Here is a 57671-nt window from a genome sequence, read left to right on the forward strand (position 1 = left end):
CTTGAAAAAGAATTAAACCATGAATCAGCGTTAATGATAAAAGAAACTGAAAACAAAGCGAAAGAGGAAGCGGATAAAAAAGCAAAATCAATACTTTCCTTAGCTTTACAGCGCTGTGCTGCAGACCATGTTGCTGAAACAACCGTATCCGTTGTAAATCTGCCAAATGATGAAATGAAGGGTCGTATAATCGGAAGAGAAGGCAGGAATATACGAACTCTCGAGACATTGACAGGTATTGATTTAATTATTGACGATACCCCAGAAGCAGTCATACTGTCGGGTTTTGATCCGATACGGAGAGAAATTGCCCGTATCGCTTTGGAAAAGCTTGTTCAAGATGGCAGAATCCATCCAGCACGCATCGAAGAAATGGTGGATAAAGCAAGACGTGAAGTCGATGAACATATTCGGGAATTCGGGGAAGAAACAACATTTGAAGTTGGGGTACATGGGCTTCATCCAGATTTGATAAAAATACTTGGACGGTTGAAATATCGTACAAGCTATGGTCAAAATGTTTTGAAGCACTCAACTGAAGTTGCCATACTATCAGGCCTGTTGGCTGCTGAACTTGGCGAAGATGAAACACTGGCCAGAAGAGCAGGACTGCTTCATGATATTGGCAAGGCGATCGATCATGAGGTCGAAGGAAGCCATGTAGAAATCGGTAAAGAACTAGCAATGAAATACAAAGAAAATGAAGTTGTGATCAATGCTATCGCTTCACACCATGGGGATGAAGAACCAACCTCGATCATCTCTGTTCTAGTGGCTGCCGCTGACGCTCTATCCGCAGCCCGCCCCGGAGCCAGAAGTGAGACATTGGAAAACTATATCAAGAGATTGGAAAAACTTGAGGAAATCTCTGAATCCTTCCTTGGGGTAGAGAAATCATACGCGATACAGGCAGGAAGAGAAATTCGAATTATTGTCAAACCGGATGAAATTGATGATTTGGAATCAGCCCGCATTGCGCGTGACATCCGCAAACGCATTGAAAGTGAGCTCGACTATCCAGGACATATCAAGGTTACTGTAATTCGAGAAACAAGATCAGTGGAATATGCTAAGTGATATAAAAATAAAGTGGACAAGTTCCACTTTATTTTTTTGGTCCAGAAGAGTCAACGGGCTGGATCAGGTATAAAAAAACTTTACATTGGGACACTGATGTGAAAAACTTTAATAAAAATATGGTTAGGGTGAAAAGAAATGAAAATACTTTTTATTGGCGATGTAGTCGGCTCGCCGGGCCGTGACATGGTGGAGCAATATTTGCCTGCCTTAAAAGAGAAGTACAAGCCGCATGTCACGATAATCAACGGAGAAAATGCTGCGGCTGGAAAAGGAATCACCGAAAAAATTTATAAGCAGTTCTTGCAGTGGGGTGCTCAGGTAATAACGATGGGAAATCATACTTGGGCCAAAAAAGAAATCTTTGAATTTATCGATGATGCAAAATATATGATCAGGCCAGCAAATTTCCCGGAAAATAATCCGGGCGAAGGTATGGTTTTTTTGAAACTGAACGGGATGGAGATAGCTGTCATTAATATACAGGGGCGCACCTTCTTGCCGGCTATTGATGATCCGTTTGCAAAGATCGATAAATTGATTGACCAGGCCCAAAAACGTACAAATATTATTTTTGTTGATTTTCATGCAGAAGTGACCAGCGAAAAGCAGGCAATGGGTTATTTTGTAGATGGGAGAGTCAGTGCCATAGTGGGTACCCATACACATGTGCAAACGTCAGATGAACGTATACTGCCTCAAGGAACTGCTTATATTACGGATGTCGGCATGACAGGTCCATACGACGCGATACTGGGCGTAGAAAAGGAAACAATCCTCAAAAAATTCGTAACCGGTCTTCCTGTTCGCCATGAGGTTGACAAAAAAGGAAGAACGCAATTGAGTGCCGTTTTAATGACAATAGATGACAAAACGGGAAAAGCGGCAGCAGTGGAAAGAATATTGATTAATCCAGATCATCCTTTTTTTCGGTAATATTTGATTTGTAAAGGTTGAGCATGATGAAGTATTGTTCGTATCTTGAATTATCTATTTGGGAATAAGGTACCGACTCTGAGAATATAGTAACAATAGAGTTATAACAGTTAAAAGAGGAGGTACCAGCAATGGATATATTAAAAGTGTCAGCTAAATCAAGTCCAAACTCAGTAGCAGGCGCACTTGCGAACGTATTAAGAGAACGCGGCTCGGCAGAAATCCAGGCAATCGGCGCAGGTGCATTAAACCAAGCCGTCAAGGCAGTCGCAATCGCGAGAGGATTTGTAGCCCCAAGCGGTGTGGATCTCATCTGTGTTCCCGCCTTTACCGACATCATGATTGACAATGAAGAAAGAACAGCGATAAAGCTGATTGTAGAACCACGATAATATTGGAATCATCCGTTACTTAACTGGAACCCCCCTGTTCATTCGGGAGGGTTCCAATTATTATGCCCAAATGATTCAAGCGCCTTGACCATTATTAAAATGATTGTTAATTTGATGGAAAGGCATTATACTGTAGTAATGAATAAGCATGTAAGTTTCGGTTTGGAAAACTTGGCATTCATCTAAGCCGAATGTATATTAGCTGTACTTATATATTGAAGGGAGTCTAGTCATGAACGAACAGCAACGTAACCAACAGGCTCAAATCAACCCGATAGATCCTATAGATAACCCGGAAAAGCCGTTGTCTCAAAAGACGACAGCTGATTTTGCGAAATACTTTGAGCATACTTATGAAGTGCCAAATATAAATAAAGCAAGAAAACGCGGCCGTGAAAAGGTGAAGGTTCACTATGATTATGAACTGGACGAAGATATGCAGCATATCGGTAACGGCAAGAAATTTTTGATTCGTACATATGGCTGTCAAATGAATGAGCATGACACAGAAGTTATGGCAGGTATACTGACTGAAATGGGGTATGAGGCTACGACAGAAACGGAAGAAGCAGATGTCATATTGCTCAATACCTGTGCAATCCGGGAAAATGCCGAGAATAAAGTATTCGGTGAACTAGGTCATTTAAAACCTTTGAAACTGGAAAAGCCGGATTTGATTCTTGGAGTCTGCGGATGCATGTCCCAGGAAGAATCTGTCGTCAACCGTATTTTGAAAAAACATCAATTTGTAGATTTGGTGTTCGGTACACATAATATACACCGCCTTCCACATCTGCTTAAAGAGGCTATGTTCGGCAAGGAACAAGTTGTTGAGGTATGGTCAAAAGAAGGCGATATTATTGAAAACTTGCCAAAGGTCCGTAAAGGAAAAATAAAAGCGTGGGTCAATATCATGTATGGCTGCGATAAATTTTGCACTTATTGTATCGTGCCAATGACGCGTGGCAAAGAACGCAGCCGCCGACCCGAAGATATCATCCAGGAGGTAAGACATTTAGCTGCCCAAGGGTACCAAGAAGTGACACTGCTCGGCCAAAACGTGAATGCTTATGGAAAAGATTTTGAAGATATGGATTACACATTTGGCGACCTGATGGATGATATGTATAAAATCGATATCCCACGGGTTCGTTTCACCACTTCGCACCCAAGAGACTTTGATGATCACCTAATTGAAGTACTGGCAAAAGGAGGCAACCTGCTTGACCATATTCATTTGCCAGTCCAATCAGGAAGCAGTTCTGTGTTGAAACGGATGAACCGAAAATATACACGGGAGCAGTATCTGGATTTGGTAGCAAAAATTAAAAAAGCAATACCGAACGCAACGTTGACCACTGATATCATCGTTGGCTTCCCGAACGAGACAGATGAAGAATTTGAAGAAACAATGACACTGATGGAGGAAGTCGGTTTTGAAGCGGCCTACACATTCATTTATTCACCACGTGAAGGCACACCTGCGGCAAGAAAAAAAGATGATATTTCAGAAGAGATCAAGAAAAAACGGCTATATCGTTTGAATGAACTAGTCAATAAGCAGTCTGCAGAGGCAATGCAAGAATATGATGGCAAAGTTGTTAAAGTGCTAGTCGAAGGCGAAAGTAAAAAAGATCCGGATGTTCTGGCCGGATACACTGAAAAAAATAAACTGGTTAATTTCAGAGGTCCCAAGTCTGCGATTGGAAAAATCGTCGAGGTGAAAATCGTCAAGGCGAAAACCTGGTCTTTGGATGGGGAAATGATTGAAAATACGGTAGAGGTGAAATGAAAATGGCGAAATATAGTCGTACAGATATATTAGATGAAGCAAAAAAGCTCGCTGATATGCTGGCAAACATTGATGAAATCGATCGTTTTAAACAGGTGGAAGCAAAACTTAATGAAAATAAGAAAGTACAGGATCTTATCAAGCGGATCAAAGCTTTGCAAAAGCAAGCGGTAAACTTTCAGGCTTACGGTAAAACCGAGGCGCTGGAAAAAGTGGAAAAAGAGCTGGATCGGCTCCAGGCGGAATTGGATGCCATCCCTGTAGTGGAAGAATTCAAGGATTCACAAATGCTTGTAAATGACGTCTTACAGTTGATTACAGGGACAATCGCTAGAGAAGTAACAAATGAAGTGATTCGTTCTACTGATGGGGATGTACTTGCTGGTGAGACTGGTTCTAAAGTGAAAAACCATTCCGGCTGTTAGGAATGAATAGTGCTCTAAAAAACTTCACATCTGATGATAGAAAGTGAAGTTGTCAGAGGACATCGCAAGGGTAAGATGTTGTATGTCTTTTCATTACAAAATACAGGACGGATTCCTTTATACGGGAACCGTCCTGTTTTAATTGCCTTAGCAGACGTTGGGCTGCCCAGCATAAAATCGAAATGAAGCCCAGTCTCTGCCTTTCATGGAATTGCTATGCACTTTAGGTATTTGTCTTGCATAAAATGACCATGAAAGAAGAGGAGGTTAATAATTGCTATGAGCTTTTTAGAAAAAGACTACAGGGAAATCATTACAAAGGCGGTTTGCGGCAAGGGAAAGAAGTTCACTCAAGAAACTCATTCCGTCACACCATCACATAGACCTTCCAGCATATTGGGGTGCTGGGTGATCAACCATCTATACAATGCTAAAAAGAAATCAGATGATGCTGTGGAGGTAAACGGCAGCTTTGACATCAATATCTGGTATTCCTACAATGACAATACAAAAACAGAAGTGGTGACAGAACGCGTCACATACTGTGATATCGTCCCATTATCCATTAAAGATGATCATTGCATTAGCGATGAATATGATGTCATCTGCAAAGTGATACAGCAGCCGAATTGCCTGGAGTGCACCATTGCCGGAAAAGGCCATAAAATCAATGTAGATATTGAAAGGGAATTTCTAATTCAAGTGATTGGTGAGACGAAAATTTACGTACGTGTCAATCCAAAAGGACATAATGAAGAAGACGATGATGACATGTGGGATTATGCAGTGACGGATGACGAATTGGAAACTGTTGACCCGCATTTCCATGAAGCCACATCAAAGGATTGACCACCTTGCGGGGAAAAGTGCACCCCGCAGGGTTTTTCTTATTTAGAAGTTAAGGATACAGGTAAACAATCTCATTCATACACATACTGTCTTTATGTTATAATTACAAGATAATCATAATGTATGTTGGAGGATAAGGCATGGCGAAGAATACACCAATGATGGAACAATATATGAAAATCAAAGCAGAATATAAAGATGCGTTTTTGTTTTTCCGCCTTGGGGACTTTTATGAAATGTTTTTTGATGATGCCATCAATGCAGCAAGAGAACTGGAGATAACATTGACAAAACGCAGTCAGGAAATTCCGATGTGTGGTGTGCCCTATCACTCTGCTGCCAATTACATAAAGACGTTAATCGACAAAGGGTATAAAGTAGCGATTTGCGAACAAATGGAGGATCCGCGAACAGCCAAAGGTGTAGTCAAACGTGAAGTCATTCAGCTGATCACACCTGGGACGATCATGGACAGCAATATGCTGCAGGATGGTAATAATAATTATATTGCCAGCTTGTCCTTTTTTGAAGATGGTTCCTATGTTGTCGTTTATCATGATCTTTCAACCGGCGAAAGCAGCTTGGCGTTGGTTCAGGAAGGATGGGATGCGGTAATCCATGAACTGTACAACCAGCCGATCAAAGAAATAGTCGTATCATCTGAATTGCCGCAAAAGCAACAGACCGAACTGCAGAGCAGACTGCAGATCGCGCTTTCTTATCAGGATGAAGCAAGTTTCAATGCTGAGTATCGAGATCTATGCGAGAATTTGCACGATCACCGGCTGCTTACTGCATTCAGCCGGTTGTTGAATTATGTTTTGCACACGCAGAAACGTTCACTGGATCATTTGCAGCAGCCTGATGTGATTCAATTGAATGATTACTTATCTCTTGATATGTATTCCAAGCGAAATTTAGAACTGACAGAATCACTTTTGCGAAAGAAAAAACATGGTACGCTTCTGTGGGTGCTTGATAAAACAGTGACCGCAATGGGCTCGAGGATGTTGAAAAAGTGGCTGGAAAGACCATTGCTAAAACAACAGCAAATTGAAAACAGACTTAACATCGTGTCTGGATTTCATGAGAATTTCATGCAAAGGGAAACCCTTCGTGAAACATTGAAAACAGTATATGATCTTGAACGGCTGGCTGGCCGCGTATCATTTGGCAATGTCAACGCCAGGGACTTGATCCAATTAAAGCATTCTCTTGAAAGAATGCCCATGATCAAAGAAACATTGCAGCAATTCGGACAGCCATTAATTAGTGAGCTTGCCGGCGAGCTGAAGACCCCTGATAATTTGCTGGAGCTTTTAAAATCTAGTATTATAGAAGATCCGCCCATTTCTATCAAGGATGGCGGCATCATCAAAGATGGCTATCATGAACTGCTTGATAAGTATCGGTATGCGAGTAATAATGGGAAAAAATGGATTGCCGAACTGGAACATAAAGAGAAACAGGAGACGGGTATCAAGTCCCTGAAAATCGGCTATAATAAGGTTTTTGGCTATTATATCGAAGTGACGAAGTCCAATTTGCAGTATTTGCCAGAAGGCCGATATGAAAGAAAACAGACACTGGCCAACGCTGAAAGGTACATTACTCCTGAATTGAAGGAAAAGGAACAACTGATTCTTGAAGCTGAGGAAAAAAGTGTTGACCTGGAATATGATCTCTTTGTTGCCATCCGTGATGAAATCAAAGCTTATATACCACAACTTCAAGAGCTGGCAGAAGTAATTAGTGAGGTGGATGTTTTACAGGGCTTTGCAACTGTAAGCGAAGAAAATAATTATAAACGCCCGCGATTCACGAATCATCAGCTTCGTATCAAAGGCGGCCGTCATCCTGTGGTAGAGAAGGTAATGAAAGACGGGAATTTTGTACCCAATGATGTACAACTAGACAACCAAACGAATATTTTGCTCATCACGGGTCCGAATATGTCAGGAAAAAGTACTTATATGCGACAACTTGCGCTCACGATCATCATGGGTCAGATTGGATGTTATGTCCCGGCTGAAGAAGCGGAACTGATCATATTCGATCAAATTTTTACGCGGATTGGGGCTGCGGATGATCTTGTATCAGGCCAGAGCACGTTCATGGTTGAAATGCTGGAAGCCAACCATGCCCTAAAATGTGCAACGGAGCGCAGTTTGATTCTGCTTGACGAAATAGGACGCGGCACAAGCACTTATGACGGAATGGCCCTGGCACAGGCCATTATTGAATATATCCACAATCATGTCCATGCAAAAACATTATTTTCGACCCATTACCATGAATTGACAACTTTGGAAAAGACATTGCCTCACCTTAAAAATATCCATGTCCGAGCCGAGGAATACGAAGGCAATGTTGTATTTTTGCATCAAATAAAAGAAGGAGCAGCTGATAAAAGCTATGGAATTCAAGTGGCCCAGCTGGCCGACCTTCCAGAAGTTCTGATTGAGCGGGCATCTGTATTACTGCAGGACTTTGAACAGTCAGGCAGCCAGCAAGCTGCATTTGCAATGGAGGAGCATACAGCTGTGAAAGAAGGAACAAATGAAGAAACATACTCATCGGCAGGGGAGGAAGAAACTGCTCAGCTCACTTTTTTCCCGGATGACAAACAAGCAGCTGCTGCATCGAAAAAAGATAAGCATTTCAGTCATGTGATAACCAAACTGAAAAATATGGATCTTTTCGATATGACTCCGATGGATGCAATGAATGCATTGTATCAGTTACAGAGATCTGTAAAAAAATGAGCCGGGAATATTACAGTCCGTTCATGCGTGATGACTGATCTTTTTAATGGAGTGATGAGGAATGCCAATCAAACTAATGCCGGATACGTTGGCAAATAAAATCGCAGCGGGGGAGGTAGTAGAAAGACCAGCCTCCGTTGTAAAAGAACTGATTGAAAATAGTATTGACGCCAACAGTACGTGGGTAAAAATTGACATAAAGGAAGCGGGCCTGCAACAAATTAAAGTGACTGATGACGGAGACGGCATGTCGGAGGAAGATTGTGAAATTGCTTTTTTACGCCACGCTACCAGTAAAATTATAAATGAATCAGATTTACTTCATGTTAAAACATTGGGTTTTCGCGGCGAAGCACTTGCGAGCATCGCTTCCGTGAGCAGGGTGAACATACAGACGTCACAAGGTGATCGGGCAGGTGTATCACTTGCTTTAGAAGGTGGCAAGGTAATTGCAAAAAGTAAAAGCGATGCGAGAAGGGGAACTGTTTTTACAGTAAATGACCTATTTTATAACACACCAGCAAGGCTGAAGTACATGAAGACGATCCATACGGAATTAGGGCATATTACCGATCTGCTCAACCGGGTCGCGTTGGCTCATCCCGAAATAAGGCTGGAAGTGACACACAATGACAGGGGACTGTTCCGAACAGCGGGGAATAATGATTTGTTGCAAGTCATTTCTCAAGTGTATGGAATGGGCGTCGCACGCAAATCCATTGCTATTGCAGAGGATACACTTGATTTTTCGATAAGGGGCTACATTGCTAAACCAGAGGTGACTCGGGCGTCACGCAACTATATTTCTATCATTATCAACGGACGTTATATTAAAAATATACCTTTATCCCAAGCTATCATCAGAGCTTTTCACACGCTACTGCCAATTGGAAGGTATCCGCTTGCGGTCATCGAAATAGATATGGACCCGATTCTGGTTGATTTTAATGTCCATCCGGCAAAGCTGGAAGTACGTTTTAGCAAAGAAAAAGAACTTGTAGGCTTACTGGAACAGACAATCAGACAAGCTCTTCGGCAACAATCATTGATACCGGAGATCACACAAAAGCCTCAGAAACCGAAGCAATCTGTCCAACATGTGTTTGACTTTACGCAAGAACACGAAACAAAAAATGAGCGTCCGCACAATGGTTTTGATTCTAACCCAGGTGGACAAACTACTACCTATGGCCGGGAAGGCTCAGAACAAAATACTGCACAATCGGTATACTCTCCCTCTTTTTCAAGTGAAGCCGATTCTGATCGGACGCCATATGAAATAAATGTGCTTCATGAAGAAAAGTCGGCAGCTGCGTACCCGGCAGATCTGCTGCAGGAACACAAAGTGGAAAAGGAAAACAATCCGTCTGAGCGAGTTCCCGTTATGTATCCCATTGGACAGCTTCATGGCACTTATATCCTGGCGCAAAACGAAACTGGCTTTTATATGATCGATCAGCACGCTGCGCAAGAAAGAGTCAAGTATGAATTTTTCAGGGACAAGCTCTCGCATCCAGTTAATATTGCACAAGAATTACTGTTACCGATGACTTTTGATTTTTCAAAACAAGAAGCGATTTTTATTGAGCATTATCAGGAAGAATTAAAAAAAGTCGGTTTATTCTTCGAGCCTTTCGGGAATCAAACTTATGTTATCCGCTCTTACCCTAACTGGTTCCCTGAAGGTTATGAAGAAGAAGTCATTCGGGAGATGATCGAACAAATCATGCAAGATGAAAGAATTAATGTTGAAGCTATCCGTGATGATGCAGCAAAGCTTATGTCTTGCAAAGGTTCTATTAAAGCGAATCACCATTTGAATCTGGAAGATATGAGGCAATTACTCGATGCATTGCGAAATTCGACCGATCCTTTCACTTGCCCGCATGGACGGCCTATCATTGTTCATTTTACAACTTACGAACTAGAAAAAATGTTTAAAAGAGTGATGTGATGTAGTATATTTCACTACCATTTGGCAAAGCTGTTATTAGTTTTAATCAGATGGAAGTGGAGTGCTTTAATTGAAAAACCAACCATTAATCAACTTTTTGAATCAGCAGCTCGCTAATCAGTTCGTGATGTATGTCAAACTTCATCGGTATCATTGGTTTGTTAAAGGCAGGCATTTTTTTACATTGCATGATTTATTTCAGAAAATGTATGAAGAAACTGCAGCCCATTTGGACAAACTGGCCGAAAGGATTTTGATGATCTATGGAAAGCCATTGGCAACAATGACAAAATATGTGAAAGAAGCAACCTTAACGGAGGCAAATGCAGATGATGAAGAATTTGAGATCATGAGACAGCTGCGAACAGATTTTGAACAGATAATGGAAGAAATCAAACAAAATGGATATAAACTGGTACAAGAATGCAACGATAAGCCTACAGAAGATTTAATGATGACGTTGGTTGCAACTTATGAGAAATATATTTGGATGCTCCAGGCTTGGGAAAGAGAAAATAGAAGCAGTTCATAATTATTAGGGGAATGCAGATGAAACAAAAAGTAATTGCTATTGTCGGGCCGACAGCAGTTGGGAAAACAAGTTTGAGCATAGCTGTGGCCACGCGATTCAATGGGGAAATAATCAGCGGCGACTCCATGCAAGTCTACCAGGGAATGGATATAGGAACCGCGAAGGTGACTAAGGAAGAACAGCAAGGAATACCGCACTATATGATCGACATCAAAAAGCCGGAAGAAACTTTCTCAGTCGCAGACTTCCAGTCTCATGTGAGAGAGAACATTGAAAGAATTGTACTAAAAGACAAATTGCCTGTAATTGCTGGCGGGAGCGGACTTTATATTCAGGCTGCATTGTTTGATTATCATTTCAGCAATATAAAAAGAAATGAAGAATGGTCTAAAAAAATTGAAAAACAAGTTAAAGAAAATGGCATTGAACCTTTATACCGAAAACTGCAGGAAATAGATCCGGACCAGGCAGAAAAAATCCATCCTAACAATCACCGCCGTGTTATTCGTGCATTAGAAGTCTATGAAACAACCGGGATGACAATGAGCGAATACCAGGAAGAGCAGAAAAGGGAAGCGCTATATGATATCATTTGGATAGGGCTGGAAATGGACCGCCAAACATTGTACGACAGAATCAATCAACGTGTTGATCATATGCTAGAGGATGGGCTATTGGAGGAAGTCAAGGGCCTGTATGATCAAGGACTAGCTGATTGCCAGTCTATGCAGGCTATTGGTTATAAAGAGTTTATACCTTATTTCCAAGGGGAAATAAATTTACAGACTGCGATAGAACTATTGAAGCGAAACTCCAGGAGATATGCAAAAAGACAATACACTTGGTTTAAAAATAAAATGGATATTCCCTGGTACACAGTCGATCCCACAGCGATAAACAAAAGTTTTGATTTAATTTTTGCTGATTTAGCAGGAATTTTGCAATAAAAATAGAAGTATTACATATAGACAGAAAAGAGGAGGATGGATGATGGCGCAAAATGTCAATATTCAGGATCAATATTTAAATCAATTAAGAAAAGAGCATATTTCGGTAACTGTCTTCTTAACCAACGGTTTCCAATTAAGGGGTATTGTAAAGGCTTTTGATAATTTTACTGTGCTGCTGGAAACAGATGGAAAGCAGCAGCTTATTTTCAAACATGCTATTTCTACATTCGCACCCGTAAAAAACGTTAAACTCGAAAATGAATGAATATATGATAAACGGCCGGACTATGCGGCCGTTTTTTATATGTTTTTAACCCAACCTCTTGTACCAGATAGGCATTTGTCACAACTGCAATAAAGAGACGTATACTATCGTGATAAGGGGTGATGAGGTGGAAACGCAAAGGTTTCATCAAAAAAACAGCCAAATTAATATCGTTCTGTCTAATCAGCAAAAATTTCCCGGATCGGCTGAAAAAAAGCAAAATCGTACTGCAACCAAAAACCCGTTTAAACATATAGATGATGCATTCCAATCATTTGTCGGCTTAGAACAATTGAAACAAAAGGTTAAAGAAGTCTATGCAACAATTGTCATTAATGAAAAAAGAAGCCAATCGGGGCTTTCCAGTAAGAAACAAGTACTGCATATGCTCTTCAAAGGCAACCCGGGAACGGGGAAAACAACTGTAGCCAGGGAACTTGCCAAGGTATACTACGATTTGAAGCTCTTATCAAAAGGCCATTTCATTGAAGCAGAAAGAGCTGATTTGGTCGGTGAATATATCGGGCAGACAGCGCAGAAAACGAGAAACATCATTCAAAAATCGTTGGGCGGAATTCTATTTATAGATGAAGCCTATTCACTTGCACGCGGTGGAGAGAAAGATTTCGGCAAAGAGGCGATAGATACACTTGTAAAGCATATGGAAGATGAACATAATGATTTTGTACTTATATTAGCTGGCTACCCATACGAAATGGAACGATTTTTAACCTTGAACCCTGGTCTAGAGTCGAGATTCCCATTCATTCTTGACTTTCCCAATTATTCAGTGAATCAGTTGATGCAGATTGCCCGGCAAATGACAAGTGAACGTGATTACCAGCTGACAAAAGAAGCACAATGGTCGCTGCGTTCTTATCTCCAGCATCAGGTAAGCAGAAGGACAGCAAACTTTGCAAACGCGAGATTCATCCGAAATGTGATGGAGCATGCTATTCGCAATCATGCAGTCAGATTGATGGAAAAGCAGGATTTCTCGACAAATGAACTGATGTATTTAGCAGCTGAAGACTTGAAACTGCATGAAGATTAGCAGCATTTTTTGAGGTTATCTTCATTATTTGCTATGATAAATTGTATGGTTTGCACATGAATGAGTCATTAGTCGAAACGAGGTAATCAATTTGCTTGAGCAAGTACTTATCATAGCAATAAAAAAACCTGATCAAGAACAAACGCGCTTTCAATCTTCTTTGGAAGAATTAAAATCACTTGTACAAACAGCTGGCGGAGATGTCAAAACAGTGGTTACACAAAACAGACAGCACATCCATCCAGCATTATACTTCGGTGAAGGTAAAGCGCGTGAAATCAAAAGAATGGTTGAGGAGCTCGAGATTGACGTAGTCATTTCTAATGATGAATTGTCAGCGGGTCAGTCCAGGAATTTAAGCAATCTTTTAGGCACCCGGCTGATCGACAGGAGTCAGCTTATTCTTGATATATTTGCCAAGCGTGCCAGAACCAAAGAAGGAAAACTTCAAGTAGAACTGGCACAATTGGCTTATTTACTGCCAAGATTGCATGGACAAGGATCCCAGTTGTCAAGACTAGGTGCGGGAATAGGGACAAGGGGTCCGGGTGAAACCAAGTTAGAGACAGATCAACGTCATATCAGAAAACGCATCACAGATATAAAGCACCGGTTGAAATCAGCTGTTAAACAACGGGAGCAGTATCGTACCCGCCGCAAGAACAGTGATATTTTTCAAGTAGCGATCGTCGGCTACACGAACGCTGGCAAATCCACCCTATTCAACAGGATGTCCAAAAGTCTTTCATTAGAAGAAAATAAACTATTTGCCACACTGGATCCAATGACAAGGAAGGTCGTACTTCCTTCCGGATTTACGACATTGGCAACAGATACCGTCGGTTTCATTCAAGATTTGCCAACTTCCTTAATAGCTGCATTCCGTTCTACTTTGGAAGAAGTGAATGAAGCTGATCTTATTCTCCATGTTGTCGATGGGTCACATCCTGATCAGCTGCATCATCAGCAAGTGGTAAATGATTTGCTGCGTCAGCTTGGTGCTGAAACGATTCCAACCCTGACGGTTTATAATAAAAAAGATTTATTCACTGATGATATGATTGCTGTACAGCATCCTTATATCAGCATGAGCGCTCTTTCCGAAAGGGATATTGACCAATTGAAACAAAAAATGGAGGAAGTGCTGAAATCTTTCTGGGGAAAATATGAGATTGCCTTGCCTGCTGCACAAAGTCAGAAACTCTTTCTTTTACAGAAAGAAAGTATCATTGTAGCTCGTTTTTTTGACGAAGAACAGGAAAAATACTTGATTACAGGGTACATAAAAGACGATAATATATTACAAAGTATCATAAAGGAGAAATAAACATCCGATGATTGAAGAAATTGTAAAACAATCACAGAAAGACACTCGACCAATGCATCAGGAAATTGATCGAATCAGTGAAATCAACCAAAAAAGAGTACTGGAGGCATTCAAACATCACCGTGTGAGCGATAGCCATTTTAATTCGACTACAGGATATGGCTATGATGATATGGGGCGGGACACACTTGAAAAGATTTACGCAGAAATATTCGGCGGTCAGGACGCTTTGGTCAGGCCGCAAATCGTCTCTGGAACGCATGCCATATCGACCGCTCTCTTTGGCTTGCTAAGACCGGGTGATGAACTAATCTATATAACAGGCAAGCCTTACGACACACTGGAAGGTGTTGTCGGTAAACATGATGGCGCGTTGTACAGTGGTTCTCTCAAAGATTTTGGCGTTCACTTTAAAGAAGTTGCATTGAAGCACAATGGTCTGATCGATTATGAAGCTGTACGAGCTGCTATAAGTGCGAACACGAAAGTGATTGGTATACAACGATCCAGAGGTTACGACAGCCGGCCGTCCTATACAATAGAACAGATTGCTGAGATGATCGATTTTGTTAAAGGTGTCAAACCTGAACTTATCGTCTTCGTTGATAATTGTTACGGCGAGTTTGTCGAGGAGAAGGAACCGCTGCATATTGGAGCTGATATCATCGCCGGTTCTTTAATCAAAAATCCGGGCGGGGGTCTGGTTCGTGCCGGCGGATATATTGCCGGAAAAGAAGATTTGATTTACCAGTGTGCTAACAGACTTACTGCTCCAGGATTAGGTAAGGAAATGGGCGCTACTTTCAATATGCTTCAAGAAATGTATCAAGGTTTGTTTCTTGCACCGCATATTGTATCACAGGCACTTAAGGGCGCTGTTTTCACATCCAGATTTTTGGAACTCCTTGGATTTGCACCGTCGCCTCAATACCGGGAAAAACGCACGGATTTGATACAATCGGTCAATTTTGATACTGCCGAGCAGATGATTCATTTTTGTCAGTCTATCCAAGCCAATTCCCCTGTCAATGCATATGTAGTACCTTATCCCTCTGCAATGCCGGGTTATGAGGATGATGTTATCATGGCGGCAGGGACATTCATTCAGGGATCCAGCATCGAGCTGTCTGCCGATGGCCCAGTCAGGGAACCGTACACTGTATTTGTACAAGGGGGGCTGACGTATGAACATGTCAAAATAGCTATGACGGAAGCAGCAAAAGAAATGATAGAAAAAGGGTTCATAAAACAAAATTAGGGAATGTAATGAAAGAATGACTTTTTAGGAGGAGTTTGCAAGTGGGATCACGATATACAAGAGAAGATATTATGAGAATGATAAAAGAAGACAATGTAAGGTTTATACGATTGCAGTTCACCGACATGCTCGGCACAATCAAAAATGTGGAAATTCCATTAAGCCAGCTCGATAAAGCATTGGATAATAAAATGATGTTTGACGGATCATCTATTGAAGGTTTTGTAAGGATTGAAGAATCGGATATGTACCTGCATCCTGATATCGATTCTTTCGTCGTGTTTCCCTGGACATCTGAAAAAGGCAAAGTAGCCAGGTTCATCTGTGATATATACAATCCTGACGGTACACCTTTTGAAGGTTGCCCGCGTTACAATCTCAAACGTAATCTCAAGCGGATGGAAAAGTTAGGGTTCACTGATTTCAATATTGGCACAGAGCCGGAGTTCTTTCTGTTCAAGCTGGATGAGTATGGTGAACCTTCCCTGGAGCTGAATGACCACGGCGGCTATTTCGACTTGGCCCCGACAGATTTGGGGGAAAATTGCCGAAGGGATATCGTTTTGGAACTGGAGGAAATGGGTTTTGAAATTGAAGCTTCCCATCACGAAGGGGCACCTGGACAACATGAGATAGATTTCAAGTATTCAGACGCGGTTCGCCATTGCGATGATATTCAAACGTTCAAATTAGTCGTTAAAACAATTGCAAGAAAACATAATTTGCATGCCACATTCATGCCAAAGCCTCTATTCGGGGTTTTCGGATCTGGTATGCACGTCAATATGTCTTTGTTCAACAAGGGAAAAAATGTATTTTTTGACGAATCAGGAGATATGGAATTAAGTACAACAGCATATCAATTCATCGCCGGGTTGCTTAAACATGCGAACAATTTCACAGCTGTTACGAATCCTACAGTAAATTCTTATAAACGTCTTGTGCCCGGTTATGAAGCACCGTGTTATGTTGCCTGGTCTGCACAAAACCGAAGTCCATTACTGCGTATTCCTTTTTCGAGAGGTCTAAGCACAAGAGTGGAATTAAGAAGTGTGGATCCCACTGCCAACCCATATATGGCTATGGCTGTGCTTTTGGCAGCAGGCCTTGACGGAGTGGAAAATAAAATGGCCCCACCAACCCCTGTCAATGGGAATATTTATGATATGACAGCGGAAGAAAGAAAGGAAAACGGAATTGTCAATCTGCCGGCAACATTGAAGGAAGCTTTAACAAAATTGACTAAAGATGAAACAATGATAGAGGCTATGGGAGCTCATTTGTATGAACATTTTATCGAGGCAAAAGAAATTGAGTGGGACATGTTCCGAACAACTGTTCACCCTTGGGAACGCGAGCAGTACTTGAGCCTGTATTAAGCTCGGTATGACTGGGTTTTAGATTGTGGATGCGGCCAAATAATTGAGTGAGAATAGATGGCCACCCACAAAATACCCACAAAAATAATCATTTTAGGATACTGTCCATATAAGCGTCAAGTTGGGCAGTATTTTTTTATCTGTTTATTTGCCTGTTGCCAATTTCTTGTTTGTTCCCCCCCCCCCAAAACATGTTGTGGTAAACTAGCATTAATAAAAAAATGGAAGGATTTAAGAAATGGCAGAATTGCGTGGAGAACATCTTTTGCAAGAAAAGTATGGAACGGTAAAAAAAGCGGCGGCCTTTTATAATAACCAGATGCTGCATCACCTCAATGGAGTAATGATAGATTTCATTTCTGAACAAAGTATGATGTTTATATCGACTGCGGATAAAGATGGAAACTGTGATTCTTCCTTCAGGGCTGGCCCTAAAGGTTTTGTAAAGGTGATACATGAGAAATTGCTGATTTATCCAGAGTATAAAGGAAATGGTGTGATGGCGAGTTTAGGAAATATAGAAGAAAATCCGCATGTCGGCCTTATGTTCATAGACTTTTTTGAACACTGTATTGGGCTTCATGTGAACGGAAAAGCCGCCATTGTAGAGAACAAACAGTTGCCGGCAATGGATCAGGTGATGAAAAAAATGAAGGAAAAAGAAGCGGCTAAAGCAGAAAGATGGGTTGTGATTGAGATAGAAGAGGCGTATATTCATTGTTCAAAGCACATTCCTAAACTGAGGAAGCTAGATAAGGATAACTACTGGGGAACTGACGAGGTCAGAAGAAAAGGTGGTGACTATTTCAAAACCAAGCATGAAAAGAAGCATGATCATGAAAGATAATAAACGAAAGTTAAAAAAATTGCAGGATACGATGTATCTCTGCAGTTTTTTCGATTGGGTAAAGGATGCTTTGTTGCATATACGATGTGGTGATTTACGTTTTTCAGGCTTTACCGAGCTGCCGTTTTTTAACGGCTTTTTTCTTTTTATAAGCAATCCAACTGGTTTTCAATGAAGCGTATGTGCCAACAGCCGCAGCTCCATAAAATCCGCCCATAAACAAGCCGGCCCATATATCATGACGATGGCTGATGAAAATAGAAATAAAAAAACCAAAGAAAGACGCTATGGTGGGATAATAAGGCTTGGGTATTGGAAAAGCTTTGAATAACTGGGTTAAGAGTATTATTGCAGGAACTGCTATGACTCCATCCAGTATGGTTGTATGTATGACCGGGAATTCTTCCATGAGTATCACCTTTCCACAGGTTTTTGTTATCATGTAGGTTTTCCCAAAATAACTTTTTTATGAGAGTATGCAAAAATCATGCAACATATAATACAAATGCTTGCCATTGAGCGGCAAGCATTTATTATCAATGAATGGAACGATAGAGACCAATTACTTTACCAAGAATAGAAACATTATCATAAATGAGCGGTTCCATCGTGGCGTTTTCCGGTTGTAATCGGATATAGTTCTTTTCCTTATAAAATCTCTTTACTGTTGCTTCGTTATCCTCTGTCATCGCTACAACAATTTCACCGTTTTGAGCAGTATTCTGTTGTTTGACGATTACTTTATCGCCATCAAGGATTCCTGCCTCAATCATGCTTTCACCATCGATGACCAAGACGAATGTGTTTTCATCAGGACTTGCTACTGATTTTGGAATCGGCAGGAACTCCTCTATGTTTTCAACAGCAGTAATTGGTATCCCCGCTGTAACTTTACCGATTAAAGGAGCATAGAAGGCGTCATCTTTTGGAATGCTGCCTTGTCCGGATGGATCAAGAATTTCAATTGCTCTGGGTTTTGTCGGATCTCTTCGTATATAACCTTTATTTTCCAATCTAGCTAAATGACCATGCACTGTCGAACTGGAAGCGAGTCCGACTGCCATAGCAATTTCCCGTACCGAAGGCGGATAGCCCTTTTTACTTACTTCAGATTTGATATAGTCAAGAATGGCTTGTTGGCGCTTTGACATTTTTGTCATAAAAACACACCTCACACATAGATTTTATTAATGATAGTTTACCATGGTTCATATGGTAAAGCAAACATTAGTTCTAAAAACGCTTGACAGGAACCTTTGTTCTGTTATAATCAAATTAGAACAAAGGTTCTCAAATGTGAGGAGGGGCAATATGTTTGGGAAATTGACGAAAACAGATGTATTTTATTTTGTAGCTTTTGCTTTATCACTTGTATTTTTGTATGTATCATTAATAACATCTTGATTCTTTATTATAGAAATATGAATACTAGGTTGGAGAAATCTATATGAAAAAAGCAATCATATATTGTCGTGTCAGCACTGACAAACATACACAGGAATCGTCTCTTGTAAGGCAGGAAGAAGAATTGCTCCGTTTGTCTGCAAATCTGGAAATCGATGTGGCTGATGTTATAACGGAACAGGCAAGCGGGTACGACGTTGACAGAGATGGTGTTTTTGAAATCTTGGAATGCTTTGCGGAAAAAAAAGCAGAAATACTGCTTATTCAGGATGAAACCAGACTGGGAAGAGGCAATGCTAAAATTGCCTTATTCCATCAATTGCAAAAGATGAATGTACAGGTTTATACAGCGGTCAATGGCGGAGAAATGGTTTTGTCTGAAGCGGATGCCATGGTGTTGCAGATTGTGGGGATTGTAGAGGAATATCAGCGGAAATTGCATAACGCCAAAATCAGCCGTGGAATGAAGAGGGCTGTCGCACAAGGATACAATCCCGGACGGAATATGATGCATAAAGACAGGGCTCCTGGTAAACAGCGTAAAGAATTCCCCATGGACGAGCTGATAAAGCTGCGCTCCAAGAATTTGACTTTCCAAGAGATCGCTCATACATTGCAGGGGCAAGGTTACGATGTTTCCAAGGCAACGGTACACCGGCGCTTTCAGGAGTATCAAAAAACTTGATTGCGATGATGGCAACAGGTAAGATAAAGGCAAGGACATACCATGAGTATGTTCTTGCTTTTTATTTTTAACCGAGGCTTTGATTATGCTTAACGGGAGGAAAAATATGATTTCAAAAAATAAACTGGATCGCATCAATGCACTCGCGAAGAAATCCAAGCAAGAAGGGTTATCCGAAGCGGAGAAACAAGAACAGAAAGCGCTAAGAGCTGAGTATTTGAAAAATGTGCGCCAATCTTTCAAAAATCAATTACAGACAATGACTGTAATCGACCCCGAAGGAAATGATGTGACACCAAAAAAAGTCAGGGAGATGCAGGAAAAGAATCGTAAAAATTAACGTTATTAATCTTTAAAATACGCAATGATGACTGCCAGAAACTTGTCAGGGATGCTGGTTCATTATAAAATGAGAGCAATTGGATAATTGAAAGGGGTAGAGAAATGTCGGATAATTTAGAGCAACTATCTGTTAATACAATACGAACATTGTCTATTGATGCAATTGAAAAAGCAAATTCAGGACATCCAGGATTGCCAATGGGTGCTGCACCAATGGCATACGTTCTTTGGACAGATTTCATGAATCATAATCCTAAACACGCTAAATGGTTCAACCGTGACCGTTTTGTTTTATCAGCGGGACATGGCTCGATGCTGCTGTACAGTCTGCTGCATCTATCTGGGTATAATGTGACGATGGAAGATTTGAAAGCATTCCGTCAATGGGATTCAAAGACACCGGGACATCCTGAGGTCAACCATACGGAAGGTGTGGAGGCAACTACTGGCCCTCTTGGACAAGGTCTTGCCATGTCAGTTGGAATGGCTATGGCTGAAACCCATTTGGCTGCGACTTACAATAAAGATGGATATAATATTGTAGATCATCATACGTACGCTTTAGTGAGCGACGGTGACTTAATGGAAGGTATTTCTCACGAAGCTGCCTCACTGGCCGGGCATTTAAAATTAGGGAAATTGATTGCTTTATATGATTCCAATGATATTTCTCTGGATGGAGATTTAGACCGTTCCTTTTCTGACGATACACAAAAACGCTTTGAAGCTTATGGCTGGCAAGTTATACGTGTGGAGGACGGCAATGACCTGTCCGCTATCCGGAACGCTATCAAGCAAGCCCAAGAAACTTCGGATAAACCAAGTTTGATTGAGATCAAGACGGTCATCGGGTATGGCTCCCCGAACAAGTCGGCTTCTGCGGCATCCCATGGTGCACCACTTGGAAGTGATGAAGTCAAGCTTACGAAAGAATTTTATCAATGGAATCATGAAGAATTTCATGTGCCTGAAGAAGTGTACGCTGATTTCAATGAAAAAATTATTATAAAAGGCGAAGAGGCAGAGAAAAACTGGGTAGCGTTGTTCGAGCAGTATAAACAAAAATTTCCTCAGGAAGCAAAAGAGCTGGAAACAGCAATTGCTGGCAAGTTGCCTGACGGATGGGATAAGGATCTGACGGTTTTCAAGGCTGATGAAGATACGCTGGCAACCAGAGCCTCTTCCGGAAAAGTTCTGAATGATATTGCCAAGAGTGTCCCTAACTTCTTTGGAGGCAGTGCTGACCTGGCAGGATCGAACAAGACTGCCATTAATAATCAGTCTGATTTCAGTGCTTCTGATAGAGCAGGAAGAAATATTTGGTTTGGGGTTCGTGAACATGCAATGGGGGCGGCCTTGAATGGAATGGCCCTGCATGGCGGGTTGAAAGTCTTTGGTGGCACTTTCTTCGTATTCAGTGATTATCTTCGCCCTGCGATTCGCTTGTCTGCGATTATGAATAATCCTGTCACGTATGTATTCACCCATGATTCAGTTGCTGTGGGAGAAGACGGTCCAACCCATGAACCGATTGAACACCTTGCAGCGTTGAGAGCGATACCTAATCTGTCGGTGATCCGTCCTGCGGATGGTAATGAGGTTCAGGCGGCATGGCGTATAGCTTTGGAATCAGTCGACCAGCCAACCGCTTTGGTATTGACCAGACAAAATTTGCCTACTTTAAAAGGCACAGCGGAGAATGCATATGAGGGCGTAAAACGTGGAGCTTATGTTATCAGTGAAGCTGGAAAAGAAACACCTGACGGCATCTTGGTTGCGACGGGCTCTGAAGTTCAGCTTGCAGTCAAAGCGCAAGAAAAACTTCGGGAAAAAGGCTATGATGTCAATGTAGTGAGCATATCTTCCTGGGATCGTTTTAATCAGCAGGATGATGCGTATAAGGCGAAAGTCCTTCCTAAAACCGTTAAAAAACGTCTCGGAATTGAAATGGGATCTTCTCTCGGCTGGGAACGTTTCACCGGTGATGAAGGGGATATTCTTGCAATCGATCGATTCGGTGCTTCAGCAAATGGCGATAAAGTTATCGCGGAATATGGATTCACAGTGGAAAATGTTGTTGAACGCTTTGAAAAACTATTTCAATAATTGTCATCCCAAAACAGCAGCTTCTGTGTAAGCTGCTGTTTTAATGAAATATGCTCTTCTAAATATTATTCGACAAAAATAGAAGGATTCATCTCCGAAATTATGACAGTTTTTTTTGCTGGTATATGTCATAATCAAGCAAAAAGAGGAGATGAGAGAATGCAAATGTATGCTATTTTTTGGATTAAGGATGAATTTGCCCATCATTATTTCTATAAAGTGGACCTGCTGAACCAGTTTTTGAAATCGGTAGCAACGGATAGACAAGATGCGCTGCTTGCCATGCAAGTGAGAGAAATCACCCACTGCTTTGATGCCGATGCATTCCTTCATCACATCTACTCCCAACTTCACTGTGGGAGTCATGTGCAAGTGGATGACAACCAAATTACGATTTACAGTGATAAGCATTTTATTACTTTACATATTGAGAAAAACCAGATAAAATTTCTTTGTCAAACGCTTACTGAAGCGGAGTCATTATTATTTCCATTACTGCGAAGCTTCCATCCTTTTTTGTTTGTGTCGGGTTGTAACTTAAATCAATATGGATGGCTATCACCTTATACAGCCGAATTGAATTGAACAAGTAAGTATTGTATTCTGATTCGCGATTTAATATACTGTATAAGAGACAACACGAAGGAGGAAAGCAATACATGAGTTGGATTTGGGTTGTACTAATTGCAATTGTTGCATTGATTGCTGGTGTTGCACTCGGATTTTTCATCGCTAGAAAATATATGATGAGCTACTTGAAAAAGAATCCGCCAATCAATGAACAGATGCTGAGAACTTTAATGATGCAAATGGGTCAAAAACCTTCACAAAAGAAAATCAATCAAATGATGCGCGCAATGAACAATCAGATGGACAAGTAGTCTGTACTTATAACATAGATGAATTTGCTTTGTTCTTGCAAACCCTTGCTATAGCAGCAGGGGTTTTTGATTGTTCAGCTGCTTTACACAAATCAAACGAGAGGCATTCAAATGAGAGAAAATGCAGACCCATGCAATTCTAAAAGTCGTTGAATTGTCAAAGACAATTTGTTTATTGGAATACGATTCTGTTATGATTGTTATGATAAGAATGGGAGGCTTTTCAATGAGCGAAATCAATATATTCATCGCATTCGGTGCTGGATTTCTGTCATTCATTTCACCGTGCGTATTACCGTTATTTCCTGCTTTTTTATCCTACATAACAGGAATGAGTGTAGCTGAAATCAAAGAGGAAAATACGATGTTCAATAAAAAAAGTATGATTCACACCGTGTTTTTCCTGCTCGGTTTTTCCTGCATTTTTATTATGATGGGCTTCGGCAGCCTGTATATTTCGGAGTTCTTGAATACATATAAAGGGTTGATTCGTCAAATCGGGGCTATATTAATTATTTTCTTCGGACTGGTCATTGTCGGACTTTTGAATTTCAACTTTTTAATGAGAGAAAAAAAGGTAACCTTTAAAAATAAACCTGCTGGATTCATTGGTTCCTTTATTGTCGGTTTGGCATTTTCCCTTGGGTGGACTCCATGTACAGGTCCGATATTAATGGTCGTATTGTCACTTGCAGCCACCGAGCCAAGTGCTGGAATGGTCATGATGATTAGTTATGTACTAGGCTTCTCCATACCTTTTTTCATCTTGTCATTCTTTGTCGGAAAGCTTTCCTGGATCAAGAGACATGGCCTACTGATGGTGAAAATTGGTGGATATATCATGATTTTCATGGGAGTAGCACTATTTTTTAACTGGATGACCCAATTGACGTCCTATTTAGCGGGCTTATTTGATTTTCAGGGTTTCTAAATCGTTTCTCGTACCAACCATTTTATGATAGAATAAGAAAAGGCTTTGCTCTGTGATTTTATCGTTTTATCGAAAAGAGTGATGATGTTTATGATATGGGTAATCGGCAGTACCTTTGTTTTTGTTTTCATGGCTGTGACAATGATCTTTGTCAGGATGAAGGCCGCTAAAAAGCCTGCCTCAGTCAAAAAAATAATCCTTCCGCCTCTTTTTATGAGCAGTGGTGCATTGATGTTCCTTTTTCCGGAATTTCATGTCAGCTGGACGGAAGTGGGAGAAGCGATTGCGGTTGGAATGTTTTTTTCCATTTTCCTGATCAAAACATCTAATTTTGAAATCCGCAACCAGGATATTTATTTGATACCATCAAAAGCCTTTATTTTAATTTTGGTAGGGCTTTTAATCATTCGTACTGCTGCCAAAATTTTCATGGGTAAGTCCGTTTCCATTGGCGAGACAAGCGGAATGTTTTTTCTGCTGGCGTTTGGTATGATTGTCACATGGCGGTTAGCTATGTTATACAAATTTAAACAGCTTGAACGCAGACTTCAACAGCAAATCATAGAATGAATATCAGCGAATAACATTAAAAAGACCGCTCACTACCGAGCGGCCTTTTTAATTGGTGTATTTTGATTTCCAATTTTTTGCATAATCGTCTTTTGAAGCCTCGAAAAAGGATTGGTACGGTGCTGTATCGATGTTCTTTTTTCGGAGGGTTTTTTTTAAAAATTTATGATCCCGCTTAGGTGTAGCGACGATGTACCCCTCTATAAGAATATCCTGGGTAATTTTATTCGCCTTTTTTTGCAAGGCGACTTCGCCGATTTTCCCGGCAATTTTTTGTCTTGCAACATCACGGAACAACTCCGGAACAGGAGAAACCAGTTCTTCCAGCAATTCTTTTTCAGGTAACCCCCACATGTTTTTGGTTTTTTCTATGTAGTGCTCCTGCCAGTCCATGATGGATTTTCCATCTTCTTTTGGCAATTGCTTTAAAAATTTCCGGAACATGAAATAACCGCCGATCGCCATCGTCACGATCATCAGAAATCCCCAAAAAACAATCATGAAATTAACGAATATTGACATAATACCACCTTTATTCCTGAATTTGGGAAAATATCATTTTATTTCTAATCGATTGTATAGTAATATTAGTATTGATTAAAGATTGATTTTCGTTGTGGCAGATATATTCTAATTATAATAGTATTGTACCCGTTAAACAAGTATCATAAATACATACCATAAATCATAGAATAGTTAATGTAAAAAGAAGTGTTTATTTGTCGAAAAAGGGGGATTGATTCAGTGGAACAGATTGAGGGGACAAATGACGATTTTCATCGGCAAATCTCAACGAAGCAAGTGCTGACTTTAAAAGAACTTCCGGCCTACATTCTGGACTGGATGGAAGATAATTGTTGCGAAACCGTCTCGATTTGGGATGAAGATGGATATTTATTATTTATTTCAAAATCCATTAAACAAATTCTGGGAATTGAAAGAGAAAAATTCATTGGGTCACACTGGTCTAAGTTGCTAACTTCGCTAAACAAAGAGGAGTATGCTGCCATCGTAGAGAAGCTTAACAACAAAGAAAACCCTGTGATTGAAGTAAACCTGCTGGATCATCAGAAAAATTATGTCTGGTGTGAATGCAAAATAGATAAAATAGTGGATCCAGAACATGTTAAAATTTATTATATCGGTATCATCAATGACATCACTGATAAAAAAGAAACGGAAAACATGATGGTCAGCTATGAAAAGATGTCTATTGCAGGGCAGCTTGCTGCAGGGGTAGCTCACGAAATCCGCAACCCACTGACATCTTTAAAAGGTTTTTTACAGCTCTTGCAAGCGGGAACAGCCCAAAAAGAAGCTTATTACAAAATCATGATCGACGAGATCAAAAAAATGGAACAAATTACTTCTGAATTACTTTTCATCTCAAAGCCATTGACGGATTATAGACAAGACGAAGACCTTCCTTCGTTGATTATTGATATTATTAATTTGTTAAATCCACAAGCAAAAATGAAACATATCGATATCGTCCATAATTTGCAGGAGGGGATTCATCTTTTTTGTGACCGCTCTCAAATCAAACAAGTACTAATCAATATTGTCAAAAATGCCATTGAAGCAATGGAAGCTCCTGGAACGATAAAAATTAACGCATTTGCTAAGGGATCAGGCATAGCAATCAGTGTCAAAGATGAAGGACCAGGCATCGATGAAACAATCATTCATAAATTGGGAGAACCTTTTTTCACTACAAAACAAAATGGTACTGGGTTGGGATTAATGGTTACCCGGCAGATACTGGATAAGCATCATGCAAAGCTGCATATATACAATAATGATAAAGGCAGCACGTTTGAAATGGACTTTGAACGGATAGATTCATAAACGTTAATTTTAAAGAATGTCAGATGGTATAACTATAACTTATCGTAATAAATAAAATATCCATATATCATTTCTCAGGCATGAAACGTTGTTTTATGCCTGTTTTTCATATAGTATTATAGAAGAGGAGTTTAGTATACTTACTAATCTTCTTCATTTGTCATGTTTAATCGGATATATTTAAAAAGACATGAATGTCAAAGAAATGTTTGTTGAAAGGGGAATAAGCTGTATGGGAGAAAATAACCGCTATCAGGCTAAAAAACAATTTGAACTCGATGGAAAAAAGTACAATTACTACAACCTCCATGCCTTGGAAAAAGCCGGCTTAGGAAATATTGACCGCTTGCCATTTTCTATCCGCGTGCTTCTTGAATCCTTGGTGCGTCAGCACGATGGCCGTGTCATTAAGGATGAGCATGTCGAAGCACTTACTAAATGGGGAACTAAAGCGGGAGAAGGTATCGACGTGCCTTTCAAGCCATCTCGTGTCATTTTACAGGACTTCACGGGGGTTCCTGCTGTCGTTGATTTGGCTTCATTACGTAAAGCGATGGTCGATATGGGTGGAGAGCCAAATAAAATCAACCCTGAGGTACCAGTTGACTTAGTTATTGACCACTCTGTACAAGTTGACGAATATGGTACACCAAGTGCATTGAAAGCTAATATGGAACTCGAATTCGAACGCAACTCAGAACGTTACCAGTTTTTAAACTGGGCTCAAAAAGCATTCGACAATTACCGGGCAGTTCCGCCTGCAACAGGGATTGTACACCAGGTAAACTTGGAGTACATAGCTAGCGTTGTCCATGAATTGGAAAATAGCAACGGGGAATATGATGCTTTCCCTGACACATTGGTTGGTACTGATTCACACACCACTATGATTAATGGGCTTGGTGTTCTTGGATGGGGTGTCGGCGGTATTGAAGCAGAGGCCGGCATGCTGGGACAGCCTTCGTATTTTCCGGCACCTGATGTTATTGGGGTCAAATTCACTGGCAGCTTCCCACAAGGTACGACTGCGACAGATTTGGCTTTGAAAGTTACTCAGGTACTTCGTGAGACGAATGTTGTCGGTAAATTTGTCGAATACTTTGGTCCTGGTCTGAAGGATATGCCACTGGCTGACCGTGCGACAATTTCTAACATGGCACCAGAATATGGTGCAACTTGCGGATTTTTCCCTGTAGATGAAGAATCCATCAATTACTTACATTTAACAGGCAGGGATGAAAAACATATTGCGCTCGTTGAGAAATATTGCAAAGAAAACAATCTGTGGTATTCTCCTGACCAAAAAGATCCAGAGTATACCAAGGTCGTCGAAATCAATCTGTCTGAATTGGAACCGAATCTCTCTGGTCCAAAGCGTCCACAGGATTTGATTTCCTTGTCAAATATGCAAAAAGAATTTAAAAAAGCTGTAACTGCTCCTGCGGGTAATCAAGGACTCGGTTTGGATAAATCTGAATTCGACAAAAAAGTTGAAATCGACCATCCAAATGGCAGTCATTCTGTTATGAAAACCGGTGCAGTTGCAATTGCTGCAATTACATCTTGTACAAATACATCCAATCCTTATGTCATGCTTGGTGCGGGTCTTTTGGCTAAGAAAGCTGTTGAGAAAGGCTTGCAGGTGCCTGCATATGTGAAGACTTCTTTAGCGCCAGGATCTAAAGTAGTTACTCGTTATTTGAATGATTCTGGTCTGATGAAATATCTTGATGATCTTGGATTCAGCCTTGTTGGTTATGGCTGTACAACATGTATCGGAAACTCAGGTCCTTTACGTCCCGAAATTGAAGATGCCATTGTTCAAAGCGACTTGACTGTGTCTTCCGTTCTTTCTGGTAACCGTAACTTTGAAGGACGTATCCATCCATTGGTTAAAGCAAACTATCTTGCTTCACCGCCTCTGGTTGTTGCATATGCGCTCGCAGGTACAGTCGATGTCGACTTAACATCTGACGCAATCGGTACAGATGCTGATGGTGAACCGATTTACTTGAAGGATATCTGGCCTTCCATGGAAGAAATTAAGCAGGAAGTTCATAAAGTTGTCAATCCGGCAATCTTCCGTAAAGAATACGAAAATGTGTTCCATTCCAACGAAAAATGGAATGAAATCCAGACAACAGATGAACCGCTTTTTGCTTGGGATACAGAATCTACTTATATTCAGAACCCGCCGTTTTTCGAAGGGCTTTCCAAGGAAGCTGGCAAGGTAGAAACTTTGAACGGACTGCGTGCAATCGGTAAATTTGGCGACTCAGTTACAACAGACCATATTTCTCCAGCGGGAGCAATTGCCAAAGATATGCCGGCCGGAAAATATCTGCAAGAAAAAGGTGTTTCGCCAAGGAACTTCAACTCTTATGGTTCCCGCCGAGGAAATCATGAAGTGATGATGAGGGGGACATTCGCTAATATTCGTATCAGGAACTTGTTGGCCCCTGGAACAGAGGGCGGTTATACAACTTACTGGCCTACAGGCGACGTTATGCCTATTTACGATGCAGCAATGAAATATGAAAAAGATGGTACTGGCTTAGTAGTACTGGCTGGCAAAGACTACGGTATGGGATCCTCCCGTGACTGGGCTGCGAAAGGTACGAACCTGTTAGGTATTAAAACTGTCATTGCTGAAAGCTATGAGAGAATTCATCGCTCTAACTTGGTAATGATGGGTGTTCTGCCATTGCAATTTGAAAAAGGCGATAGTGCAGAAAAGCTTGGACTGACAGGTAAAGAGACGTTCACCGTTGAAATCGACGAACAAGTGAAGCCACATGATTTGGTAACTGTTACTGCAGTTGATGAATCTGGTAAAACCACTGAATTCAAAGCGATTGCCCGCTTTGACAGTGAAGTGGAAATCGACTATTACCGTCATGGCGGTATTTTGCAAATGGTATTGCGTCAAAAAATGCATGTATGATTTATAGCTTATAAATAGCCTGCACACCCAATGTGTGCAGGCTATTTTCTTGCCATGAATTCCTTTCTTCTTTAGAATCAGAGTTGAAACCAAGATGGGGATATGTATATTCTATTCAAGCTAGTACATATAATAAAATAAACACTTTTTAGGAGATTTATGGATGAAAAAAAACATGATCGGAATCGCTGTTTTAGTGATATTGGCTGCTATGCTGGTATTTAATCTTATACAAAATCACAGTGAAAAAAAGAAAGAGGAGAAGCAGGTGTATGATGTCAGTGGTGATACGGATGCGAAAGGTGCAGTCGCTTACCCTGAAAATGCAACGTTCCCGGAAACGGGTGAAAAAGCGAAGGATTTCGAGGTACAATCGCTTGATGGCAAAACACTTCGACTATCTGATCTGCGTGGAAAGAAGGTCATGCTCAATTTCTGGGCGACGTGGTGCCCCCCTTGTAAAAAAGAGATGCCTGAGATTGAAAAATTTAACCAAAAGCACCAGGACGATATAGAAATAGTAGCTGTAAATATACAGGAAAGTGGCGACAAGGTCAAAAAATTCATCGATCAACATCATTATCACTTCCCAATTTACCTGGATCAGAATGGCCAGGTCAGCAACGAGTATTCAATTTACGCCATCCCGACCACTTATTTCATTGGCAGTGATGGTACATTTCAACAGCCTCGCCATTCAGGCCCGATGACATATTCATTCATGGTAGAAACACTTCAAAAATTAAATTGACAGATTTCATTACAGGCCCCTTCCGAGGGGGAAAAATCCGTAAAGTAGAAGAAGTGGACTCAAATCAAAAATTAGCGTGAAATCAAACTTTTGGGTCCCTTCTCCATACTTGGCGGATTTTTTTGTTCGTTTCCTATTATTCATGTTTATTAATAACCTGCGACAGAATACCAGCTGCTTTCATTTTTCCATCAATGATGTTTGAAGGCTCGTTTCCATATTTAGCGATGCGAACGTTTTTTTACAGTGCTGGAAAAGTATTACCTTGAAAACAGCTCGCCGTTTGAATATTTAAAAGTAGCAGATTTGATTCTTAGGTCTGACCATTTATCATAAGGGACGGTTATAATTTTAAGAATATATGGCAATACTTCAAACAAAAGCAATTCTGCTGATTATGAAGGGGTGAGTTGCCATAGCACTCAAACGAAAAATTTCATTTGACGAACTGGTTCGCCTAAACCGGGAACAAATTTTAAAAGATCGAAAAATGCTAAGTGAAATTGAAGCCAATATTGATAGACGAATGGATCAATCCGTCCGTCAAGATAAAAAGAAAGCATGAAGAAAAATCATTCCTGTTCACATCATATGAACGGAATGATTTTTTTGCATAGAAGTGAGTACTTTGTAGAAAAATAAGAACAAACACATGTAAAGGAGCATTATTATGACTCATAAAAATAACCAGCCAAAACCAGATGATCGCAGTGATAACATCGAAAAGCTGCAACAAATGGTGCAGGACACCATTGCTAATATGGAAGCTGCCGAAGAAACGGCACAATTTTCTTCCAATGATGCAAAAGGACAGATAGAGGAGAAAAACGAGCGTCGTAAAGAGGCAATTGAAGGTATGAAAGCAGAGATCGCGGATGAAAAAGAAGATCAGCAGCAGATGTAAGCTGGCGAATGAAAGAATGACCCATCGAGTTGACGGGTCATTCTTTTTGCATTGTGGTAAAAGCAGCGTTAAAATAATGCTGGTGAAAATTTGCAGTGTGGGGACTGGGCTTGAAAGAAGTTGAGACTGCTCATAGAGGGGAGATATCAAGAGACCGGTAAAATGGGAGCAGTACATCATGCTAATTATTTAACATGGTTTGAAATAGGCAGGATGCAGTTTGGCGGATCACTCGATCTGAAATATGCTGCTATAGAAAAAGGCCAAATCGTTTCTCCTGTTATAAATGTACGAGTTTCTTATATTAAACCAATCCAATATAGTGAAAAAGTATATATGGAAACATGGCTAAAAGCATATAACGGGCTTCGGATACTGTGTGGCTATACCTTTAGAAATGAGTGGGGTGAAACATAGTCATAGGACATACAGTACATGGTTTTGTAAAAAAAGACAGCCTCCGGCCGCTCCCGATACGCAGGAACTGCCCTGAATGGGATCGTGCTTATCTGTCGGCGATAGGAGAGAATAGTTGCATTGGCATTTGGTATTAAAAGAAGTGAATTAAACAGATGGAAGCAGCAGGTATCTGATAACAAGGTCGCATTTCTGACTCATTACTGGAAAGATCCAAGATTTGCCGGCTGCTATACGGTGACAAAGGTTGGGTGTAAGAATTTGGAGAAGTTGGCTGCATGGGGAAAAAATTATGGTTTGCAGCCGGAATGGATTGATAAGCGTGGCGACTATCCACACTTTGACCTTTTTGGGGAGAAACAGAAAAGGATTCTTGTAGAAGAAGGACAGGTAGAGCAATTATCGCGTTTTCGATTATGAAAAAACAGATGCTGTAACGATGCATCTGTTTTTTTACATCTATTTTTTCCGATAGGATACAAGCGGTTCCGCAAGCTTTTCATCGTATGAGATAACCAGATCTGCGCCATCAAAATACCAGGCATCTTCCTCTTCGACGAAAAACAAGATATTGTCCTTCACAACAGAGGCAAAAGCATGATTCGGTTCCGTAACGCTAATACCAAGTGAAAAACCTGGTACGTTGCCATTTCCGCCATACCGCGGAAAAAACTTGATGTTCGGGGTGTCATCTGTGTCAAGCTCTTCCTTATACCATTCAACTGCTTTTTCCGATACTTCTATATTCAAATCGGTCAACTCCCTCTTGAGATGTCTTTCTTTTTTTCTGGTACCAAATCGACCCCGCCCGGGTGGAATGGATGACATTTGAGAATCCGTTTGATTGCCAGATAACCACCTTTCAATGCGCCAAACCTTTTCACGGCTTCCATCCCATATTGAGAACATGTGGGGTAAAAGCGGCAACTGGGAGGTTTGACAGGGCTTATGAACTTTTGATAAAAACGAATGATACCAATCAAGATATATTTCATATGCAAACCTTCTATTTTAAATTTAGCTTTTTCTAATTTCAGTATAGACAAGACAGAGATTTTATTCAATTGAACAGTTTATGTGCAGGCAGAGCCTGTTCATAGTTATGAACAGGCTCTGCTATTGGGCCGGGATATCTTTTTGTTCCAAACAGTCTGTAGTTTGTTAAGCATCGGACGGCTCAAAGCTACATCCATTTTATTTTTGGCTCCGTTTTATTTTTAATCCGTTTAATATTGTCCTTATGACGGTAAAAAACGAAAATAGTCAAAACTGCAGTTACTATCAAAAGTCCCGTGTTGTGGAGGAAACAGGAAGCAATAATGGCTACGATTCCTGTAATCATAGATGATAAAGAGACGTACTTGGATATGTACAACGTGATTAAAAATGCCAGCACCATGATAATGAAAAGTGTTGGGCTTACCCCCAAGATAATCCCGCCTGACGTCGCAACTGCCTTGCCTCCCCTGAATCTGGCAAAAATCGGATAGGTATGTCCCAACACCGCAAATATGCCGACAATCAATCTATTGACATCCGCTTCCATGAATAAAGGAATCAATGCAGCAACAGTACCTTTCAGAATATCAGAGATAATCACTATTGTTCCTGCCTTGAACCCTAACACACGAAACGTATTTGTAGCTCCCAGATTGCCGCTGCCATGTTCCCGTATATCCATTTTGTAACCAAGTTTCCCGACAATGACGCCAAAAGGAATGGAACCTAATAAATATGCAATAAGACCATAGATAAGATAATCCATTTTAAAATCCCGCTTTCGTGTATGTTTTATAAATGCGATCAAACTGTTTGTACTTCATTTTATCATGAACTGCCAGTGGAAAGAACATATATTTTCAATATTGCACAGTAAACACTTTAATGAAGCCAAATGGAGCTGCTTAAATATTGTTGGAGAACAATTGTTTGCATTGGAGTGTTGATTTAGCTTATACTTTGTTCTACAAGCTTTTCATGTGAATATAGTTGCCTTTTTGTTCAATCAGTAATTGTTTGCAGTGCATGCATAATGGGTAAAGAGAGAGGGCAGCCATAAAAATATGCTAAAGGAAGAGATAGATGATCGAATTCAAACATGTCAGTAAAATATATAATGATGGCACGCAAGCCTTGGATGATTTCACATTACAAGTGCATGACGCAGAGCTTGTGACATTGATCGGGCCAAGCGGATGCGGCAAGACCACCACGATGAAGATGATCAACCGCCTCATCAACCCGACTTCAGGAGATATATACATAAATGGCAACAATATCAAAAATGTAAACATACATGAGCTTCGCTTTAACATTGGATATGTATTGCAAGAGATTGCGCTTTTTCCGCACATGACAATTGAAGAGAATATTGCCGTTGTGCCAGAGATGAAGAAATGGAAACGGAAAAGAATCCGTGACAGGAGTCATGCATTAATGGAGATGGTTGGACTTGATCCTTCTGTTTATGCCAGGCGGATGCCAAATGAGTTATCTGGCGGCCAGCAGCAAAGAGTGGGCGTAATAAGAGCCTTGGCCGCAGATCCGGATATCATTTTAATGGACGAGCCATTTAGCGCTTTGGATCCTATCAGCCGTGAACAGCTCCAAGATGATATTCAAAAATTGCAAAAGCAAATCAAAAAAACAATTGTTTTTGTCACCCATGACATGGAGGAAGCATTGGCCCTCGGAGACCGCGTATGTTTGATGAAGGATGGGAAGATTGTCCAGGCAGACACACCACAATCATTAATACTGCAGCCGAAATCACAATTCGTCAAGGACTTCATTGGCAATAGAAAAAGCCCTTGGCAAGCAGCGGTAGATACGATTGCCAAACAATTGGATGATAATCTTTTGCATGTGTCTGAAGCAGTTGAACCCTCCTCTGCAGACGATGAAAAATATTATGTGCTCCATGATGATTCCGGAGCATATGCAGGTATGATTCACGCAGGTAAGCGTATGAACATTGAACCATTGCAAAATAATACTAAATTGGCTGAAGCGAGCGACAAGCTCCAGACAAGCGGCCTTGATTTCTTGCCTGTTGTAAAAAATGGCTATCCGGCAGGCCTATTGGGCTATCAGGATATTGTTTCCTATTTAAAACAACATGCTGCCGACCGAAGTGGGGTGGCAGACCATGAGTGATTTTCTCACTACTTTTCAACAACGTAAAGGTATTTTATTGGAAACCATTTGGGAACATTTGCAGATTTCATTACTTTCGTTGATCATTGCAATCATTATTGCTGTCCCACTCGGCTTACTACTCACAAGGCATAAGCGAGTTGCGGAGCCTATCATCGGCTTAGCTGCCATTTTACAGACCATCCCGAGTCTTGCTGTATTGGCCCTTCTCATCCCCTTTTTCGGGATTGGAACGACTCCTGCGATTATAGCGTTGACTGCTTACGGCCTGCTGCCAGTGCTAAGGAACACGTACACTGGAATTAATGAAGTTGATCCTGCGTTGAAAGAAGCGGCAACCGGGATGGGGATGAATTCGTGGAGACGCCTTACCAAAGTAGAGTTGCCGCTAGCTATGCCCGTGTTAATGGCCGGAATTAGAACTTCAATGGTGTTAATTGTCGGAACCACCACAATCGCTGCCTTGATTGGAGCAGGGGGATTAGGAGAATTAATCTTGCTTGGCCTGGACCGCGGCGGTGATATCAGCTTGATTTTACTTGGGGCCATTCCTGCTGCATTGCTTGCGATTCTGCTGGATTTCATACTAAGAGGGTTTGAAAATTTGTCCAGACGAGCTGGTTTCCAATCGTTTATCGCCATGCTGGTGATTGCTGTACTTATCGTCGGGGCGCCATTTCTGTTTCACACAGGGAAGAAGGATCAGATTGTTATTGGCGGTAAGCTGGGCGCCGAACCAAATATACTCATCAATATGTATAAATTGCTGATTGAGGACGAAACCGATCTGGATGTGAAACTGAAACCGGGCCTGGGTAAAACCGTTATGGTTTTTTCTGCATTAAAAAATGGCAGTATCGACATTTATCCTGAATTTACTGGAACTGCCATCGTCACACATATGGAGGAACAAGCGAACAGCAACAACGCCAGTCAGGTATACAAACAGGCCAGGGATGGCATGAAGGACAAATTCGATATGGTGATGCTAAAACCGATGGCGTATAATAACACATATGCATTAGCTGTCAAAAAGGCATACGCCGAAAAGCACGGCCTTAAAGAAATCGGAGATCTGAAAAAAGTGGAGAACGGTGCAAGAGCAGGGTTTACTTTAGAGTTCAATGACCGGGAAGATGGCTACAAAGGTATCAAAAAGCGCTATGGCCTTGATTTGGATGTCAAAACCATGGAACCTGGAATTCGCCAGAAGGCTCTCTCCAAAGGTGATGTGGATATCATTGATGCTTACGCAACAGACAGTTATATGGTAAAATTACATTTGACGACATTAAAGGATCCGAAACATCTGTTTCCGCCATATCAAGGTGCCCCGCTTCTGAGGGAAGATACATTGAAAAAATACCCAAAAATCCAAACTGCCTTGAATAAGCTTGGCGGCAAAATTTCAGATGAAGAGATGCAGCAAATGAATTATGAAGTAGACTATGAAGATAAATCCGCTGAAACAGTAGCGCGAAACTTTCTAATCAATAAAGGATTGATAAAAAAGTGAAGGAGGCATTTTAAATGACCTGGCAAAACCCGCCAAAAGAAGAAATGAAACGAATCCTTGAAGACGCCAAGACGATTGCTGTCGTTGGATTATCGAGCAATCCGGACCGCACATCTTATCAGATTTCAAAAATCATGCAAGAAATCGGATATCGTATCATTCCCGTAAATCCGACGATAGATGAGGTGCTAGGTGAAAAAACGGTTGCTTCCTTATCTGACATCAAGGAAAAAGTCGATATCATTAACGTTTTCCGACGGCCGGAGTACTTGCCTGGCATAGCGAAAGAAGCGGCACAGACGAATTGTAAAGTTTTTTGGGCACAGCAGGGCATTGTCAATGAGGAAGCCTTCCAGTATTTGAAAAAGCTGGGGTTTACAGTGATTATGGATACTTGCATTAAAGTTGCCCATGCAGTATTAGTAAAAAGGTAAACCTGTCAAAAGGGATGGCTGACCGTCATCCCTTTTCTGTGGCAGTTAGAGCAACATATGAAAGTTGTCTTGAATACCGGATTTCTAAGCAACTTGTATGCATGAAGATGGTTCGGTATACTATTAAAGATGAAAACAAGGACAGGCGATTAAAACAAATGAAAATAGAGAATATCCAAGGGGGTAATTTTTGATGGTAAAATCTTCCTATTCCGATGACTCCATCCAAATACTGGAAGGTCTTGACGCCGTCCGCAAAAGACCCGGCATGTATATTGGCAGTACAGACCACAGAGGCCTGCACCATCTAGTATTTGAAATAGTAGATAACGCAGTGGATGAAGCGCTGGCAGGGTTTGGTAAAGAAATAAAAGTAACGATACATAATGACAACAGTATCTCTGTCACTGACAGTGGCAGAGGTATTCCCGCTGGTATGCATCGAACAGGCAGACCAACAATGGAAGTAATATTTACTGTGTTGCATGCAGGTGGTAAATTTGGACAGGGAGGCTACAAAACCAGCGGCGGATTGCATGGTGTAGGTGCTTCAGTGGTAAATGCCCTATCTGAATGGATGGAAATAACCTCCTTTAGAGAAGGTCAAAAATATTTCCAACGATTTGAAAAGGGAGGAAAACCGGCTGGGCCACCTGTAAACCAGGGAACGTCCAGAAAAACAGGGACGATGGTTCATTTCAAACCGGACCCAGCCATTTTTTCTACTACCACTTTTGATGAGGAAATCATTGCTGAAAGATTGCGAGAGGCAGCCTTTCTTTTAAAGGGTCTCCGCATTACCCTGCATGATATGCGATCTGAAGATAGGATGGAATTCTGTTATCCTGAAGGATTGAAAGCCTTTGTAGATTATTTAAATGAAGACAAGGAAACCCTTCATGACGTCGTCTTTTTTGAAGGGGAACATGAGCAAATTGAAGTGGATTTCGCTTTTCAATTCAATGATGGCTTCGCAGAGAGCATGCTTTCGTTTGTCAACCATGTCAGGACGAAAGATGGCGGTACACATGAATCTGGGGCGCGCTCAGCTACAACAAGGGTGTTTAACGATTACGCACGTAAAAATGGCTTAATCAAGGAGAAAGAAAAGAATTTGGAGGGTACGGATATCCGCGAAGGGCTGACTGCCATCGTGTCTGTTAGAATTCCGGAGGAGAAACTGCAATTCGAGGGTCAGACAAAAGCGAAGTTAGGGACCTCAGAGGCTAGATCCGCAGTTGACTCGATTGTTTCTGAAAAACTGACGTACTTTTTGGAGGAAAATCCTGATGTTGCTACATCGTTGGTGAAAAAAGCACTGAAAGCGAAAGAGGCGAGAGAGGCTGCCAGGAAAGCACGTGATGAATCCCGAAATGGCAAGAAAAAAAGAAGAAAAGATACTCTTCTCAGTGGAAAACTGACTCCGGCCCAGTCCAGAAACCCTAAAAGGAATGAATTATACCTGGTGGAGGGAGATTCTGCGGGCGGTTCGGCAAAACAGGGGCGTGACCGCGCTTTTCAGGCAGTGTTGCCTTTGCGAGGTAAAGTAATTAATACAGAAAAGGCCAAGCTGGAAGACATCATGAAAAATGAAGAGATTTCTACGATCATTCATACCATCGGTGCAGGTGTAGGCGGTGATTTCACTCTTGAAGACGTGCAATATGACAAAGTGATCATCATGACTGATGCTGACACAGATGGTGCCCACATACAGGTGTTGCTGCTTACGTTCTTTTACCGCTATATGCGGGCGTTAATCGAAGCTGGCAAGGTATTTATCGCATTGCCGCCGCTTTTCAAAATTTCAAAAGGCAAGGGTAAAAAGGAGCAAGTCATTTATACTTGGGATGAAAATGAACTGCAAGCTGCGATAAAAAAGATGAAAAACGGCTATACCATCCAGCGATACAAAGGACTTGGTGAAATGAACGCCGACCAGCTATGGGAAACAACGATGAATCCCGAGAGCCGGACATTGATCAGAGTTACCATTGAAGATATGGCCCGTGCGGAAAGAAGAGTGACGACTCTAATGGGCGATAAGGTTGAACCAAGAAGAAAATGGATTGAGGGTAACGTCGCCTTTGGATTGGAAGAAGAAACAAACATATTGGAGAACGATAAAATCCATTCCTGATTTTTAGTGTAGTAAAAAGGTAGGGGGAATTGATTTGGAAAATGCCGAGAAGTTTTTGGATCTGCCATTAGAAGAGGTTATCGGTGACCGTTTTGGCAGATATAGTAAATATATTATTCAGGATAGGGCGCTGCCAGATGTGCGCGATGGCCTAAAGCCTGTACAAAGACGTATTTTGTATGCCATGTTCCAAGAAAAGAACACACATGATAAGCATTTTCGAAAATCGGCAAAGACGGTCGGAACAGTAATCGGTAATTATCATCCGCATGGAGATTCGTCGGTGTATGAAGCAATGGTCCGTCTCAGCCAAGATTGGAAAATGCAAAACGAACTTGTGGAGATGCACGGTAATAATGGGAGCCTTGATGGGGATCCACCAGCCGCCATGCGATACACGGAGGCGCGTCTTTCCAGCATCGCCTCTGAATTATTGCGAGATATTCACAAAGAGACCGTGGAATTTATCCCTAATTTTGATGATACGGAAAATGAACCGGTTGTATTGCCGGCAAAATTTCCTAATTTACTTGTCAACGGGTCCACTGGAATATCTGCCGGTTATGCGACAGATATTCCGCCGCATAATTTGGCCGAAGTCATAGATGCCGTCATCAAAAGGATTAATAAGCCTGAAGCAGATGTTGATGAGCTGATGAAAGCGATCAAAGGACCGGATTTTCCGACTGGAGGGATCATCCAGGGAATTGAGGGCATAAAAAAAGCCTATGAAACAGGAAAAGGCAAGATTGTAGTACGTGGAACAGCAAGAGTGGAAGAAATTCGCGGCAATAGGGAACAGATTGTCATCGAGGAAATTCCTTATGATGTTAACAAAGCAAGCATGGTCAAGAAAATGGATGAACTGCGAGTGGATCGAAAAGTGGAGGGCATTGCGGAAGTGCGTGATGAAACCGACAGGAGCGGTCTGCGTATTGTCATCGAGTTAAAAAAAGATGTCAATAGTGAAGGTGTATTGCATTATTTATACAAGAATACTGATTTGCAAGTGACTTACCATTTCAATATGGTCGCCATTCAGGACAAAACACCAAAATTGTTATCTTTGCCGCAAATGCTTGATGCATATATTGCACACCAGAAAGAAGTTGTCACCCGGCAATCGATTTATGATTTAAATCAGGCGCAGGCCAGGGCACATATAGTTGAGGGATTGATCAAGGCGATATCTATTCTAGACGAACTGATTGCAACTATCCGTGCTTCAAAAGATAAACAAGATGCGAAGCAGCAAATCATCACGAAGTACGGATTTTCTGAAAAACAAGCAGAAGCCATTGTCATGCTGCAGCTTTATCGTTTAACCAATACAGATATTGTTTCATTGCAGGAAGAAGCTGCCGAACTGGCAAAAATCATAGCAGATCTGGAAGCAATTCTGAATGATGAAAAAAAACTGTTGGAAACGATTAAAACGGACTTGCGTAAGTTGAAAACAAAATATGGGATACCTAGAAAATCTCAAATCGAACAGAAGATTGAAGAGTTGACCATTGACATCGATGTGCTTGTGGCAAGTGAAGATGTTGTTGTATCTGTCACACATGGTGGATATATCAAGCGGACCAGCCTTCGTTCTTACAGTGCTTCAAACGGCGAAGATTTTGCCATCAAAGAAAATGACCATCTCCTTGGTTTATTTGAAATAAACACAACTGATAAGCTTTTGTTATTCACCAATAAGGGGAATTACTTATATATACCTGTCCATCAGCTGCCCGATATTCGCTGGAAAGACATTGGACAGCACGTTTCCAATCTTGTCGGACTGGAAAAAGCGGAGTATATTATCAAAGCAGTTCCTATCAGAAGTTTTTCGGAAGAGCAATATATATTGTTTTTCACAAAAAATGGAATGGTCAAAAAGAGCCTGCTGAAATTGTATGAGGCTCAGCGCTATTCCAAACCATTGATTGCATTAAATCTTAAAAAAGACGATGAAGTTGTGGATGTTCATGTGACCAACGGGCATGCAGACGTGTTTGTTGCTTCCAATAAAGGCTTCGGTTTATGGTATCATGAATCAGAAATTTCTCTTGTTGGACAGCGTGCATCAGGTGTAAAAGCAATATTGTTGAAAAAAGATGAGTACGTGGTGAATGGTCAAATTTTTGATGATTTGGCAGATCCTAACTTGGTTGCTGTGACACAGCGGGGGGCTTGCAAAAGAATGAAATTGCAGGTATTTGAAAAAACCTCACGAGCTAAAAGAGGTTTGGTCATGTTGAGGGAACTGAAAAACAAACCACACCAGCTGCGCGGTTTGTATACAGTCGATGAACAAGACACATTATGTTTGAATACATCGTATGAGGAAACACACATACTATATCCATTGGAATTGCCGATAAGCGATCGGTACAGTAACGGTTCGTTTGTAGTCGATTCCGATACGCACGGAGAGGTCGTCCATGTATGGAAACAGGCGCGTTACGAGAAGCCGTTTTCCACTGAAGAGAAATAGCATTTTAAAGCGCTCAGCAGTTACGAATCATTTCTGTTAACTGTTGGGCTATTTTCATATCAATATGTGCAGAGCAGCGGGCATGTGGCAAACATCAAAAAACCTCAGAAAATATCACTGATTCTGAGGTTTTTTGAGTTATGATTTTTTTATCTTGCCTGTCCACTTCTTAAATCCGCCTTTAAGCTGGTTGACATCCTCATATCCTTTTTTATGCAAAACCTGTGCAGCTCTTGCAGATCTGGATCCGCTTTGGCAATAAAGGTATACTGGCTTGTCCTTCCGGAGTTCGACAAGGCGTTGTTTCAGTTGAGTCAATGGGATGTTGCGCGCCCCTAGAATATGGCCGTTTTTAAACTCCTGCGGTTCCCTGACATCAATCAGCTGTGCTTTTCTGTAGCCTTCGCGGAACTGGTCTTCACTCATTATTTTCAAATATGATTTCTGCTTAAAAAAGCGAATCAACCCAATAACGAATATAACAACCAATAATATAATCAGAAATTTCATTTTACCAATTTCCCCCGTTTTCTTTTCGTTCATTATTCATTATAGAATCAAATGATGTATTTTTCAAAGGTTTTCATTGCGGTTAATGGATAACTGAAGAAATCATGAAAATAGGTGGGCTTGTTTCATTTTTCATTTTCGTGTATGCTATGAAGAGAAACAGTTTTGCCTTAGATAAAAAATTATTCCCGAAAAGAGGAAACAGGATGCCTACACCAAGTATGGAAGATTATATCGAACTTATATATAATTTGATTGATAAGAAGGGATATGCCAGAGTTTCTGATATTGCTGACTCTCTCGAGGTCCATCCTTCATCTGTCACCAAGATGGTGCAAAAGCTCGACAAAGATGGTTATCTGAATTATGAGAAGTACCGTGGTTTTGTCCTAACTGAAAATGGTAAACAAATAGGCGAGCGTCTCGTATTCCGCCATGAATTGCTGGAACAGTTTTTGGAAATCATCGGGGTTGATAAAGACAAAATATATCATGATGTGGAAGGAATCGAACATCATTTAAGCTGGAACTCCATCGACCGGATTGGTGTTCTTGTGAATTATTTTAATAATGACCCGTCAAGAATAGATGAATTGAAAAAGTTGGGCCGGATGACAAAATAGTTCTCTGATTCCGGTTCTAAATTCGCCATTCAGGTCTATGATTAAGTAAGTCTGAATTTGATGGCGGAGGGGAAAACGTATGAAGATTGATGCAGTTTTTTCCGGCGGAGGTGTAAAAGCCTTTGCTTTTATTGGTGCATTGCAAAGTATAAAAGATAAAAAACTGCAAATAGAACGGGTTGCGGGGACTTCAGCTGGTGCGATGTTGGCAGGCTTTTTAGCTGCGGGGTACAGTTTATCGGAAATAGAAAAAGTCATGGGGGAAATTCAACTGCAAAAGCTTCTTGACCCACCAAAGATTACAACTTTCATTCCTTTGAGCCGTTGGTTTTTTCTCTATTTTCAAATGGGATTAAACCGTGGCAATCTGCTGGAAAATTGGATTCACGAAAAACTGGCGGCCAAAGGAGTATATGCTTTCTCAGATTTGCCGCATCAAAAACTAAAGGTTGTTGTAAGTGATTTAACGCTGGGGAAATTAATTGTTTTACCGGATGACCTGCAAAGGGTTTACGGTATAGACCCTAAATACTTTTCTGTCGCCAAAGCCATTCGAATGAGTGCTGGATTTCCATATTTTTTCATGCCAAAAAAATTGCCTGGTAAAACAAAAGAAAAAAGCCTGATAGTTGATGGGGGTCTGCTAAGCAATTTTCCACTGTGGATTTTTGACAGGGACCAGTCTGCACAAACCCGCCCGGTATTGGGTATCAAATTAAGCGAATCATTGGAGAATATCCAACCGCGAAAAATCAAAAATGCAATAGATATGTTCCTCGCATTATTTTCTACAATGAAGCAAGCACATGATGCTAGATTTATTTCCAAATCCGAAGAAAAAAACATCATATTTATTCCAGTCAATAATATTTTAGCAACGGACTTTCAAATACAGCCCGAAATAATCAGTGAATTAGTAGAGGCGGGGCGAACTCGTGCCGATCAGTTTCTAAAGAAATGGCCTAGATGAATGATCTACAAAATAAAATGTGTAAATGTCGGACTGTCTGTGGTCAGATAGATAATAAATAAGCGGGCGCCATTCAATTGGACGCCCGCTTATTATTCCGTTTGGATTTATTCCCATCAATCACGCGTAAATGACTGGGGCCTTTCCGGATTCTTTTTTTGATTTGTGTTTGTTTCAGTTTGCCTGGCGAAGCTTTTTTGCTAGTGCTCGGAGCATGCTTCTTATATTTTCGTGTAGATTGCTTGACGGCTTTGCGGTATTTTTTCATTTCATTTCCTGACCTTCTCGTTCTGCCAAAGAGGAAGTAAAAAGCTATCGTCGCTACCGCTGCGACTCCGACCATTATAAAGATACTTTTTAAAAATCCAGAAGTATTAGTGACCAGCTGTGCAATGATGCCAATAACAGCCAAACCGATGATGATATACACTAACTTGGAAAAAACATTACGAAGCATTTGATCACTCCTTTTTTGGTTGCAATCGAAATTCCCGGCATTTGTACAAACAGAAAAACATTATATATCTTATTTCACTTAGCAGAATGGAATTGAAAAAACTGATCTACTATTTGTATACCACTTCTGCAAATTTTTATACATTATTGTTACAAAAAAATATTTTCTTATTTATATATTACAAGAAAGTATCATGTAAAACCAGCTCATTTGTAAATGACAAGCCGGCCTACCGGTTCAGGAATGTTTTTTGATTTTATTGATAGGAAATGGCAATACTATCTGAATGGAGGTAGATAGTATGAGTCAAGAAACGCGATCTGGAGCACAAAATGTTAACCCAGCAGCTTCATTGCTGGGAAAAGTGGCTGTTACCGGTTTTGTCGGCGGTATCTTTTGGAGTATCATCGGTATATTTTCATATTATTTCAATTTTGCTGAGGTGGGACCAAAAACGTTCATTTTACGATCCTGGCTGAAAACAGAGTGGACAGATGGGTGGCTTGGGGAGATCGTTTCCATATTTATCTGTGGTTTTCTTTCGATTGCCATGGCTTTTATTTATTATATATTATTAAAAAAGTGGTATTCGATGTGGGGCGGTGTCTTGTTTGGCATCGTTTGTTGGATATTCATATTCATTATGTTCCATCCGGTATATCCTTCCATCCCGCCAGTGCAGGAGATGAAACTGGAAACGATTATTTCCACCTTGAGTATATTCGTGATTTACGGTGTTTTTATCGGGTATTCTATCGCATATGATTATTATGATGCGCATATCAAAGAAATGCAATTAACCCAAAAAAAGCAAAATAATAAAAAATCACAGGGGTAGGACAGTTGTCTCTTTTGTGATTTGTGCTGACTTTATGATAAACTAATGAAGTCAATACAGTTATCAGCAAAGGGATGAGAGGGATGGAAAGGCTGTTGCTTTTGAATGGACCCAATATAAATTTGTTGGGGAAACGGGAAAAAGATATTTATGGCAGCTGCACACTGGAGGAAATAGAAAAAGAAGTTCGTCAAACCGCGCAGGCAGAAGGGTTCGCAGTTGATACTTTCCAGTCGAATCATGAAGGGGAACTTGTCGATCGCTTGCAGCAGGCCAACGGAGATTATGCAGGAATCATTTTCAATCCGGCAGCATACACACATACCAGCATCGCGCTTCGTGATGCGATTGCAGCTATAGATGTCCCGGTTATTGAAGTACATATTTCAAATATACATGCCCGAGAGGTTTTTCGCCACCAGTCCATGCTGGCACCAGTATGTGCTGGACAGATTGTCGGCCTTGGCAAGACGGGTTACCGGTTGGCGTGTCTTGCGTTAATGGAGAAAGCGAAAAGCAACTTATAATCAATTTGGAGGGGAAGAAATATGGAGAAATTGAACAAAATCAGAACAGCAATGCAAGCAGAAAATTTGGATGCATTATTAATCACCAGCCCGATAAACAGGAGATACATGTCAGGCTTTACCGGAACAGCAGGAGTTGTACTGATTACATTGGAAAAAGCGATTTTCATCACTGATTTTCGTTATACAAGCCAGGCTTCTGAACAGGCGAAAGGATTTGAAGTTGTAGAACATAAGCAAGCTATTGAATTGGAAATACGCGATCAGCTTATCATGGAAAAGGCAAAAAGAGTCGGGTTTGAAAAAAATCAGGTTACTTTTGCTATGTATGAACAATACAAAAATATAATTGAAGGGGAACTGGTTCCTGTCAGTGACTTGGTTGAAAATCTGCGTCTTTATAAGTCAGCTGATGAACTGGCAGTGATGAAAAAGGCTGCCGAGATTGCTGATGCAGCTTTTCAGCATATTCAAGGATTCATCAAGCCGGGTGTGAAAGAGATTGAGGTTTCCAACGAACTGGAATTTTTCATGCGCAGGCAGGGGGCAGATTCCTCAAGCTTCGACACGATTGTTGCATCTGGCTGGCGATCAGCTTTACCACATGGTGTCGCTTCGCAAAAAGAAATTCAAAGCGGAGAACTGGTAACACTGGACTACGGCGCCCTATATCAGGGATATTGTTCTGACACAACACGAACGGTTGCGGTAGGTGAAATCAGTGATGAGCTAAAAAATATCTATGATATTGTTTTAGAGGCGCAGCTTCGTGGAGTGAAAGGAATAAAGCCCGGAATGACCGGTAAGGAAGCTGATGCGTTGACACGAAACTATATTACTGAAAAAGGATATGGCGATCATTTTGGCCACTCGACAGGACATGGATTAGGTATGGAAGTACATGAGGCGCCTGCATTGTCCTATCGTTCTGCAACTGTACTAAAGCCTGGAATGGTAGTTACCGTAGAACCAGGGATTTATGTACCGAATGTTGGCGGATGCCGAATCGAAGACGACATTATCATTACAGAAAATGGTAATGAACGCTTGACAACAAGCTCAAAAGAACTGATTATATTATAGGGTTTAAAATAGATTGTCTTAAAGCGATCTGATCGTTTAGATGCATGAAGTAAACGACACACCATGAAAAGAGGAGGAACCCAGATGATATCTGTAAACGATTTTCGTACAGGCCTCACAATTGAGTTAGATAATAATGTTTGGCAGGTAATTGATTTTCAACATGTAAAACCAGGGAAAGGGGCAGCATTTGTCCGTTCCAAGCTTCGTAATATAAAAAACGGGAATATTCAAGAAAAAACATTCCGTGCAGGTGAAAAAGTCGAACAAGCGCATGTGGAGCACAGTAAGATGCAATATTTGTATGCCAGCGGAGATTCCCACGCTTTTATGGATATGGCGACATATGAGCAAATTGAGTTACCAACAAGCAGGATTGAAAATGAACTGAAATTCATCAAAGAAAATATGGAAGTGAATATAGCTACTTACCAGGGAGAAGTTATCGGAATCGATTTGCCGAATACAGTGGAGCTGGAAGTTACTGAAACGGAACCCGGAATCAAAGGCGACACTGCCAGTGGTGGTACAAAACCAGCAACATTGGAAACGGGTCTTACAGTTCAAGTGCCATTTTTCGTTAACCAGGGGGATAAACTCGTTATCAATACTTCTGAAGGAAAATATGTTTCCCGTGCGTAAATGCTGCATGTGATGTTTATAATGGACTGCGCCAAAATCTTGCAATAGATTTTGGCGCAGTCTTTTTTTATGGAGAAATTTTGTGCTGCTGACTGCACAGCGCTTTCTATCGCGTGGTTTTATTAACACGCTGACTGAATGGCAAGTAATATTTTTGCCTGTCCATCATACATTTAACTATAAAAGAAAAAGGCGAATCATTTATATTTTTATCTTTACTATATTTGCAAACAACATCAGAAGTGGTGAGAAATTATGGAGAACATTTTGGATCTGTTTCCCGATGCATACCGCAGGAAAATAGATTTGCAAATTGCGGGGCGCTGGAGTGAGCTGCAGGAAATCCGTTTAAGACTTGCACAACCAGTGGAGCTCGTTTTCGATCAATATACAGAATGGGTGACTGGACTTCGCCCCGACAAGTCTGTTGGCATGTATGTGGTTAATCAGCTTAGCGGTTATTCATTGTATCGGTTGGAGGATGAACTTCGACTCGGATACATCACGATCACCGGTGGACATCGGGTGGGGTTGGCAGGAAAAGTGAACACCATCAACGGAAATGTCGCGGCAATTCAGGATATTGCTTTTCTAAACATACGTATAGCTAAGGAGAAGATCGGCATAGCGGAAAAAGTGATGCCCTATATTTTTAAGGATGCATATATGAATACGATGCTGATCGGGGCGCCCCAAACAGGTAAAACGACTTTGCTAAGAGATGTCGCAAGAATGGTTTCTGAAGGGTGGCAGAAAGTTCGCCCTTGCAAAGTTGGAATCATTGATGAACGCTCTGAGATAGCTGCCTCCATCAACGGAATTCCGCAGCACAGAGTGGGTCATCGAACGGACGTACTGGATGCCTGCCCGAAAGCTGAAGGAATGATGATGATGGTTCGTTCCATGTCTCCGGAAGTCTTGATAGTGGATGAAATTGGCAGTGTTGCGGATGTAGAGGCTTTGATGGAAGCAATCCATGCTGGTGTGAAAATTATTTGTACAGTGCATGGATCATCAGTGGAAAATTTGATGAAACGTCCTTCAATAAAACCCTTGCTGGAAAGTAAAGTTTTTCAGCGTATGATCATCCTGAATAAAAACACTTCTTTGAATAGAGTGGCCGCCATTCTGGATCAGGATAACAAAAATGTCATGCCAAAGTTTCGGGTGGGGTATGAGAGATGAAATGGATTGGTGCACTGCTTCTTTTGAGTACAACAACATGGGCGGGTTTTGAATGGAGTAAAAGGCTGTCTGACAGACCAAAGCATATCCGCCAGCTGATTAATGCATTACAAATTTTAGAAGCGGAAATTGTATATAGCCAGCGACCGTTGAAGGATGCTTTTTTTGTCATCGGCAAACAGCTGCCAGCCCCGGCAAGCGATCTGTTTACCCAACTTGCTATGCAATTGGAACAAAGAGGGAGTGACTTGCCTGCTGTTTGGAGTTCGACGATAGAGGCCTGGACGCTACAGGCGAATTTAGCGAAAAACGAAAAAGAAATCCTGTTGCAGTTTGGCGCGACACTTGGTCAGCATGATTTCACCCAGCAGAAAAAGCATATCCAGCTTGCGTTGCATCATTTGGAGAGAGAAATGCATGAAGCAAGAGATCAGCACTTGAAATATGCAAAGCTGGCAAAGAGTCTAGGTGTGCTTGCAGGCTTGTTTTTGATTATTTTATTATTTTAAACCAGCTCAAGGAGTGAAGATTCATTCAAGCGGAAGGGGTAAGTATATGCTTGTAGATGCATCCATATTATTTCAAATAGCGGGCATTGGCATTATAGTAGCCCTCATACACACGATATTGAAGCAAATGGGCAAGGAAGAGATAGCGCAATTCGCGACACTGGTCGGCTTCATTATTGTACTAGTCATTGTTGTCAATGGACTGTCCGATTTATTTCAGCAAATAAAATCTGTGTTTTTATTCCAAGGGTAATCCCATGGGTATCATTCAAATTGTCTTGTTCGGGATCATTGCCAGTATCTTGTTTATTCTGTTGAAAGATATCAAAGGGCCATTTGCGTTTTTTATTGTGCTTATTACTGGAATTGTCATATTTCTAGCGGTGATTAAACAACTTGGGCAGATATTTGATTTAATCGAAACGCTTGGAAAAAAAGCATCCATCGATGGAATGTATATCGAAACGATTCTTAAAATTATCGGAATTGCTTATATAACGGAACTGGGAGCAAATATCACAAAGGACGCCGGGCTTGGTGCTGTAGCTTCAAAGATTGAATTGGCAGGGAAAATTTTTATTTTGTTGCTGGCAGTGCCGATTATCACTGCTGTCATCGAGTCAATACTCCATTTTTTGCCTGTAAGTTGAGGCCTTTAGGAAAATGGCAGTGCGAACTTTCCAAGGAGAGGAGCATGTTGATGCATGAAATTTTATAGAATACTGTTCCTTTGTGCCATCATGTTATTTCTGTTTGGAAACGAAACTGTATTTGCGGAGGACGAGGGATCGTTGGATGGATTAGAGGAGAAGTTATCCGAGGATATCTCCTTTGACGGCATTGAGCAATATTGGAACAAGCTGGTTGATGACTATGGAGGTTTCCTGCCAGATATTGAAAAATCAACCGTTTATGATTTGGTCAAAAATAAGGACAAGCTTTCATTTAAAAGTATAGCTGGGGGACTCCTTGATTTCTTCTTTCACGAATTGATTTTTAACGGTAAGCTCCTTGGCATGCTTTTCATGCTAACATTGTTTTCAATCTTTTTGCAGACCCTGCACAATGCTTTTGACAAAGGATCTGTTTCTAAAATTGCTTATTTTGTTGTGTATATCGTTTTATTGTTCCTAGCTTTGAACAGTTTTTATACTGTAGTCACTTATACAAAAGATGCAATTGATACCATGGGAGGATTCATGATAGCCTTGCTGCCATTGCTTCTCGGCTTGATGGCTTCCGTCGGGAATCTAGTAAGCATATCATTTTTTCATCCGGTCACCATTTTTTTGATCAATGCCAGCGGTGTACTAGTCTCTAATTTCATTTTGCCGCTGCTATTCATTTCTGCGCTGCTCCTCATTGTCAGTAGTTTGAATGAACAATATAAAGTAACTCACTTAGCAAATCTTTTTAAAAATGTCGGTATTGGTGTGCTAGGAGCATTTTTAACAATCTTTTTAGGGGTGATGTCTGTACAAGGAGCAGCCAGCGCAGTGCAGGATGGTGTTGGTATGAAAACTGCCAAATTCATTACGGGAAATTTCATCCCAGTGATTGGACGAGCTTTTACGGATGCGGCAGATACAGTCTTAAGCGCATCGTTGATTTTAAAAAACGCAGTCGGGATTGTCGGTGTTGTAATGGTTTTGTTTATCGCCTTGTTTCCAGCGATTAAAATTTTCGCTATTGCCGTTGTCTATAAAATTGCAGCAGCGGTTTTACAACCAGTCGGTGATGGACCGGTCATATCGGTATTGAATTTAATAGGAAAATATGTCATTTACATGCTGGCATGCTTACTTGCTGTTTCATTGATGTTCTTTTTAGCTATTGTCATCATTATCGCAGCCGGCAATTTGACATTACTCCTTCGTTAGGGTGATGGATGGATGAGTATGTTAATACATTGGGTAACCCAAATAATTGTTTTTTTGCTGTTGGCGACGATTATTGATTTGCTTGTGCCGGCAAATTCAATGAAAAAATATATCCAATTCGCCGTCGGTTTGATCCTCATTCTCATATTTTTAAAACCGGTATTCTATCTGTTCCATATCGATATGAAGCAAGCGATTCAAACAACATTTCAAGAACAGCAAGATGAGATTTTTGAAAAGGACATGGTAAAAAACAACCTTAAATTAAAAAAAAGTGAAATAGAATCCTCTGAACGTGCATATATTTTAGAACAAATGGCTGTCCAACTCAAAAATCTCGCAAACAAATCTTTGGGGGAAGAATTTCAGCAAGAAATTGCAGATATTCACTTTAAGTTCAAAGAGGGGACAAGTCAATCCTATGAAAACCTGGACAAGGTAATTGTCTATTTACAGGAAATGAAGGGCGGGGAGGGAAACGTGGATGCTGTGAATGAAGTTGAAATCGATACAAAACAGACAGAACATGAGGAAAACGTACATGACGATGAAGCAATAGCTGAACGATTGCAGCAGATTTGGGAACTGGATGAGGAGAAATTGATTTTGCGATGGGAGGGAGGTTCCACTTGATAAAAAAAATACTCGCATTATTACAGCGAAAGGATTCGAATGGAAAACGGCCAAACAAAACCGGGTATATTCTTATTATTGGCCTGGCTGGAATTCTGCTGTTGATACTTTCAAACATTTTCACTTCATCAGACCAAAAGCCTGTTTCGATGAAGCAAGAAACTGAAAGTACAAAAAATCATGAAGAACAAGATAGTGGGGCTCTGCCAGTGAATACAGCAGCTAACGTCACAGAATTGGAATCCAGCTATGAAAAGGACCTTTCGGCCATGCTTGAAAATATCCAAGGAATCTCAGACGTCAAAGTGATGATCAATTTAGAATCAACGAATGTCAAAGTTTACGAGAAAGATTTAGTTACAGGTAAACAGATTACCGAAGAAAAAGACAAAAATGGCGGGAACAGACAGATTGAAGATAATACAGAAGAAACCCATGTTGTTTTTGTCCGACAGGGTGATAAAGAAGAGCCGCTACTGGTCCAAACGAAAAAACCAGTTGTGAGAGGTGTTTTTGTAGTAGCGAAAGGAATAGAAAATGCATCAGCCAAGAAATGGGTAGTGGAAGCCGTCTCACGCGTGTTGGATGTACCCACACACCAAGTCTCGGTTATGCCTAGAAAATAAGGAGGATAAAGATGCTGAAAAAACAAACAGTCTGGTTGCTTACGATGCTTAGTCTGATGATTGTGTTGAGTGTGTATTATGTGATGTCCCCAAACAACGACGATTTGGCATATGTCAATGATGGCAAAAAAAATACGGAAGAAACATCCAAGGCAAGTGAAACAGAAGGAAAAGCTTCCGTAGATGATGTGACGAACCTTGGAAAGGATGAGTTGTTTACAACTATTCGGATGGATTTAGAAGATGAAAGAAGTATGAAAAAGTCCCGGTTGAAAGATATTGTAGCTTCTACGGACGCTTCAGCTGCGGAAAAAAATAAAGCGCTGGAAGAAATGGATGAACTTGAGAACGTGACTACAAAAGAACAAATACTTGAAGAAACGATTCAATCGAACAACAATTATCCTGACGTGCTGGTACGTTCGGAAGGTGATAAGGTTCATGTCCATGTGAAGACTGATAAACTTGATAATAAAGAAGTGCTCGATATCATGCAAGAAGTACGTGCAGAATTTGAAAGAGATGTGACAGTGGATGTGAACTTCCAAGGATATACTGCAGATGAAAAAGAATGACAGCTTTTTAAAAAATCCAGGCATTTTTGCCCGGATTTTTTGTTTGCGCTATAATATTTCAAGGCTTATTCTACTTGGTGAAATAGTTAGAAGATGTCTGTTCTGTTGGGATAGTGGTCATGATCCGGGTTAAAAATTCTTCGTGACTTCGGATCGGTTTTTAGTTTAATTGTTGAAGTTACACGCAACTAATCGTAAAATATTAACAGGAGTTATTAATACCTAATCCTAATTGATACAAAGGAGTGCTAAATAGCATGTTAAAAGTTCAGGACATTCATGAACTAATCAAATTGATTGACCAATCATCGATTGATGAATTCACTTATGAAAATGAAGGTACCAGCGTAACGATTAAAAAATCTGCTATACAGGAAATGGTTATGCCCAGGAGTGAACAACCTTTACAAAAATCTCAGGCAGTTGCATTGGAAAAAACTGAACCCGCAGCTGAGATACCCGTTGCAGCAAATGAAGAACAGACCCCTGTTTCTACAGTCGCGTATGATAAGGAGATTGTTTCCCCGATGGTTGGTACATTTTACAGTGCTTCCAATCCAGAAACCCCTGACTTTGTACAAGTAGGGTCAAATGTTGATGAAAGCTCCGTCGTTTGTATTGTGGAAGCGATGAAATTGTTCAATGAAATAGAAGCCGAAGTTTCAGGAGAAATCGTTGAAATATTGGTAAATAACGGGGAATTGGTAGAGTACGGACAACCTTTATTCCGCGTAAAAACGAAGTGAGAGGACGATCCTAAGTGATAAAAAAACTGTTGATTGCTAACAGGGGAGAAATTGCAGTACGAATTATACGCGCGTGTAAGGAACTTGGGATTTCCACTGTTGCTGTATATTCTGAAGCAGATAAAGAATCCTTGCATGTTCAACTAGCTGATGAAGCATATTGTATTGGTCCTGTAGCAAGTTCAGAGAGCTATTTGAACGTTACAAATATACTGAGTGCTGCTGTGTATACAGAAGTTGATGCCATCCATCCTGGCTATGGATTTCTTGCTGAGAATGCCGATTTTGCCGAGATGTGCCGTGCTTGCAATATCACTTTTGTAGGGCCCTCGCCTGAAGCAATCCAAAAAATGGGTATCAAAGATGTGGCCAAGGAAACGATGAAGCAAGCCGATGTACCAATTGTGCCTGGTTCAACCGGAATTATTGCAGATGAAGCGGAAGGAAAACAAATTGCTAATGAAATCGGTTATCCTGTCATCATAAAAGCAACAGCAGGTGGCGGAGGGAAAGGTATCCGTGTAGCTTATGATGAAGAGGAACTGATTAAAGGCATCCAAATCACACAAAATGAAGCTGAGAAAGCCTTCGGTAATCCAGGCTTATATTTAGAGAAATTTATTGAAGATTTCCGCCATGTGGAAATCCAAGTGCTTGCTGATACGCATGGTCATACCATCCATTTAGGAGAAAGGGATTGCAGTATCCAGCGACGGCTTCAAAAATTAGTAGAGGAATCACCTTCACCCGCTTTAACACCGCAAATCAGGAAAAAAATGGGTGAAGCAGCTGTTCAAGCAGCGCAAGCTGTCGATTATGTCGGAGCCGGAACGATTGAGTTTATTTTTGACCGCAAGACGCAAAACTTTTATTTCATGGAGATGAACACCCGTATCCAGGTAGAGCATCCAGTGACTGAAATGGTTACCGGTATTGATCTAGTCAAAGAACAGATCCGTATTGCTGATGGAGGACATCTTTCTGTTAAGCAGGAAGAAGTAACGTTAGAGGGATGGGCTATCGAATGCAGAATAAATGCAGAGAACCCTTTTAAAAACTTTATGCCATCACCGGGGAAAATTAATGAGTACCTCGTACCAGGTGGACTGGGTGTCCGTGTAGAATCTGCTGCATACCCTGGTTATTCCATTCCGCCGCATTATGACTCTATGATTGCCAAGCTTATTACGTATGCACCTACACGTGAAGAAGCGATAAAACGCATGAAACGGGCATTGGACGAATATGTTATCGAAGGTATCAAAACGACTATTCCGTTTCACCAGCGAGTGATGGAACACGAGGTGTTCATAGAGGGAGATTTCAACACTAACTTTTTAAAAGAACATCCGATCGTTGAATGAAAATAACGATGAAGGAGTGATAGCATGAGCGAACAGCCATTAGTAAATGTTAGCGAAAATACCGGCCACGGCAGGGTGGAAATTGCTCCGGAAGTGATTGAAGTAATTGCAGGCATCGCTGCTAGTGAGGTTGAAGGTCTTGTATCCATGCGAGGAAACTTTGCAACAGGAGTAGTAGAACGGTTTGGTAAAAAGTCTCACAGCAAAGGTGTCAAAGTAGAATTAACAGATAATGGGATTTTGATCGATTTGTATGTTTTGTTGCAGTATGGTGTGTCCATTCCAACAGTAGCCCAAAACATTCAAACGAATATACGCCAGACATTAAAAAATATGACAGCATTAGATATAGCTGAAATCAATGTTCACGTTGTCGGTATTCAAATGGAAAAAACTGAAACTGAACTGCAGTGAATGAAAACCAAGGTCTGATTTTATCGGACCTTGGTTTGTTTTTTTGCAGAGGACTGGGCTTGGGATTTAAAGATAGAATAAAGATTGTGGCGCTAGGCTTAACAATCATGTTATTATTTGATTGAGATACATTTTAAGGAGACATGAATGAATGAATCGTCATAAAGCAAGGGAAAAAGCATTTCAGACGCTATTTCAAATCGGACTGGAGTATGATCAAGCGGAAGAAGCTGTCAAAACGGCATTAAACCAGGAGGAAGCAGATCCATTTTTATTGACATTGGCAGAAGGTACAGTATCCCATATTGTACCTATCGATCAGTTGATTGAACAAAACCTGCAAAGTTGGTCTCTAGGCCGGATCGCAGCTGTGGAGCGCGCTGTATTGCGTTTAGCGGTTTTTGAATTGGAATATATGGATGACATTCCGGAAAATGTGACAATTAATGAAGCAATCGAACTAGCCAAAACCTATGGTGACGAAAAGTCAGGGAAGTTTGTTAATGGTGTCCTGTCCAATATAGTGAAAGATCAGCAGGATAATTAATCTGGCCATTTTTAAATGATTAGACCGTTCTGGAGGATAGCCATAGTCAACTTTTTTGAAAACGGATATTTCAGAAGAAGCTCATATCAGTATAAAATATGGGTTTTTCCTGTTGCAAATCCAGAAGGATATAAGGGGGATGAAGGTGTGTCAGCAGAAATATTGAATGGCAAAATATTGGCTCAAAATTTACGAATGAAAATGAAGGAAGAAATTAATGCGTTGAAAGGGGAAGGGATTGTACCTCATTTGACAGTCGTTTTAATCGGAGATGATCCTGCCTCGAAATCGTATGTAAACGGAAAAAAGAAGGCTTCGTCGGAAATAGGGATGGAGTCAGATGTTATTTTGCTGCCGGAATCCACAAGTGAAAAAGAACTGCTTGATTTGATCGATAAACTGAATCATGATGAACAGGTACATGGCATTCTTGTACAACTGCCCCTTCCCGAACATATTGCAGAACAAAAGGTAATTGAAGCTATTTCACCAGCCAAGGATGTGGATGGTTTTCATCCCGTGAATATCGGCAGAATGATGACGGGCAAGAACGCTTTCCTTTCCTGCACACCACTTGGCATCATCACCATGCTAAAAGAAAATAATATTGAAATTACCGGCAAACATGCAGTCGTCATAGGACGCAGTAATATTGTCGGCAAACCAGTTGGGCAACTACTTCTCAATGAAAATGCAACCGTTACATATTGTCATTCAAGAACGCGCGATCTGAAGCACTTCACCAAGCAAGCAGATATATTAGTGGTTGCTGTCGGGAAGCCGCATGCGATCGGCTCAGAATTTGTCAAAGAAGGGGCTGTGGTGATCGATGTGGGAATCAATCGCACGCCAGATGGCAAATTAACTGGGGATGTGGACTTTGAGAACGTGAAGGAAAAGGCTTCTTTTATTACGCCCGTGCCCCGAGGGGTCGGTCCGATGACAATTGCCATGCTATTAAAAAATACAATTCAAGCTGCAAAGCAAATTAAGGGATCTACATGGAAAAATACTTAACCGTAACTGCACTGACGAAGTACATTAAAAGAAAATTGGATATCGATCCGCATTTACGCAGTGTCTGGCTAAAAGGTGAAATATCAAATTTTAAGCATCATAGCAGGGGTCACATGTATATGACGATCAAGGATGACCATGCCAGAATCCAAGCAGTGATGTTTGCAGGCAATAATCGGTATTTGAAATTTATTCCTGAAAACGGCATGCACGTACTCATTCATGGGGATATCAGTGTGTTTGAAGCAAGTGGACAATATCAAATATATATCCAAAGAATGGAGCCTGATGGATTCGGTTCGCTGTACCTGGCGTTTGAACAACTTAAAACGTCACTGAGCCAGCGTGGTTTCTTTTCGAATGACCATAAGCAGGAAATTCCTGCTTTCCCAAACCGCATCGGTGTGGTTACTTCCCCGACTGGAGCTGCCGTAAGAGACATCATTACGACTATTAAAAGAAGATACCCTGTTGCAGCCATCACTGTTGTACCCGCCCTTGTACAAGGTGTACATGCTGGGAATGATATCGCAAGGGCGATAAGATTTGCAAATCAATTGAATCAGTTCGATGTGCTCATTGTTGGCAGGGGCGGAGGGTCAATTGAGGAACTTTGGGGATTTAATGAGCAAGTAGTTGCAGAGGCAATATATGAATCAAGAATTCCGATTATCTCAGCGGTGGGACATGAAACAGATGTAACGATCAGCGATTATGTAGCTGATTTACGTGCACCTACACCGACTGGCGCTGCTGAGCTTGCCGTTCCCTCTATATATGAAGTGCTTGGGACGTTGGGTGCGATGAAACGTTCCATGCAACAAAGTATGGATAATTTACTCACTAGCGAAAATCGGCATTTGAAAAGGTTAATGCGTTCTTATGCCTTCCGCTACCCTGAACAGTTACTGAGACAAAAAGAGCAAGAAATGGATAAGCTGTCAGAACGATTCAAAAAAAGCACACAAACCATTCTCGATAAGCAATCGGAGAAAGTCGCCCAGTTGAAAAATAGATTGTTATCTGTACACCCCGCGAAGCAAATAAATCAGGCATCAAGAGAAATGACCTTTTTAAACAAAAGACTGCAGCAAACAATGACAAGACGTCTGGAGCAGAAAAAAGCAGCACTGCATACGCTAATCGAAAAATTGACAGTGCTGAATCCACTGGAAACGATGAGACGTGGTTTCTCTATTACCTATACAG

At 40.9% G+C, this 57671-nt stretch carries 63 protein-coding genes (2 of these 63 running past the window's edge); 55 read left to right on the forward strand and 8 right to left on the reverse strand.

Annotated elements, in window-relative coordinates; all coding sequences use genetic code 11:
• The 16 genes from rny to ACFSMW_RS04205 all read left to right on the forward strand — a co-directional run.
• Window positions 1-1077 carry the 3' portion of a ribonuclease Y gene (gene rny, locus ACFSMW_RS04130; RefSeq protein WP_390353251.1) on the forward strand. 489 nt of this gene lie to the left of the window's left edge, so 1077 of the gene's 1566 nt are visible here — the last part of the coding sequence; the start codon falls outside the window, past its left edge; it ends in the stop codon at window positions 1075-1077.
• Window positions 1078-1215: 138 nt separating this feature from the next.
• The gene (locus ACFSMW_RS04135) at window positions 1216-2013 is read left to right on the forward strand and encodes a TIGR00282 family metallophosphoesterase (RefSeq protein ID WP_390353253.1); all 798 of its coding nucleotides are present in this window, start codon (window positions 1216-1218) and stop codon (window positions 2011-2013) included.
• Between the two features lie 131 nt (window positions 2014-2144).
• Complete coding sequence (locus tag ACFSMW_RS04140; RefSeq protein WP_390353254.1) at window positions 2145-2405, forward strand: stage V sporulation protein S; 261 nt, start codon at window positions 2145-2147, stop codon at window positions 2403-2405.
• Between the two features lie 232 nt (window positions 2406-2637).
• Complete coding sequence (miaB, locus tag ACFSMW_RS04145; RefSeq protein WP_390353255.1) at window positions 2638-4197, forward strand: tRNA (N6-isopentenyl adenosine(37)-C2)-methylthiotransferase MiaB; 1560 nt, start codon at window positions 2638-2640, stop codon at window positions 4195-4197.
• Between the two features lie 2 nt (window positions 4198-4199).
• Entirely contained in the window at window positions 4200-4622 is a 423-nt protein-coding gene (locus ACFSMW_RS04150) for a YlbF/YmcA family competence regulator (protein WP_390353256.1), read from the forward strand.
• A 279-nt stretch (window positions 4623-4901) separates the two neighbouring features.
• A complete protein-coding gene (cotE, locus tag ACFSMW_RS04155) occupies window positions 4902-5471 on the forward strand; it encodes an outer spore coat protein CotE (RefSeq protein ID WP_390353257.1) in 570 nt (189 codons plus the stop codon).
• Between the two features lie 140 nt (window positions 5472-5611).
• Complete coding sequence (mutS, locus tag ACFSMW_RS04160) at window positions 5612-8236, forward strand: DNA mismatch repair protein MutS (protein WP_390353259.1); 2625 nt, start codon at window positions 5612-5614, stop codon at window positions 8234-8236.
• 61 nt (window positions 8237-8297) lie between these two features.
• Window positions 8298-10190 (forward strand): DNA mismatch repair endonuclease MutL, encoded by a 1893-nt coding sequence (gene mutL / locus ACFSMW_RS04165; protein WP_390353261.1) that lies wholly within the window; start codon window positions 8298-8300, stop codon window positions 10188-10190.
• Window positions 10191-10260: 70 nt separating this feature from the next.
• Window positions 10261-10722, forward strand: coding sequence for a Dps family protein (locus ACFSMW_RS04170; RefSeq protein WP_390353263.1), 462 nt, complete (start codon window positions 10261-10263; stop codon window positions 10720-10722).
• A 17-nt stretch (window positions 10723-10739) separates the two neighbouring features.
• The gene (miaA, locus tag ACFSMW_RS04175; RefSeq protein ID WP_390353265.1) at window positions 10740-11669 is read left to right on the forward strand and encodes a tRNA (adenosine(37)-N6)-dimethylallyltransferase MiaA; all 930 of its coding nucleotides are present in this window, start codon (window positions 10740-10742) and stop codon (window positions 11667-11669) included.
• 43 nt (window positions 11670-11712) lie between these two features.
• On the forward strand, window positions 11713-11937 hold the full coding sequence (gene hfq / locus ACFSMW_RS04180) for an RNA chaperone Hfq (RefSeq protein WP_390353922.1): 225 nt from the start codon (window positions 11713-11715) through the stop codon (window positions 11935-11937).
• A gap of 127 nt (window positions 11938-12064) precedes the next feature.
• A complete protein-coding gene (gene spoVK, locus ACFSMW_RS04185) occupies window positions 12065-12991 on the forward strand; it encodes a stage V sporulation protein K (protein ID WP_390353267.1) in 927 nt (308 codons plus the stop codon).
• A 91-nt stretch (window positions 12992-13082) separates the two neighbouring features.
• Window positions 13083-14318 carry a GTPase HflX gene (gene hflX, locus ACFSMW_RS04190; protein WP_390353269.1) on the forward strand — a complete coding sequence of 412 codons (1236 nt, stop codon included), beginning with the start codon at window positions 13083-13085 and terminating at the stop codon, window positions 14316-14318.
• A 7-nt stretch (window positions 14319-14325) separates the two neighbouring features.
• Window positions 14326-15576, forward strand: a complete 1251-nt coding sequence (locus ACFSMW_RS04195) for a methionine gamma-lyase family protein (RefSeq protein WP_390353271.1) — start codon at window positions 14326-14328, stop codon at window positions 15574-15576.
• A gap of 71 nt (window positions 15577-15647) precedes the next feature.
• Window positions 15648-16955, forward strand: a complete 1308-nt coding sequence (glnA, locus tag ACFSMW_RS04200) for a type I glutamate--ammonia ligase (RefSeq protein WP_390353923.1) — start codon at window positions 15648-15650, stop codon at window positions 16953-16955.
• A gap of 238 nt (window positions 16956-17193) precedes the next feature.
• On the forward strand, window positions 17194-17802 hold the full coding sequence (locus ACFSMW_RS04205; protein ID WP_390353273.1) for a pyridoxamine 5'-phosphate oxidase family protein: 609 nt from the start codon (window positions 17194-17196) through the stop codon (window positions 17800-17802).
• A 103-nt stretch (window positions 17803-17905) separates the two neighbouring features.
• Here the strand turns inward: ACFSMW_RS04205 and ACFSMW_RS04210 are convergent, their stop codons facing one another.
• Both ACFSMW_RS04210 and lexA read right to left on the reverse strand, forming a co-directional pair.
• Window positions 17906-18211 carry a hypothetical protein gene (locus tag ACFSMW_RS04210; protein ID WP_390353275.1) on the reverse strand — a complete coding sequence of 102 codons (306 nt, stop codon included), beginning with the start codon at window positions 18209-18211 and terminating at the stop codon, window positions 17906-17908.
• A gap of 127 nt (window positions 18212-18338) precedes the next feature.
• Window positions 18339-18962, reverse strand: coding sequence for a transcriptional repressor LexA (lexA, locus tag ACFSMW_RS04215; RefSeq protein ID WP_390353277.1), 624 nt, complete (start codon window positions 18960-18962; stop codon window positions 18339-18341).
• 287 nt (window positions 18963-19249) lie between these two features.
• Between lexA and ACFSMW_RS04220 the strand changes: the two genes are divergently transcribed.
• The 7 genes from ACFSMW_RS04220 (at window position 19250) to ACFSMW_RS04250 (ending at window position 24721) form a co-directional block, all read left to right on the forward strand.
• Window positions 19250-19891 carry a YneB family resolvase-like protein gene (locus tag ACFSMW_RS04220; RefSeq protein WP_390353279.1) on the forward strand — a complete coding sequence of 214 codons (642 nt, stop codon included), beginning with the start codon at window positions 19250-19252 and terminating at the stop codon, window positions 19889-19891.
• A gap of 106 nt (window positions 19892-19997) precedes the next feature.
• Complete coding sequence (locus ACFSMW_RS04225) at window positions 19998-20231, forward strand: DUF896 domain-containing protein (protein ID WP_390353281.1); 234 nt, start codon at window positions 19998-20000, stop codon at window positions 20229-20231.
• Window positions 20232-20335: 104 nt separating this feature from the next.
• Window positions 20336-22339, forward strand: coding sequence for a transketolase (gene tkt, locus ACFSMW_RS04230; protein WP_390353283.1), 2004 nt, complete (start codon window positions 20336-20338; stop codon window positions 22337-22339).
• 159 nt (window positions 22340-22498) lie between these two features.
• Complete coding sequence (sirA, locus tag ACFSMW_RS04235) at window positions 22499-22924, forward strand: sporulation inhibitor of replication protein SirA (RefSeq protein ID WP_390353285.1); 426 nt, start codon at window positions 22499-22501, stop codon at window positions 22922-22924.
• Window positions 22925-22998: 74 nt separating this feature from the next.
• Window positions 22999-23220 carry a YneF family protein gene (locus ACFSMW_RS04240; protein WP_390353287.1) on the forward strand — a complete coding sequence of 74 codons (222 nt, stop codon included), beginning with the start codon at window positions 22999-23001 and terminating at the stop codon, window positions 23218-23220.
• Between the two features lie 226 nt (window positions 23221-23446).
• Window positions 23447-24151 (forward strand): cytochrome c biogenesis CcdA family protein, encoded by a 705-nt coding sequence (locus ACFSMW_RS04245; protein WP_390353289.1) that lies wholly within the window; start codon window positions 23447-23449, stop codon window positions 24149-24151.
• Window positions 24152-24241: 90 nt separating this feature from the next.
• Window positions 24242-24721 (forward strand): CcdC family protein, encoded by a 480-nt coding sequence (locus ACFSMW_RS04250; RefSeq protein ID WP_390353291.1) that lies wholly within the window; start codon window positions 24242-24244, stop codon window positions 24719-24721.
• Window positions 24722-24769: 48 nt separating this feature from the next.
• Here ACFSMW_RS04250 and ACFSMW_RS04255 read toward each other — a convergent pair whose 3' ends face one another.
• On the reverse strand, window positions 24770-25243 hold the full coding sequence (locus ACFSMW_RS04255) for a DUF2621 family protein (RefSeq protein ID WP_390353293.1): 474 nt from the start codon (window positions 25241-25243) through the stop codon (window positions 24770-24772).
• A 222-nt stretch (window positions 25244-25465) separates the two neighbouring features.
• On the opposite strand from ACFSMW_RS04255, the gene ACFSMW_RS04260 reads away from it, so the two are divergent.
• The 7 genes from ACFSMW_RS04260 to ACFSMW_RS04290 all read left to right on the forward strand — a co-directional run bounded on the left by ACFSMW_RS04260 (window position 25466) and on the right by ACFSMW_RS04290 (window position 32005).
• Window positions 25466-26569 (forward strand): ATP-binding protein, encoded by a 1104-nt coding sequence (locus ACFSMW_RS04260; RefSeq protein ID WP_390353295.1) that lies wholly within the window; start codon window positions 25466-25468, stop codon window positions 26567-26569.
• A gap of 232 nt (window positions 26570-26801) precedes the next feature.
• Window positions 26802-29513 carry an aconitate hydratase AcnA gene (acnA, locus tag ACFSMW_RS04265; RefSeq protein WP_390353297.1) on the forward strand — a complete coding sequence of 904 codons (2712 nt, stop codon included), beginning with the start codon at window positions 26802-26804 and terminating at the stop codon, window positions 29511-29513.
• A 163-nt stretch (window positions 29514-29676) separates the two neighbouring features.
• A complete protein-coding gene (locus ACFSMW_RS04270) occupies window positions 29677-30264 on the forward strand; it encodes a TlpA family protein disulfide reductase (protein ID WP_390353299.1) in 588 nt (195 codons plus the stop codon).
• Window positions 30265-30697: 433 nt separating this feature from the next.
• Complete coding sequence (locus ACFSMW_RS04275) at window positions 30698-30829, forward strand: FbpB family small basic protein (RefSeq protein WP_390353925.1); 132 nt, start codon at window positions 30698-30700, stop codon at window positions 30827-30829.
• A gap of 105 nt (window positions 30830-30934) precedes the next feature.
• On the forward strand, window positions 30935-31168 hold the full coding sequence (tlp, locus tag ACFSMW_RS04280; protein ID WP_390353301.1) for a small acid-soluble spore protein Tlp: 234 nt from the start codon (window positions 30935-30937) through the stop codon (window positions 31166-31168).
• Window positions 31169-31330: 162 nt separating this feature from the next.
• A complete protein-coding gene (locus ACFSMW_RS04285; RefSeq protein WP_390353303.1) occupies window positions 31331-31585 on the forward strand; it encodes an acyl-CoA thioesterase in 255 nt (84 codons plus the stop codon).
• 120 nt (window positions 31586-31705) lie between these two features.
• The gene (locus ACFSMW_RS04290) at window positions 31706-32005 is read left to right on the forward strand and encodes a hypothetical protein (RefSeq protein ID WP_390353305.1); all 300 of its coding nucleotides are present in this window, start codon (window positions 31706-31708) and stop codon (window positions 32003-32005) included.
• Between the two features lie 39 nt (window positions 32006-32044).
• Here the strand turns inward: ACFSMW_RS04290 and ACFSMW_RS04295 are convergent, their stop codons facing one another.
• The 3 genes from ACFSMW_RS04295 to plsY form a co-directional block, all read right to left on the reverse strand.
• Window positions 32045-32335: a HesB/YadR/YfhF family protein gene (locus ACFSMW_RS04295; protein WP_390353307.1), complete on the reverse strand. Its 291-nt coding sequence runs from the start codon at window positions 32333-32335 to the stop codon at window positions 32045-32047.
• 5 nt (window positions 32336-32340) lie between these two features.
• Complete coding sequence (gene yidD / locus ACFSMW_RS04300; protein ID WP_390353309.1) at window positions 32341-32580, reverse strand: membrane protein insertion efficiency factor YidD; 240 nt, start codon at window positions 32578-32580, stop codon at window positions 32341-32343.
• A gap of 188 nt (window positions 32581-32768) precedes the next feature.
• Window positions 32769-33350: a glycerol-3-phosphate 1-O-acyltransferase PlsY gene (plsY, locus tag ACFSMW_RS04305; RefSeq protein WP_390353311.1), complete on the reverse strand. Its 582-nt coding sequence runs from the start codon at window positions 33348-33350 to the stop codon at window positions 32769-32771.
• Between the two features lie 317 nt (window positions 33351-33667).
• Between plsY and ACFSMW_RS04310 the strand changes: the two genes are divergently transcribed.
• The 5 genes from ACFSMW_RS04310 to parC all read left to right on the forward strand — a co-directional run bounded on the left by ACFSMW_RS04310 (window position 33668) and on the right by parC (window position 41316).
• Complete coding sequence (locus ACFSMW_RS04310; RefSeq protein WP_390353313.1) at window positions 33668-34741, forward strand: ABC transporter ATP-binding protein; 1074 nt, start codon at window positions 33668-33670, stop codon at window positions 34739-34741.
• Window positions 34734-36257 (forward strand): ABC transporter permease/substrate-binding protein, encoded by a 1524-nt coding sequence (locus ACFSMW_RS04315; protein ID WP_390353315.1) that lies wholly within the window; start codon window positions 34734-34736, stop codon window positions 36255-36257. Before ACFSMW_RS04310 ends, ACFSMW_RS04315 begins: the two co-directional genes overlap by 8 nt.
• 14 nt (window positions 36258-36271) lie before the next feature.
• On the forward strand, window positions 36272-36691 hold the full coding sequence (locus ACFSMW_RS04320; protein ID WP_390353318.1) for a CoA-binding protein: 420 nt from the start codon (window positions 36272-36274) through the stop codon (window positions 36689-36691).
• A gap of 193 nt (window positions 36692-36884) precedes the next feature.
• Window positions 36885-38831: a DNA topoisomerase IV subunit B gene (gene parE / locus ACFSMW_RS04325; protein ID WP_390353926.1), complete on the forward strand. Its 1947-nt coding sequence runs from the start codon at window positions 36885-36887 to the stop codon at window positions 38829-38831.
• Between the two features lie 34 nt (window positions 38832-38865).
• Entirely contained in the window at window positions 38866-41316 is a 2451-nt protein-coding gene (gene parC / locus ACFSMW_RS04330) for a DNA topoisomerase IV subunit A (RefSeq protein ID WP_390353319.1), read from the forward strand.
• A gap of 138 nt (window positions 41317-41454) precedes the next feature.
• On the opposite strand, the gene ACFSMW_RS04335 is transcribed toward parC, so the two are convergent.
• The gene (locus tag ACFSMW_RS04335; protein WP_390353321.1) at window positions 41455-41826 is read right to left on the reverse strand and encodes a rhodanese-like domain-containing protein; all 372 of its coding nucleotides are present in this window, start codon (window positions 41824-41826) and stop codon (window positions 41455-41457) included.
• Between the two features lie 206 nt (window positions 41827-42032).
• Here ACFSMW_RS04335 and mntR point away from each other — a divergent pair, with 206 nt between their 5' ends.
• The gene (gene mntR / locus ACFSMW_RS04340) at window positions 42033-42449 is read left to right on the forward strand and encodes a transcriptional regulator MntR (protein WP_390353323.1); all 417 of its coding nucleotides are present in this window, start codon (window positions 42033-42035) and stop codon (window positions 42447-42449) included.
• A 79-nt stretch (window positions 42450-42528) separates the two neighbouring features.
• Complete coding sequence (locus ACFSMW_RS04345) at window positions 42529-43419, forward strand: patatin-like phospholipase family protein (protein WP_390353325.1); 891 nt, start codon at window positions 42529-42531, stop codon at window positions 43417-43419.
• 73 nt (window positions 43420-43492) lie between these two features.
• On the opposite strand, the gene ACFSMW_RS04350 is transcribed toward ACFSMW_RS04345, so the two are convergent.
• Window positions 43493-43876, reverse strand: coding sequence for an SA1362 family protein (locus ACFSMW_RS04350; RefSeq protein ID WP_390353327.1), 384 nt, complete (start codon window positions 43874-43876; stop codon window positions 43493-43495).
• 301 nt (window positions 43877-44177) lie between these two features.
• Between ACFSMW_RS04350 and ACFSMW_RS04355 the strand changes: the two genes are divergently transcribed.
• The 18 genes from ACFSMW_RS04355 to xseA all read left to right on the forward strand — a co-directional run.
• The gene (locus ACFSMW_RS04355; RefSeq protein WP_390353329.1) at window positions 44178-44714 is read left to right on the forward strand and encodes a YqhR family membrane protein; all 537 of its coding nucleotides are present in this window, start codon (window positions 44178-44180) and stop codon (window positions 44712-44714) included.
• Between the two features lie 83 nt (window positions 44715-44797).
• On the forward strand, window positions 44798-45241 hold the full coding sequence (gene aroQ, locus ACFSMW_RS04360; protein ID WP_390353331.1) for a type II 3-dehydroquinate dehydratase: 444 nt from the start codon (window positions 44798-44800) through the stop codon (window positions 45239-45241).
• Window positions 45242-45262: 21 nt separating this feature from the next.
• Window positions 45263-46324, forward strand: a complete 1062-nt coding sequence (locus ACFSMW_RS04365; protein ID WP_390353333.1) for a M24 family metallopeptidase — start codon at window positions 45263-45265, stop codon at window positions 46322-46324.
• 84 nt (window positions 46325-46408) lie between these two features.
• The gene (gene efp / locus ACFSMW_RS04370; RefSeq protein WP_390353335.1) at window positions 46409-46966 is read left to right on the forward strand and encodes an elongation factor P; all 558 of its coding nucleotides are present in this window, start codon (window positions 46409-46411) and stop codon (window positions 46964-46966) included.
• A 255-nt stretch (window positions 46967-47221) separates the two neighbouring features.
• Window positions 47222-48151, forward strand: a complete 930-nt coding sequence (gene spoIIIAA / locus ACFSMW_RS04375; RefSeq protein WP_390353337.1) for a stage III sporulation protein AA — start codon at window positions 47222-47224, stop codon at window positions 48149-48151.
• Complete coding sequence (gene spoIIIAB, locus ACFSMW_RS04380; RefSeq protein ID WP_390353339.1) at window positions 48148-48660, forward strand: stage III sporulation protein SpoIIIAB; 513 nt, start codon at window positions 48148-48150, stop codon at window positions 48658-48660. Before spoIIIAA ends, spoIIIAB begins: the two co-directional genes overlap by 4 nt.
• A 46-nt stretch (window positions 48661-48706) precedes the next feature.
• On the forward strand, window positions 48707-48913 hold the full coding sequence (gene spoIIIAC, locus ACFSMW_RS04385) for a stage III sporulation protein AC (protein ID WP_390353341.1): 207 nt from the start codon (window positions 48707-48709) through the stop codon (window positions 48911-48913).
• A gap of 4 nt (window positions 48914-48917) precedes the next feature.
• Window positions 48918-49310, forward strand: a complete 393-nt coding sequence (gene spoIIIAD, locus ACFSMW_RS04390) for a stage III sporulation protein AD (protein ID WP_390353343.1) — start codon at window positions 48918-48920, stop codon at window positions 49308-49310.
• Window positions 49311-49364: 54 nt separating this feature from the next.
• Entirely contained in the window at window positions 49365-50540 is a 1176-nt protein-coding gene (gene spoIIIAE / locus ACFSMW_RS04395) for a stage III sporulation protein AE (RefSeq protein WP_390353345.1), read from the forward strand.
• A 12-nt stretch (window positions 50541-50552) separates the two neighbouring features.
• Window positions 50553-51173, forward strand: coding sequence for a stage III sporulation protein AF (gene spoIIIAF, locus ACFSMW_RS04400; protein WP_390353347.1), 621 nt, complete (start codon window positions 50553-50555; stop codon window positions 51171-51173).
• Window positions 51170-51799: a stage III sporulation protein AG gene (gene spoIIIAG, locus ACFSMW_RS04405; protein WP_390353348.1), complete on the forward strand. Its 630-nt coding sequence runs from the start codon at window positions 51170-51172 to the stop codon at window positions 51797-51799. The genes spoIIIAF and spoIIIAG overlap by 4 nt, the downstream gene beginning before the upstream one ends.
• Before the next feature lie 11 nt (window positions 51800-51810).
• Window positions 51811-52374, forward strand: a complete 564-nt coding sequence (locus ACFSMW_RS04410) for a SpoIIIAH-like family protein (RefSeq protein WP_390353349.1) — start codon at window positions 51811-51813, stop codon at window positions 52372-52374.
• 257 nt (window positions 52375-52631) lie between these two features.
• Window positions 52632-53120 (forward strand): acetyl-CoA carboxylase biotin carboxyl carrier protein, encoded by a 489-nt coding sequence (gene accB / locus ACFSMW_RS04415; protein WP_390353350.1) that lies wholly within the window; start codon window positions 52632-52634, stop codon window positions 53118-53120.
• A gap of 14 nt (window positions 53121-53134) precedes the next feature.
• Entirely contained in the window at window positions 53135-54484 is a 1350-nt protein-coding gene (gene accC, locus ACFSMW_RS04420; RefSeq protein WP_390353351.1) for an acetyl-CoA carboxylase biotin carboxylase subunit, read from the forward strand.
• 24 nt (window positions 54485-54508) lie between these two features.
• Entirely contained in the window at window positions 54509-54898 is a 390-nt protein-coding gene (locus tag ACFSMW_RS04425; RefSeq protein ID WP_390353353.1) for an Asp23/Gls24 family envelope stress response protein, read from the forward strand.
• A 151-nt stretch (window positions 54899-55049) separates the two neighbouring features.
• Window positions 55050-55445 carry a transcription antitermination factor NusB gene (gene nusB / locus ACFSMW_RS04430; protein WP_390353354.1) on the forward strand — a complete coding sequence of 132 codons (396 nt, stop codon included), beginning with the start codon at window positions 55050-55052 and terminating at the stop codon, window positions 55443-55445.
• 147 nt (window positions 55446-55592) lie between these two features.
• Complete coding sequence (gene folD / locus ACFSMW_RS04435; protein ID WP_390353356.1) at window positions 55593-56462, forward strand: bifunctional methylenetetrahydrofolate dehydrogenase/methenyltetrahydrofolate cyclohydrolase FolD; 870 nt, start codon at window positions 55593-55595, stop codon at window positions 56460-56462.
• Window positions 56447-57671: the 5' portion of an exodeoxyribonuclease VII large subunit gene (gene xseA / locus ACFSMW_RS04440; RefSeq protein WP_390353357.1), read on the forward strand. 113 nt of this gene lie beyond the right edge of the window; only the first 1225 of its 1338 coding nucleotides appear in the window; its start codon is at window positions 56447-56449; its stop codon lies beyond the right edge, outside the window. Before folD ends, xseA begins: the two co-directional genes overlap by 16 nt.

The organism is Tigheibacillus halophilus (genome assembly GCF_042683165.1).
Lineage (GTDB): Bacteria > Bacillota > Bacilli > Bacillales > Amphibacillaceae > Tigheibacillus > Tigheibacillus halophilus.

What these genes read in the sequence shown, in the direction of transcription:
- sirA (WP_390353285.1), top strand. Translation starts at nt 22,499, where the DNA reads ATGCAAATGTATGCTATTTTTTGGATTAAGGATGAATTTGCCCATCAT.
- ACFSMW_RS04270 (WP_390353299.1), top strand. Translation starts at nt 29,677, where the DNA reads ATGAAAAAAAACATGATCGGAATCGCTGTTTTAGTGATATTGGCTGCT.
- ACFSMW_RS04240 (WP_390353287.1), top strand. Translation starts at nt 22,999, where the DNA reads ATGAGTTGGATTTGGGTTGTACTAATTGCAATTGTTGCATTGATTGCT.
- ACFSMW_RS04310 (WP_390353313.1), top strand. Translation starts at nt 33,668, where the DNA reads ATGATCGAATTCAAACATGTCAGTAAAATATATAATGATGGCACGCAA.
- spoIIIAE (WP_390353345.1), top strand. Translation starts at nt 49,365, where the DNA reads ATGAAATTTTATAGAATACTGTTCCTTTGTGCCATCATGTTATTTCTG.
- ACFSMW_RS04245 (WP_390353289.1), top strand. Translation starts at nt 23,447, where the DNA reads ATGAGCGAAATCAATATATTCATCGCATTCGGTGCTGGATTTCTGTCA.
- aroQ (WP_390353331.1), top strand. Translation starts at nt 44,798, where the DNA reads ATGGAAAGGCTGTTGCTTTTGAATGGACCCAATATAAATTTGTTGGGG.
- ACFSMW_RS04255 (WP_390353293.1), bottom strand. Translation starts at nt 25,243, where the DNA reads ATGTCAATATTCGTTAATTTCATGATTGTTTTTTGGGGATTTCTGATG.
- acnA (WP_390353297.1), top strand. Translation starts at nt 26,802, where the DNA reads ATGGGAGAAAATAACCGCTATCAGGCTAAAAAACAATTTGAACTCGAT.
- ACFSMW_RS04250 (WP_390353291.1), top strand. Translation starts at nt 24,242, where the DNA reads ATGATATGGGTAATCGGCAGTACCTTTGTTTTTGTTTTCATGGCTGTG.
- ACFSMW_RS04320 (WP_390353318.1), top strand. Translation starts at nt 36,272, where the DNA reads ATGACCTGGCAAAACCCGCCAAAAGAAGAAATGAAACGAATCCTTGAA.
- plsY (WP_390353311.1), bottom strand. Translation starts at nt 33,350, where the DNA reads ATGGATTATCTTATCTATGGTCTTATTGCATATTTATTAGGTTCCATT.
- cotE (WP_390353257.1), top strand. Translation starts at nt 4,902, where the DNA reads ATGAGCTTTTTAGAAAAAGACTACAGGGAAATCATTACAAAGGCGGTT.
- ACFSMW_RS04135 (WP_390353253.1), top strand. Translation starts at nt 1,216, where the DNA reads ATGAAAATACTTTTTATTGGCGATGTAGTCGGCTCGCCGGGCCGTGAC.
- ACFSMW_RS04315 (WP_390353315.1), top strand. Translation starts at nt 34,734, where the DNA reads ATGAGTGATTTTCTCACTACTTTTCAACAACGTAAAGGTATTTTATTG.
- mutL (WP_390353261.1), top strand. Translation starts at nt 8,298, where the DNA reads ATGCCAATCAAACTAATGCCGGATACGTTGGCAAATAAAATCGCAGCG.
- yidD (WP_390353309.1), bottom strand. Translation starts at nt 32,580, where the DNA reads ATGAAATATATCTTGATTGGTATCATTCGTTTTTATCAAAAGTTCATA.
- spoIIIAA (WP_390353337.1), top strand. Translation starts at nt 47,222, where the DNA reads ATGGAGAACATTTTGGATCTGTTTCCCGATGCATACCGCAGGAAAATA.
- spoIIIAD (WP_390353343.1), top strand. Translation starts at nt 48,918, where the DNA reads ATGGGTATCATTCAAATTGTCTTGTTCGGGATCATTGCCAGTATCTTG.
- mntR (WP_390353323.1), top strand. Translation starts at nt 42,033, where the DNA reads ATGCCTACACCAAGTATGGAAGATTATATCGAACTTATATATAATTTG.
- ACFSMW_RS04150 (WP_390353256.1), top strand. Translation starts at nt 4,200, where the DNA reads ATGGCGAAATATAGTCGTACAGATATATTAGATGAAGCAAAAAAGCTC.
- glnA (WP_390353923.1), top strand. Translation starts at nt 15,648, where the DNA reads ATGAGAATGATAAAAGAAGACAATGTAAGGTTTATACGATTGCAGTTC.
- ACFSMW_RS04210 (WP_390353275.1), bottom strand. Translation starts at nt 18,211, where the DNA reads ATGGAAGAATTCCCGGTCATACATACAACCATACTGGATGGAGTCATA.
- tlp (WP_390353301.1), top strand. Translation starts at nt 30,935, where the DNA reads ATGACTCATAAAAATAACCAGCCAAAACCAGATGATCGCAGTGATAAC.
- ACFSMW_RS04225 (WP_390353281.1), top strand. Translation starts at nt 19,998, where the DNA reads ATGATTTCAAAAAATAAACTGGATCGCATCAATGCACTCGCGAAGAAA.
- ACFSMW_RS04220 (WP_390353279.1), top strand. Translation starts at nt 19,250, where the DNA reads ATGAAAAAAGCAATCATATATTGTCGTGTCAGCACTGACAAACATACA.
- miaA (WP_390353265.1), top strand. Translation starts at nt 10,740, where the DNA reads ATGAAACAAAAAGTAATTGCTATTGTCGGGCCGACAGCAGTTGGGAAA.
- nusB (WP_390353354.1), top strand. Translation starts at nt 55,050, where the DNA reads ATGAATCGTCATAAAGCAAGGGAAAAAGCATTTCAGACGCTATTTCAA.
- ACFSMW_RS04350 (WP_390353327.1), bottom strand. Translation starts at nt 43,876, where the DNA reads ATGCTTCGTAATGTTTTTTCCAAGTTAGTGTATATCATCATCGGTTTG.
- ACFSMW_RS04285 (WP_390353303.1), top strand. Translation starts at nt 31,331, where the DNA reads ATGGGAGCAGTACATCATGCTAATTATTTAACATGGTTTGAAATAGGC.
- ACFSMW_RS04355 (WP_390353329.1), top strand. Translation starts at nt 44,178, where the DNA reads ATGAGTCAAGAAACGCGATCTGGAGCACAAAATGTTAACCCAGCAGCT.
- accB (WP_390353350.1), top strand. Translation starts at nt 52,632, where the DNA reads ATGTTAAAAGTTCAGGACATTCATGAACTAATCAAATTGATTGACCAA.
- lexA (WP_390353277.1), bottom strand. Translation starts at nt 18,962, where the DNA reads ATGACAAAAATGTCAAAGCGCCAACAAGCCATTCTTGACTATATCAAA.
- spoIIIAF (WP_390353347.1), top strand. Translation starts at nt 50,553, where the DNA reads ATGAGTATGTTAATACATTGGGTAACCCAAATAATTGTTTTTTTGCTG.
- ACFSMW_RS04205 (WP_390353273.1), top strand. Translation starts at nt 17,194, where the DNA reads ATGGCAGAATTGCGTGGAGAACATCTTTTGCAAGAAAAGTATGGAACG.
- tkt (WP_390353283.1), top strand. Translation starts at nt 20,336, where the DNA reads ATGTCGGATAATTTAGAGCAACTATCTGTTAATACAATACGAACATTG.
- spoIIIAB (WP_390353339.1), top strand. Translation starts at nt 48,148, where the DNA reads ATGAAATGGATTGGTGCACTGCTTCTTTTGAGTACAACAACATGGGCG.
- ACFSMW_RS04195 (WP_390353271.1), top strand. Translation starts at nt 14,326, where the DNA reads ATGATTGAAGAAATTGTAAAACAATCACAGAAAGACACTCGACCAATG.
- ACFSMW_RS04425 (WP_390353353.1), top strand. Translation starts at nt 54,509, where the DNA reads ATGAGCGAACAGCCATTAGTAAATGTTAGCGAAAATACCGGCCACGGC.
- ACFSMW_RS04365 (WP_390353333.1), top strand. Translation starts at nt 45,263, where the DNA reads ATGGAGAAATTGAACAAAATCAGAACAGCAATGCAAGCAGAAAATTTG.
- mutS (WP_390353259.1), top strand. Translation starts at nt 5,612, where the DNA reads ATGGCGAAGAATACACCAATGATGGAACAATATATGAAAATCAAAGCA.
- miaB (WP_390353255.1), top strand. Translation starts at nt 2,638, where the DNA reads ATGAACGAACAGCAACGTAACCAACAGGCTCAAATCAACCCGATAGAT.
- spoIIIAC (WP_390353341.1), top strand. Translation starts at nt 48,707, where the DNA reads ATGCTTGTAGATGCATCCATATTATTTCAAATAGCGGGCATTGGCATT.
- ACFSMW_RS04140 (WP_390353254.1), top strand. Translation starts at nt 2,145, where the DNA reads ATGGATATATTAAAAGTGTCAGCTAAATCAAGTCCAAACTCAGTAGCA.
- ACFSMW_RS04335 (WP_390353321.1), bottom strand. Translation starts at nt 41,826, where the DNA reads ATGAAATTTCTGATTATATTATTGGTTGTTATATTCGTTATTGGGTTG.
- hfq (WP_390353922.1), top strand. Translation starts at nt 11,713, where the DNA reads ATGGCGCAAAATGTCAATATTCAGGATCAATATTTAAATCAATTAAGA.
- ACFSMW_RS04345 (WP_390353325.1), top strand. Translation starts at nt 42,529, where the DNA reads ATGAAGATTGATGCAGTTTTTTCCGGCGGAGGTGTAAAAGCCTTTGCT.
- efp (WP_390353335.1), top strand. Translation starts at nt 46,409, where the DNA reads ATGATATCTGTAAACGATTTTCGTACAGGCCTCACAATTGAGTTAGAT.
- ACFSMW_RS04410 (WP_390353349.1), top strand. Translation starts at nt 51,811, where the DNA reads ATGCTGAAAAAACAAACAGTCTGGTTGCTTACGATGCTTAGTCTGATG.
- parE (WP_390353926.1), top strand. Translation starts at nt 36,885, where the DNA reads ATGGTAAAATCTTCCTATTCCGATGACTCCATCCAAATACTGGAAGGT.